A 40,828-nucleotide genomic window follows, 5' to 3' on the forward strand; every position below is an offset into this window, starting at 1 on the left:
AGGCGATCAAGGCCAACTGGCCGAACTGGACGCCGACGAAGCCGGCGTCCACCGGATTGAAGTCGGGGCGGAGCATACTGCTGCCCTTGTCGATCGCCGAGCGGGCCGAGGCGCCGTTCAGCACGCCGATCCCGATGCTGACGATCAGTGCGACGAAGAGCGGGACAAGCGTCGACCGGACCGTCCGGATCTTGGTCAGTTCGGCCCGGACCACGGCCGTCGGGGAGTTAGCGGACATGCCCGCTCCTTCCCGTGAAGGCTCCGGCCCGGTACTGAGCGGCGTCACTGGTGAGGCGGAGGAAAGCGTCCTCCAGGGACGCCGTACGGGTGGCCAACTCACCCAGGACGAGTCCGGCCTCGGCCGCGATCCGACCCACCTTCTCCGTTCCGGCGTCGTCGACGACCACGGCGCCGCGCTCCTCCTGGTGCGCCGTCAGTCCGGCGCGGGCCAGGACGCCCAACAGCCGGTCCGGCTCGGAGGTACGGACCAGCGCCTGGGAACGGCAGTTGGCGGCGATGAAGTCGTCCATGCTGGTGTCGGCAAGCAGCTGGCCGAGCCCGATCACCACCAGGTGCTCGGCAGTGATCGCCATCTCGCTCATCAGATGGCTGGACACCAAGACCGTTCGGCCCTCGGCGGCCAGCCCCTGCAGCAGCGTGCGGACCCAGCGCACGCCCTCCGGATCGAGGCCGTTGACCGGTTCGTCCAGCAGCAGCACCTGAGGGTCGCCGAGCAGCGCGCCGGCGATGCCGAGCCGCTGGCCCATGCCGAGCGAGAAGCCGCCGGCCCGGCGGAAGGAGACGGACTCCAGCCCCACCATCGAAAGCACCTCGCGGACCCGGGCGCGGCCGATCCGGTTGGTCTGGGCGAGCCAGAGCAGGTGGTGGTAGGCGGTGCGGCTGCTCTGCACGGCCTTGGCCTCCAGCAGCGCACCGACGTGCCGCAGCGGCTCACGCAGCTCGTGATAGGCCTTGCCGTCGTAGCGGACATGGCCCTTGTCGGGGCGGTCCAGTCCGAGCATCATCCGCATGGTGGTGGACTTACCGGCCCCGTTCGGGCCCAGGAAACCCGTCACCCGGCCGGGTCGGACGGTAAAGCTGAGTCTGTCGATCGCGACGGTGTCGCGATAACGCTTGGTCAGTTGCTGTAGTTCGATCACGCCAGCAGGCTGCCGTGGAGCGACCCCGCGGCACATCAGCCGGCGATCCGAACCTCCACCTCCACCGGGCGGTGGAGGCCGCGCAGCTCCATCGTCGCCGTTTCCTACCGCGGTCGGTCATTCCCGCGGCTGAGGCGCCGGTGTGGCCGAGCGCCTACTGTGACCGCATGGCTCAACTCCCGCCGACCTGGCTGACGCTGTACCGAGGCGGTGCCGTCCGCCCCCTGCGCCAAAGCGAGTTGGCAGCCGTTGACAGCCTGGTGGCCGTGATGCTGACCGCGCTCTTCGTGGCTTTGCCCGGCCCGGAGTGGAGCGCCTACGGCGGGTGGCCGGTTCGGATCGCGCTCGCGGCCGCGATGGGGCTGCCACTGGCTCTGCGGCGAGCCCGCCCGGGTGTGGTCTGCGCGGTGGTCACGGCGGCCTCGGCGGTGGCCGCGGTGGCCGGCGCCGTCCGGGAGCCGTGCCTCGCGGTGGCCTTCGCGCTCTACCAGGTGGCCGTCACCGCCCCGGCCCGGCGGGTGCCCACCCCGGTGATCGGGACGGTGAGCGTCGGCGTGTTGGTGCTGGCCCTGATCTCGGGTTCCCCCGACGGTATCGGACAGGACCTCGTGCTTCACCTGGCTGGCATGGCGCTGGCCGGGATGGCCTGGGTACTCGGCCGAGCGGTCCGCGAGCGGCGTGCGTATGCCGCCCGCTCAGCCCGGCGGGTCGTGGTGGAGGCCGTCGCCGAGGAACGACTGCGGATCGCCCGCGAGCTGCACGACATCGTGGCGCACCACGTCGGGGTGATCGCGGTGAAAGCAGGCGTGGCCAACCATCTGCTGGCCACCCACCCGGAGGGCGCCGGTGAGGCCTTGCGAGTGATTGAGACAGCCAGCCGCTCGGCTCTGAACGAGATGCGGCAGATGCTCAGTGTGTTGCGGGCCGGCGAGTCCGAGCCGGAGGCTGACAGCGTGGACGGGCTCCGGCCGGCGCCCGGGCTCGCGGCGCTGCCTGAGTTGGTGGCCGGTGCCAACGCGGCCGGACTCATCGCCGAGCTGCACACCGAGGGGACTGCCAACCTGCCGCAGGGGGTGCAGAGTTCGGCCTACCGGGTGGTGCAGGAGGCCCTGACCAATGTACTCAAGCACGCCGGGCCGACCAGCTGCCGGGTCGAGCTGGTCGCCGACGGGCGGGAGCTGCGGATCGAGGTGACCGATGAGGGTGTCGCCGCGGGCCGCAGCGCCCGCCGACCGGGCCAGGGCGGGCGCCTGACCAGGCACGGGCACACCGAGGCACCTGAGCACGGGAGGGGGCACGGCCACGGCCTGATCGGCATGCGGGAGCGGGTCGAGTTGTTCGGCGGACGGTTCCAGGCCGGGCGGCTTTCCCGAGGCGGCTTCGCTGTCCGTGCCGAACTGCCCTACCGAACCGCGGAAACCGCGGGGGAGGAGACCTGAACAGGACCGGCATGATGAATCCGACCGGGGCCGGAGCACCGGACCGGCCGGGCAGGCGTCCCACGCCCGCGCGGAACGACTGAAAGTGTGGAGGACCGTGTGACCAAGCCCGTCCGCGTCCTGGTGGTGGACGACCAGGCGCTGCTTCGTGGCAGCTTCCGGATGCTGATCGACGCCGAACCCGGTCTGACCGTGGTCGGCGAGGCGGCCGATGGCGCCGCTGCGGTCGAGTTGGTTGCCGAGCAGCGGCCCGATGTGGTGCTGATGGATGTGCGGATGCCAGGGACGGACGGCATCGAGGCCACCCGGACGATCTGTGAGCGGAACCCGGGTGTGCGGGTCCTGATGCTCACCATGTTCGACCTGGACGCGCACGTCTTCGCGGCACTACGGGCCGGAGCCGCCGGGTTCCTGCTCAAGGACATCCCGCCTGCCGAACTGCTGCAGGCGATCCGGGTGGTGGCAGCCGGGGAGAGCCTGCTCTCGCCGAGCGTCACCCGGCGGCTGATCTCGGAGTTCTGCCGTCACCCGGCCACCGAACCGGCCGGTCCGCCGCCCGCACTGGACGGTCTGACCGGCCGGGAGCGACAAGTGCTCGAACTGGTCGGCGTCGGACGGTCCAATACAGAGATTGCGCAGGAGCTGCACGTCTCCGCGGCGACGGTGAAGACGCACCTGAGCCATCTGCTGGGCAAACTCGGCGCCCGGGACCGGGTCCAGCTGGTGATCGTCGGGTATGAGAGCGGCTTGCTCACCCCACGCCACCGCGTCTGACCGGCCGGTGCCGTCCCTCGGATCGAGAGCCCCCTGATAGCGGCGATTCGCCGCGGGCACGAAGCGACACCCACCCCGGGAAGCCGTGAGCCAGCAGAAGCCCCATGCGGGTCATCGTCTCCGTGCCGCTGCTGCGGTCCGGCTCTCGCCTGATGACTCCAGAACGGCGCAACCCGCCCAGCCCGTGCGACGTGGTGCTGTACATGGACCCGATCAACGAGGTACACGTGAAGGAGCCAGGGCTGGTCGTCATCGATGTCGCGGCCGCCTGCGGCGTTCCGGGGCAGATGGGAAGCCCCGTGCGGTCACCGACCCTCGCGGTCACGCAGATCGTGCTCGGTCCCGGCGACCGCCGGACCCCAGGTCTCCTGCAAGCGGGAGGCAACCAACGCTGCAGCTTCCTGCGCCGTGCAGGAAGGCACCGTCCTGGAGCGTGTCTGACGGGTCGCGTCATGCAGACCGTTCCCACCCCCAGAGCTGCCATCGCTCCGCGGTCCGCCCCGCCTTCCCAGTCGGCCGCGAAGGCCTTGGGCGGGCCGGATCAGCGGCCCCGCTCCCGACAGCCATGTCACCAGAATGGCGCAGCATGATGTGCCACTCACATGGGCGAAGCTCAAGCTGGCTAGTGCCCCACCGAGGCAATCCGTGAAAGGGGAACCAAATGCGCATTCGACGAATCCTCGCCGCCGTCATCGCCACGGCAGCCCTCGCCGGACTCGGACTCACAGGCGCCGCCACCGCCACCGCACAGGGTGCCCCATCCGTCGTCAGCCCTTCTGAGTGCAGGCAGGGCGGCGGAGAGCCCCGGATCGACTTGCCGGGCAACCCCTGCGTGGGCGGTACGCACAACGGGGAGTCGGTCGACTAACCCCCCCCACAAGGCGCCCCGCGGCCACGCGCCACGCGCCACGCGCCGCGGGGCGCTCCCGCGCGAGCGGGGAGGCCGAGTACGTCGTCATCGACGTCAATCGGCTTCTCGCTGCTGCTGGTGTGGCCGGCTTGGCGGAGCTGCGGATCGACGTGAACGACGATCTCGCCGCGAGTGCTGCCGACATGCTGGAGGGAGCGCAGCGCTGATCGCGAACATCCATCGTGTGAACGTGCCGCCGCTCGATCAGGCGAAGGCAATCCAGGAGCTGGTGGGGTGCATGGCTCGCAGGGCAAGGTGGCCAAGCGCCTCGGGAAGACTGCCGCGTGGGTTTCGCAGCGCCTTGCGCTTCTGGAGCTCACGCCAGAGCTGCAGGACAAGGTGGAGGCGGGCGAGCTGAAGGTGGAGCCCGCTCGCCGTATTGGTCGGCTGCCGAAGGAGCAGCAGGCGGCAGCGGCGGCGGAAACCGTTAACGCCGTTAATACCTCTGCCGCGGAGGCGGCCGACGAGACCTCGGCTGCCCCGACCGTTAACGCCGTCAATAGTGGGGGGAGTGCCTGCCGGATCGGTTCCGCTCGATATCTCTCCGGTGTCTCCCGCGGATGTGGTGGACGCGCTGGTCGCACGGCTCTCTCCGACTGACCTTGCGGCGGTTGCGGAACTGCTGCTGGATCGACTCGGTGACGATCACAGCAACGCTCCTGGTCGAGAATCAGCGATGGTGTAGCCCTGCCGACGTAAAAAAGCGGCCCGCGCCCTGGGAGTACCAGGGCGCGGGCCGCTTTGTGGTCAGGGTGCCTCGGTGGTCTCGATCTCGTACAGGTCCGTGGTCGTCATGCGCTCGCTCCGGTGCTGGTGGGGCCGGCCGTCTTGAGTACACGTGGCAGATGGACATGGAGGTGTTCGACGTCGACCTGGCGGCCGCGGTCGCGAAGTGCTCGGGCAAGGAGTTCAGTGAGACCGCTTGCACTTTTCCGAACTAAGACCGACCGGCACATGGGGGGTGGGAGAAGGAGCGGGGCTGGGTGCGTGCGTCTGCAAGGCGGAGGAGGGAGGCAACGCGGAGCATTGTTGACCGACGACAACGCCGCAGATGTGCGTGCCCAGCCCCGCGACGCCGCCCCCCATTTGCCGGTCGGTCTAAGGAAATGGCGGTCGACCGTGACGCCCCCACATCCTCTGACAGGGGGGATCGCGGCCGGGTAGGTTCTGGCCATGGTTGATGACTGGCGGATGGATCGGATCGGGAGTGCCCTGCGAGGCGAAAACCCCGCAGTTCTGCGGCGCTTGAACGCGGGGTTCGCAGCGATCGGCGATGTGCAGTTCCTCTCGGGCTACTCGGTGCTCCTGGTGGACGATCCCAAGGTGGAAAGACTGTCGGACCTGCCAAGGGACAAGCGGTTGGCCTTCCTGTCCGACATGGACCAACTCGGAGAAGCAGTAGAGCGAGTATCCCGTTGCATGGACACGGCCTTCCGACGGGTCAATCTGGAGATCCTGGGCAACACCGACGGGTTTCTGCATGCGCACGTATGGCCCCGGTTCGAATGGGAGCCGACCGACTTGGTGCAAATGCCGGTGTGGCTCTATCCCCGCGACAGGTGGACCGACAAGCAGTACTCACTCGGCCCGCAGCACGACCCGCTGCGCAAGGCAATCGGAGACGAGCTGGACCGCCTGCGCTCGGCGAGCTGACGGCAGGCAAATCATGAGTCGGCCATCTTCAGCAAGCGGGGGAGGTGGATGCGGAGGTACTCGACGGCGATCTCGCGGCTCCGGCCCCGCAGCGCTCGCGCAAGGAGTTCTGCACGTGCGCCGGCCCTTTTCCGGACTAAGAAAGTGATCACGTGGGCTGCGGGCCCTCACTAAAGTCGCCTGCATGCCTGATCTCTCCTACCTCGCCGCCGTCCGGGAGTCGTACGACACGGTCGCCTCCGACTACTTCGAACAGGTCAAGTCTCCGGCGGAGCTGGATCCGCTGTCACGAGGGATGCTGAACGTGTTCGCAGAACTGGTGCGAACGGCCGGCCTCGGGCCCGTCGCCGACCTGGGATGCGGGCCCGGCAAAGTCACGGCCTACCTTGCCGAGCGGCAAGTGCCTGCCTTCGGCATAGACCTCTCGCCCGCCATGGTCGAGCTGGCCCGTAGTGCCTACCCAGATCTGCGTTTCAGCGTCGGCTCGATGACCTCGCTCCCGATCGAGGACGACAACCTCGGAGGCATCCTCGCGTACTACTCCACCCACCACACACCACCGACGTTGCTGCCGGTGGTGTTCGGCGAGTTCCATCGCGCTCTCGCGCCTGGCGGCTGTTTGATGCTGGCCGGCCACGTAGGGGCCGGCCAGCATCTACGCCCCACACAGGCATACGGCGGTCATCCGGTGTCTTACGAGTCCTACCTGCTTCCGCCTGATCGGATTGCCGAACTCCTGAAGCAGGCCGGGTTCGTCCTCACCGCCCGTCTGGTGGAGGAACCCAGCGAAGGGGCTGAAAGGACTTTCGCCACCTTTCTTGCCCACAAGCCCGAACGGCCTTGAGGCTCGAATCCGTCTGGGGTGGCGAAGCGGAGTCGGCAAGGACGGGCAAACCGAGGTCGACCAGCTGTGGTCGGCCGTCGGCCGGGGCCCGGCCGAGGCTGTTGAGCCTGGCGGTGGCAGCGTCGAAGCTGACCTGGCACCCCTCGACTTCTCCGAGCCAGCTGTTGCCGCGGGCTTCGCGGATGCGTTCGCGGAGGTTCTGGATGATCTCGATGAGACGGCCCCGTTGGCGGGGGCCGATCTGGAGGACAGGGCAGCGGATGCAGGCTTCTCTGAACATTGGGGCCGTGCCAGAGCCTCTGATCTGCAGCTCTCTGAAACCGAATCGGTGATGCCAGAGGAATCACAGCGAGATGTCTGCCCCGGAGAGCAAGACCGCTCCGCCCGCCGTCTCAGTACTGTGGCTTCGCATGACTGGCACCGAGATCGAGATCACTACAGACCTGGTCCGCGACCTGCTGCAGGAGCAACACCCAGACCTTGCGGGGCTGGCCATCCGCGAGGTGGCGGGCGGCTGGGGCAACCAAATGTGGCGCCTCGGGGACGAGTTGGCCGTGCGCATGCAGCGTATGGACCCCACCCCGGAGCTCCAGCTCAAGGAGCGGCGGTGGCTCCCCGTGCTCGCCCCGCGCCTGCCTCTCCCGGTACCGGTCCCGGTGCGGTTCGGCGAACCGTCCGTGCGCTTTCCCAAGCACTGGACCGTGATGACGTGGGTTCTCGGCGAGCCGCTGGACCACGGCTCGATCAGCCGCGGCGCCCACGCGGCCGACACGCTGGCGGGCTTCCTCCAGGCGCTCCATGTGGAGGCGCCCGCCGAGGCGCCGATCACTACGGACCGCGGTGACCATCCCAGGAACTGCACGGACAGCTTCGAGAACTTCTTCCAGGCCGTTGCCCCCGACGACATCGCTGCCGACGTCCGGGCCGCCTGGGACGACGCCGTTGAGGCCCACGCATGGGAGGGCCAGCCGGTGTGGGTGCACGGCGACCTCCATCCCGCGAACGTCGTCGTCTCGGACGGAACGCTCTCGGGCATCGTCGACTTCGGTTGCCTGTTCGCCGGCGATCCGGCGTGGGACCTCGCCGCCGCATGGGTGCTGCTACCCGCGGGCACGGCCTCACGGTTCTTCGACACGTACGCGCATGCAGACGAGGCGGCGATCCGGCGCGCCCGCGGGCTGGCCGCTATGAAGAGCCTCTTCCTGATGCTCATGGGGCAGAACGGAGATCGGGGCCTTCCCGGCGGCAAGCCGAACTGGGGACCTGCAGGCCGGGCGGCGCTTGATCGTGTTCTGAAGGGCGTTTAACAACTCGCGCGAATAGGCGGGTGTCATGGTCGGCGGTGGGGGCGTGTATCCCAGCGGTGGGTGGTCCAGGTCTGGCGGATCAGACTACGGACGGTGATGATGGCGTCGGCGAGGTCGAAGAAGGCGTCGATGACATGGATGCGCCGTTCGTAGCAGCGGGTGAGCCGGTGAAAAGCGTTCTGCCAGGCATGAGTTCGCTCGACATGCCACCGTCGGGTGGCCTGGATGGGTGCGTTGGTGCCTTTCTGGGCGATCCGGCTGCGCAGCCCTCGCTCGCCGAGCAGGGTGCGGGACTTGTCCGAATCGTATCCAGCGTCGAGGTGCACGCTGATCTCGTCGGGCAGCGGCCCGAGCTCTTCGAGGAGGTCGAGGGTGGGGGCGAGGAGGGGTGAGTCGTGGCGGTTGGCGCCGGCCAGGACGCGGCCGAGGGGGATGCCGTGGCCGTCGGTCATGCCGGGGCGTTTCATGCCCTGCTTGCCCCGGTCGACGGGTGAACGTCCGGCCGCTTCACCCCCGCCGGGGGCCTTGGTGATGACCCCGTCGATCGCGATCTGGTCCAGGACGAGACCGACGACGCGGTCGTAGGCGTCGAGTGCGATCTGCTTCAGCCGGGCGAACAGGCCCAGGCGTATCCACTCATCGCGGCGGCCCGGATCGTGCTGGCCGAGCAGGTGGCATCCGCGATGGCCTCGTAGGAGCAGCCGAACCGCAGGACCTGCAGGAGCTTGTCGAAAACGGTCCGGTCGCTGATCCGTCGACGGTGGCAGCCCAATGGGTGGGTGGGATCGAAGATGGGCCGGTTCGGCAGGAGAGCGGTGAACTGGTCCCACAGCGGTTCGGTCAGCCACGACGGCAGTACAGGCACATCACTCCTTAACGGTCGTACGGCACCGTGAGTGCGGTGATCGCGGTGCTGGTGGTGTTCGGACGATGAGCCGCAGTCGTATGAGGGCGGGGCCCCAGGGGGTGTGGGCCGTGGTGGCCCAGGGCACCCTGGTGGCGTGGTGCGACGTTCGTCCCGGTTCTTCCGGCTGAGCTGAGGTGAGGGCTGCGGCGGTCGAGGGTATGCATCCGGCCCACCCTCCGCCTGGCCCGCAGGTTTCTGCCGCCGCGGGTGACGTGTGCTCTTTGCTCCGATCCGGTTGTGCTGAGCGGCCATGCCCCCTCTTGGGGAGCGTCGAACGGCACGACAGCGTCGCTTGGTGAAGTTCGGCGCGGTGTCTGGGATCAACAGGGGGAGAAGCGAGCGAGTTCCCAGTCGAAGCCGACCATCAGCCCTCCGTCCGGTGTCACCGTTACCGCGTGGACAGGCAAGGGGAACGGCAGGAAACCGATTTGCTGGCTGCTAGTCAGGTCCCACATCCGCAACGTGCCATCCCAGCCGCTGGTGACTGCGACTGGCAGGCCATCCACCGCCGTCGTCGCCACCGCCCACACCGCGCCGGTGTGGCCGGTCAGGGGCCCACCGACCTGCTGGCCGGTGCTCAGGTCCCACACCCGCACCGTGGCGTCGGCGCTGGTGGTGACAACAACCGGGTGGCCATCCACCACCGCCGTCGCCACCGCGTTCACCTGAGCGGTGTGGCCGGTCAGGGGCTCGCCAACAGGTTGGCCGGTGGCCAGATCCCACACCCGCACCGTGGCACCGGCGCTGGTGGTGACTGCAACTGGTCGGCGATCAACCATTGCCGCCGCCATCGCCCACACCGGTCCGGTGTGGGCGGTCAGTAGCTTGTTGATGGGCTGACCGGTGGTCATGTCCCACACCCGCACCGTGGCATCGGCGCTGTGGGTGACGGCGACGAGCCCGCCATCTACTACCGCCGTGGCCACCGCCAACACCGGGCCGGTGTGCCCGGTCAGGGGTTCGCCGACCTGCTGGCCGGTGGCCAGGTCCCACACCCGCACCGTGGCATCGGCGCTGCCGGTGAAGGCGACCGGGCGGCCCTCCACCACCACCGTCACCACCGCCAACACCGGGCCGGTGTGCCCAGTCAGGGGCTCACCAATGGGCTGGCCAGTGGCAAGGTCCCGCACCCGCACCGTCCCATCCCAGCTGCCGGTGACGGCGACGAGTCGGCCGTCTACTACCGCCGTGGCAACCGCCAGCACCGTGCGGGTGTGGCCAGACACGGGGTGGCCGACCTGCTGGCCGGCGGTCAGGTCCCACACCCGCACCGTCTTATCGCGGCTGCCGGTGACGGCGACGAGTCGGCCGTCTACTACCGCCGTGGCAACCGCCAACACCGTGCGGGTGTGCCCGGTCAGGGGTTCGCCGACCTGCTGGCCGGTGGTCAGGTCCCACACCCGTATCGTGTTGTCGTGGCTGCCGGTGACGGCGACGAGTCGGCCGTCTACTACCGCCGTGGCAACCGCTTCTACCCAGCTGGTGTGGCCGGTCAGGGGTTCGCCGACGGGCTGGCCGGTGGCAAGGTCCCATACCTGCACCGTCCCATTGCTGGTACCGGTGACGGCGACCGGGCGGCCCTCCGTCATCGCCGTCGCCACCGCACCCACCCCACCGGTGTGACCGGTGAGAAGTTCGCCGACCTGTCGGCCAGTGGTCAGGTCCCACACCCGCACCGTCCCATCGCCGGTACTGGTGACGGCGACCGAGCGGCCGTCCACCACCGCCGTCGCCACCGCAAGCACCGCGCCGGCGTCACCAGTCGGGAGCTTTCCGATGGGTCGGCCAGCAGCGAGATCCCACACCCGTACCGCGCCGTCCCGACCGCCGGTGACAGCGACCGGCCGACCCTCCAGCACCGCTGTCGCCACCGCCTGCACCCGGTCGGTGTGGCCGATCAACGGTTGGCCGATCTGCTGACCGGTGGCCAGGTCCCACACCCGCACCGTCCCATCCTCGCCGCCAGTGACGGCAATCGAGCGGTTGTCCACCACCACCGCCATTACATACACCCAGCCGCTCTGGCATTCCAGGGGCTTGCCGATCTGCTGGCGGGTAGCCAGGTCCCACACCCGCACCACGTCGTCGTCGCTGCCGGTGACAGCGATAGGCCGGCCGTCCACCACGGCCGTCGCCACCGCACGCACCCCGTCGGTGTGCCCGGTGAAGGTGTGCCGGAGCTGCGGGGCAACCAGGCCGCCCGTGGCCCAGTCCACCCCCCACCGCGCCGCCGCCTCGTCCTCCACCGGCACAGCCGCGAACCGCGCCGCCAACCCGCGGTCCCCGTACCGGGCCGCGTCCAACGCCAGCAACTGCCGCCGCACCCCCGCGTCAGCATCCCGGTGCAGATGCGCTGATGCCCGGTACACCGCGGCCGCCAACACCTCCTCCCGGCCCGTCGCGCCGTCCAGCGCTGCCAGAACCCGTCCCGGGTCGGCGTTCACCAGCCACTCCGGATCGGTCAGCCGCTTGTCCACCGCCGCAGCCTCACGGCCCCGACCGCCACTTTGTAGATCATCAGACATGACCGGTACGGTAACCGCCCCACTCAGGCCAACCTGCTCGTCTATACGCACCGAGGCCAACTCCAGTAATAGACGCGTACTTCTACGCACGCCCCCCACCAGCCCCACCTCTGGCCACCAGACAGCCCACGCCGACGTGCAGGGACCAGGCCACCATCACACCCCAACCACCAACACCCAGCACCATGAACAGAACCGCCTCGCCTGTCGGCCGACCACAACGGCGGCCGTTCCAACCACCCTCAATGATCACAGTGAGTAGCGGCCTCCCGGGCCGCGGCAAGACCCGACCGGTTCCCCCAACCCGCACCTATTCGCGCGGGTTCTAATACGCGCTACTTCGAACTTGCTCTCGATCTCGGTTGAGGGCCGTGCGGCAGCCCACCTTCGTGGGTTCATCGATCACCACGCGTAATGGGGACGCCAAGTCCACGGCCGTATGCTGCCCGTCGCAGCCTTGCTGACGGAGTTGGCCGATACCGGTGAGCGGAAATCCTGGAGTGGCTATCAGGCGTCGTTCTGGGCGGTGCTGCTGACCTTCTCCGGCGCCGAAAGCGATCGGCCTGCGTCCGATGGACCACGTCTGCCTTCGGGTGCGGCGCCCATGCAGTGGTCGCCCGATGCCAAGCGGCGCTACTTCGAAAGCCGTCATGCCCTCCGTGTCGGCGTACGACCCAAGCTCCCCAGCCGTGTACGGATGAACGTCCCCAGCTATGTTGCGGGAAGCAGCACGGTTGAGATCGTCAGGCTGGCCGGAGACACGCACACGATGAGTCGTAGCGCATCGCCCGAATCTTTCGAACGAGCTTGGGACGGGCCGTGGTTTCGGGTTCGCATGGAAGCCTTCGAGGCATCGTTCCTGCGCAGCTCGGACGAGGAGTTGGACTCGGTGTGCAACGTCGATGTCTTCGTGGACCTCAAAGACGGCTCCCGGTGGAGCGCGACTGTCTTCACGGTCGCCGAAGTCGAACGCTTGATGGAAACCTGGGCAGGCGGCGACGAGGCTCTCGGCGGCCGCTACTTCTGGGTCTCAGACGGCCTGATCGTCCGGGATCCCGGTATCGACAACATGACCCATGTGATCGCCGGCCTGATCGAGACGGACGAGTTCGCCAGGATCTTCCAGCGACTCGACAGCGAGTGACCACGCCCTCGGGCTTGACGAAGCAGCGTGACAGGCCACGTCTGTGTCCTGCTCGATGGCCTTGAGCCGGTTCTTCAGCCGGTAGCTCGGTCCGTTGATGGAGATCACGTCGCAGTGGTGCAGGAGGCGGTCGAGGATGGCGGTGGCGAGGACTTTGTCGCGGAACACCTGTCCCCATTCACTGAAGGTCTTGTTCGAGGTCGGGATGATCGAGCCCTTTTCGTAATGCTTTGAGATGGCCTGGAAGACCAGATTCGCTTCTCCGTGTTCGAGGAGCCCACCTCGTCGACCACGAGGACGCCTGGCCGTAAGTAGGTGCCCGGCTTGTTGGCCAGGCGCCCGGCAGCTTCGGCGGCTTTGAGGTTGCGGACCATGTCGTCGAGGCTGGTGAAGTAGACCGAGTAGCAGGCCCGGCAAGCCGCAGCGACGAGAGAGACGGCGATACGCGTCTTGCCCACCCCCGGCGTTATCGCTGGTTGGATTGCTGAAACCGCTCAACATGGCTGCGCATGACGTTCCTCCGATCGATGTGAGGTGGCCCGAGGAACTCGTTTGCCGAGACAACCAGCTGCGTTGAGAATCGCTTTGTGAATGATCATGCGCAGGCAGACTTTTCCGTCAAACCCACGCTTGTTGGGGAGAGGGTGCTCCTGCGCCCGTTCCTCATGGACCAGGACGCTTCCGTGCTTCGCTCGTTGCTCCAGGATCCGGAGGTGGGCCGCCTGACCGGCAGCAGCCATGGATCGGCAGATCGTGAGCCTTGGGACGAGGCCGCTGAGGAACGGATGCATGCGTGGTATGGCACCCGCCACGAGCAAGCGGACCGGCTGGACCTGGCCGTCGTCGAGCGGGCGACCGGCGCCTGCGTGGGCGAGGCGGTGCTCAACGAGTGGGACAGCGGCAATCACAGCAGTAACTTCCGGATCGCGCTGGCTGCGGCTGGCCAAGGCCGGGGGTTCGGGACCGAAGCGGCGCGGTTGATCGTCGGATATGGCTTCGAGGACCTCGGTCTGCACCGGATCTCGCTTGGGGTGTTCGCCTTCAACCCGCGTGCCCGACGCGCCTATGAGAAGGCGGGGTTCGTCGTGGAGGGCGTCCGACGCGACGCGCTGCTGTATGACGGTGCGTGGGTGGACGACATCGTGATGTCGATCCTCGCTCCCGAATGGGAGCGTCACCGCGGCCATCCGAAGGCTGCCCAGTGATGACGCCGTATTCTGCTGGGCAGGACATCAGCAGGGTCCGATGACTCGGACTTGTGGCAGTGGGGTGTCTCCGCCGCGGCGGGCGAGCTCGCGGTGGAGGTCGAGGTTCTCGCCGTAGGCCTGTTCGAGCGCGTCCCGCGGCGCGTCCGGCCGCCCGCGGCCGCTCACCAACACCGGCGAACGCTATGTGTCCACCGGTTACGGTGAGGGCAGGACCGAGGTGCCCATTGACCGCCCTGAGCTCGGCCGTCCTGCCCTGGTGGAGGTCGATGTCACTGGCGAGAGCATCTTCGACGTTGCGCCCGTAACGCGCACCGAGGATCGGACCGATACCGGCTACGAACTGGTCTCCATCTTCAGGGACGAAAACGGGTACCACGGCCGTCGCTACCTGCCCGCGGACTTCACCCACCTGCGTGTCACTACCACCGGCGGCGACGACCACCGTTGGTCGATCCGCCTCGCCCCGCTGTCCGCCGCGACCTTGCTCGCCTCTGAACACCACGGCCAGGGTGACGAGGTGCTCCGCTACGACGGCGGCCCGGCGGTGCTCACCATCCAGTTCCCATACGACGGCTCGTGGGAGGTCGGATACGTGTGCCAGTGCCTGCGGTCCGGTTCTGACTGCGATTGCCCCCACCCGCATGGCCCGAGAACACCCCTGGTGACGACTGGGACCTTGTCGTCTTCGGGACGGGCGACGGGCGCCGTACGCTGCGTCTGCCCCGCCCCGGCTTCTTGATCGTTGAGGGCCGCGGCTCCTGGTACCTGACCACCCAGCCGCTGGACATCCCTCCGCCGTCCCCGCCCCGGCGCGGGCGGCACCACTGATCCAGCAGGGCCGGAGCGGCGCAGCCGGCGTCCGCCCCGGCGCCGGCACCGTCGGAAAAGCCGGGAGCCCACACAGTCGAAGAAGTCTTCCCCCGATCTCGCATCGGCGCTGCCCTACGGCACGTAGTCATGCGCGCCGTTGCACGGCCGACTCGGCAGAGCGACGGTTCGTTGTGAGGAGTGCGGCGAGGCGTGCACGGTGTCCGGGTCGTCGGGCGCGGCCCGGTCCGCGTCGGCGGGGGAGTGGATCAGGTCGAACACGGCGGTGCCCCAGCCGGTGTTGGGGGCCGGGATCGCCGGCCGTCGCGCGCCTCTTCAGCTCGGCCAAGGGCTCGCCGGTCACGACAAGCACATGCCAGGGTTGGAGGTTCCCCCTCGACGGAGCCCGCGTCGCTGCAGCCAGCACTCGTCCGAGTACCTCCTTGGACACCGGCTCATCGCTGAACGCCCGCACAGCCCGGCGACTGTCCACGGCCTCATATACATCCACGTCTACTCGTCGTTGGGCTACTTCTTGACCGTTCCGCAAGCTGGCTCGGCAGCAGGGCGGCGAGCACTCCTCACTCCATCCCGAGGCCGTCTCCGCGGTCGCCCGCGAGGCCGCCCCGACCTCCTGATGGGGCGGGCGACGGCGGGTAGTCGTCGACGGTCACGGAGTTGTAGAGTCGCGCGCTCTTGGTAGTGAGGCGGACGAGGGCGCGGCTGGGGCCTGCGGGCAAGGCGGAGATCAGGCGCGCGCCCTGGGCCAGTCCCCACACGCCGAGGCGGGACGTGGGGATCAGGGTCTTCGCCGCGCTCAGCGCGACCGCGCGGCTGCCGCGCACGTGCTCCGCCATCACGCGCTCGTAGGCGGGGAAGGCGCGCTCGTGGTCGCCGCCCGCCCGTGCCAGCTCTCCGGCGAGGACGTACGCTCCGACGACGGCCAGGCTGGTGCTGCCGCCGACGGCCGGACCGGGGCAGTAGCCCGCGTCGCCGACGAGCGTCACCCTCCCCCGCGACCACGTGTCCATGCGGAGCTGGGTGATGGAGTCGAAGTAGAACGCCGGGGTGCGGTCGAGCTCGTCCAGCCAGCGGTCCACGTGGGCGTGCATGCCGGCGAACGCACCGCGCAGCAGCTCCTTCTGCCGGGGCACGTCGCGGTGGTGGTAGTCGAGCTCGCGCTCGCTCCGGAACAGGAACAACGCCCGCGCGTCGCCGAGGTGCCGCGCGCCGTACATGCCGGCAGTGCGGCCGACGCCGACGTGGATGAGGAGCTCGCCGTCGAGGCCGGAGACGTTCGGCAGGGTCAGCACCCCGAGGTAGGCCCCGATGAAGGCGTTGAAACGGGACTCCTCGCCGAAGACGAGGCGGCGCACGTTGGAGTGCAGCCCGTCCGCGCCGACGACGAGGTCGAAGCGGCGCGGCGCGGCGTTCTCGAACCGCACCTCGCCGTCGGGCGAGATCGCGGTGATCGAGTCGCCGAAGACGTACTCGATGTCGTCGCGTGCGGCGTCGTAGTAGATCTCGCTCAGGTCGTCGCGCATGATCTCCATGTGCCGGTCGGAGGTGGCGCTGAAGACCTTGGAGAGGTCCGCCCGGACGGGACGCCGTGAGCCCTCCCGGTAGACGGTCATCCGGTTCGTGCCGGTGGCTCGCTCCTCGACACGCGGGAGCACGCCCATCTTCTCCGAGATGTTCATCGCGGGCCGAAACAGGTCGACCGCGTGGCCGCCGGTCTTGCGCGGAGCCGGCGCGCGCTCGACGACGGTGACGGAGAAGCCGTGCCTGGTGAGCCAGTAGGCCAGAACCGGACCGGCGACGCTGGCGCCGGAGACGAGAATCCGCATGACACCCCTCCTTCTTTTCATTCAGACCGACCGGCAAATGGGGGGCGGCGTCGCGGGGCTGGGCACGCACATCTGCGGCGTTGTCGTCGGTCAACAATGCTCCGCGTTGCCTCCCTCCTCCGCCTTGCAGACGCACGCACCCAGGCCCGCTCCTTCTTCCACCCCCCATGTGCCGGTCGGTCTCAGTCCATCCGTACGGCGTGGATCGCGGTGAAGGCCAGCAGGGGGGTGGCGGTCCGCGGCGGATCCTCGAGCAGGGGCGAGTGCCCGAGACCGGGCAGCAGCTCGACCTGGGAGCCCGGAACGGCGCGGTAGTCGGAGGCGGATGAGGATCGCCATCTGCGGTCGTCCTCGCCGAAGATCACCAGTAGCGGCTTGCCCAGAGCCGTCAGCCGGTCCGGCAGCGCCCGCTGCTCAAGGTAGGAGCGGGTGGCCCGCATCGTCGTGGTGAACGTGTGGGAGGTCATACCGCGCACATCGTCCAGTAGCGCTTCTGGGATCTGGTAGCCCGCGCGGCTGAAACCCGTGCTCGCGAACCGCCGGAGCTGCTCGTCGGTCGGCGGCCACTGCGAGGGGCCGGCTGCGGCGGACTCCGGTGCGATGAAGGCGTCCAGGCTGGGTCCGGTGTTGACGAGCGCGAGCGCGGTCACCAGGCCGGGCCGCTCTTCGGCGAGGGCGGTGGCGACCGCGCCGCCGCTGGAGTGACCGACGACCACGGCGTGCTCGACGCCGAGCCGGTCCAGTACCACGCCGGCCCGACGTGCCTGGTCCGGGAGCGCGTAGCTGTGGTCGGCCGGTTTGGCCGACCGGCCGTGCCCGAGCAGGTCTATCCGGATGACGCGGTGAGACCTGGTCAGCAGCGGAACCATCGGGCTCCACGACCGGGCCGAGGATGCGGACCCGTGGATGAGCAGGAGTGCGGGGGCGTCGCAAGGGCCGTCCTGGCACACGTAGATGTCGCCGTCGTCCAGCGACAGGGTTGAACTCCCGGTGGCCTCGGCGCCGCCGTTCGCGTACGGATCGCCGTCAGAAACAGTCATGAGCCCACTGTCTCCGCCGGAACGCGCCGGTGGATTGGACGATTGTTCCCCTCAACCGGCTCACCTAAGGGCTGTCCCGTAACCCCTGGCGGAGCAGCGCGCGGCGTCGGATGCGGTGCATCGCAAGGCGGAGGGGCATCCGCATACTGGATGTATGTGGACGTTCCGACAACGCGGCGAGGTGCCGTAGCTGTCGTCGTGCGCCCGCCAGGGGTTACGGGACAGCCCTTAGCATGGGGCGATGCGGACCTTCGGGCACGGTGCGGGTGTGTGGGGCGTCGAGTGCCCGCAGCGGTCCAGCCAGGTGACCGGTGTCACCATGGCCGGGTTCCATGTCCCTGACCTGGAAACGCTCCGGATAGTCCCGCACCCGACCGTGACGCTGCTCCTGGAGTTCGGCGCCGGTTCGCCCGTCCTTGACTCTCCCGCAGGGGGGCAGCAGCGGGGAAGCATCGTCGCCGGGCCCGGGCTCGGGTCCGGAGGCGCGGTCCGGGCGCGGGGAGAGAACGTCGAGTGCGTGCAGGTGCGCCTGTCCCCGGTGATCGCACGCGCGATTCTGGGCGCCTCCCCTGCCGATCTCGACGGCGCCGTCGTGTCGCTGGGCGACCTGTGGGGCCGGGAGGCGTCACGGATCCGCGAGCAACTCGGCGATGTCTCGTCGTGGCAGGATCGCTTCGTGTTGACGGACGCGCTGCTTGCCCGCCGGCATGAGGCGGGGCCGCCGGTGGACCCGGAGGTGGCCTGGGCCTGGCACCGGATCGTCGTCAGCCGTGGAGTGACCCGGGTCGACGAACTCGCTGCCGAGGTCGGGTGGAGCCGTAAGCGGCTGTGGTCCCGGTTCCGGTCTCAGCTCGGCCTGCCGCCCAAGCGTGCTGTGAAGCTGGTCCGCTTCGACCATGCCGCCCACCGCCTGGTCGCGGGTGAAGGCGCGGCCCAAGTCGCGGCCGAAACCGGCTACGCCGACCAGTCCCACCTGCATCGGGACGTCATGGCGTTCACCGGGGCAACCCCCGCGACCGTGGCCGGCGAGCCGTTTCTCGCCGTTGACGACATCGCATGGCCCAGCCGCGGAACAACCGCCATGCTCGCGTCTCCAGGGACCTACGGCTCGGTCACCGGCCGGAGGCGAGATGGCTACCGCTGTGAACGTCGCCGACCGTCGGGCTCCTGCAACCGTGCGTCGTGAAGCTCAACTTCACCGGCAACCCTGGGCACTCCAACGGGGCCCTGACCATCGTCGCCACTGGGGTTCCACTCGCGGCCACGCTGACGGGCGGCAACCGCAATGACGTGACCCGACTGGTCCCGCTGCTCCAGGCAGTCCCGCCCGTGCGCGGCAAGCGTGGCCGGCCCCGGTAACCGCATTCCTTAGGGGTTCTAAGGAAACGATCAAGAGTGAGGGCTCGTTGTCCCTGAGCGTCCCAGTTGGCCATTGTGCTCCGGTTGGCCAACGTGACGCTCAGCGGCGCGGTGCGGCGATGGGCCGGCACCGCGTCGGCAGGATGTCGGCCGTCCGGCGGGACTGTCGGTGATCCATAGGCGATGTGTCGGTGGCCGCTGCAACCGTGGGTGTCGAGTTGCCCGAGGGAGCAGCTGCAACCGCCTTCAACAGCAAGGGAGTCCCGTCGCCATGTCGCCCACCCCGCCCTGGAATGTCCAACGACTGCCGGGTGCCGATGGCCGCTTCTTCCTGGTCACCGGCGGCAACGCCGGCATCGGGTACTTCGTCGCCGAGCAGTTGGCGGCAACCGGAGCCACCGTCGTACTCGGCAGCCGGAGTCCCGCCAAGGCCGAGGTCGCCACGGCCTCGATCCGTGCGCGTGTCCCCGGTGCACGGGTGCGGGCCGTACGGCTGGACCTCGCCGACCTCTCGTCGCTCGAAACAGCGGTGGAATCAATGGAGGTGGAACGCCTTGACGCGGTGGTCCACAACGCCGGCGTCGCGCTCGACGACCCGCCGCGCAGGGAGACCAGGGACGGTCACGAGCTCATGTTCGGCACGAACCACCTCGGGCACTTCGTCTTGACCCAGTGGCTGATGCCGCTGCTGTCGGCTGCGCCGGCGGCCCGCGTTGTGACCATGGGCAGCTTCGCGGCGAAGTCCGAGCGGCTCGACCTGGACGACCTGCAGTCCCGGAAGGACTACCAGCCCAAGCGCGCCTATGGACGCTCCAAGTTGGCACAGATGCACTTCGGCGTCGAACTCGATCGCCGCCTGCGTGATGCCGGCAGCACGGTGGCGAGCGTGGTGGTCCATCCCGGCGGCGCGCTGGACTCCCTCACCCCGTCGCGGCCACCGGTCCATGTGCGGACTACCGGCGCGCGGCTGAGCGCGGCACCTGCGGCCCTCCTCGTCCAGGGCAAGCACGCCGGCGCGTGGCCCGCGGTCCGGGCGGTGCTCGACCCGGCCGTGTGCGGAGGCCAGCTGTGGGGACCGCGCGTCTTCGGACTGCGCGGCGAGCCCCGACGCGAACCGGTGTGGAACCACCTGGCCGACGCCTCCGTTGCGGCACGGCTGTGGGACGCAAGCTGTGATCTGACCGGCGTCGACCTCAGCGCCATGTCCGGACAGCTCAGGCAGGCGCGCGGTGGCCAACAGGTTGTCGAGCAGGTCGCGGGTGGCAGCCGACCCGGCAGCAACTCGCGAGCACCTGGAGTTCTTGGAGACTGAGATGCAACGGCGGTCGCCGGTGCGGCAGGGTGCCGCATCACGGTGATCGGGACGGCCCCGGCCTACGAGCACGGAGGGGGCGGCGCACGCGCGAGGCGTGGCGGGCTGAACTGTGGATGGGGTGGGCGGCCCGGGCGCCGGCCGCCCGCCCCGGCCTGGGCTACTTCGCGAACTTGTCGTTGAACGCGAAGTAGTTGATGGACGCGGCCATGGCCTTGTCCTGTCCGGCAAGGAACGCGCGGGCCGCGTCGGCGGCGGCGGTGTAGGCGACCTGGGCGATCGCCGTGCCGGCGGAGTACCGGGACACACCGGCCTCGCGCAGCTGCTCGGGGGCGGGGGCGCCGGGCAGCCACATGGCGTTGACCTTCAGGCCGGTCTCGCGCGCGACCGTGCCCAGCGCGTCGAGGTCGAGCAGGCCGGGGACGAACAGGCCGCAGGCGCCGGCTTCCCGGTAGGCGTTCCCGCGGGCGATGACGTCGGCCAGCCGGCCGTCCTCGTCGCCCACGCCGAGGAGGAACACGTCGGTGCGGGCGTTGATGAACAGGTCGACGCCGGCGTCGTCGGCCGCCGCGCGGGCGGCCGCGATGCGCTCGGTGGCGGCCGCGGTGCCGTAGAGCGGCCCATCGGTGGCGCCGGAGTCCTCCAGGTTGATGCCGACGATGCCGGTGGCCAGGAATTGCGCGATCGTCGCGCGCAGGTCGCCGGCACTGTCGGCGTAGGCATTCTCGACGTCGGCGCTGACCGGCAGGTCGGTGGCCGCCACGATGCGTTCCAGGTTCGTCAGCACGTCCGCCTCGGCCAGCGAGCGGCCGTCGGCGACGCCCTGCGACCAGGACTGCGCGCCCGAGGAGGTCGCGATGGCCGTGGCGCCGGCCTCGGTGGCAAGACGGGCGCTGCCGGCATCCCAGGCGTTGGGCAGCACGAGGAAGTCGTCGTGCAGGCTCCGGAACAGCTCGGCACGCTCCTGCTGGGTTCGGATGTCGGACATTTGTCGTTCTCCTTCCGGACCGAATCTCGGCCACATCTGGGAGACGCGCCCCGGCCTGTAAACGTGAGGTGCCGGGACAAAAAGTCTTTAAGAGCTGTTTTCCGGTCACAGTCCACGACCGGAACACCGATACCAAGCTTCGGTGGCTGTGCGGCGCCGCCAGCGCCGCACACAGAAGGGGAGGCGCGGCTAGAACAGTCGTCCGGCCCGTGTCTCGGCCGGCTCCTCGAGGTCCAGCAGGGTCTGTTTGCGTTCGAGCCCGCCGCCGAATCCGGTGAGTTTGCCGCCCGCGCCCACCACCCGGTGGCAGGGGATGACGATACTCACCGGGTTGCGCCCCACGGCCTGGCCCACGGACTGCGCGAATCCTTTGCTCCCCAGCTCGACCGCGATGTCGCCGTAGGTGATCCGCTTGCCGTACGGGATCTCCCGCAGCTGCGCCCAGACCTGCTCCTGGAACTCGTCGCCGTTCGTCACCGCCGGAACGTCGAACACCTGCCGCTTTCCGGCGAAATACTCGCCGAGCTCGCTGTGCGCCTGTGCCAGGACCGGATCGGCCGATGTGTCGGCGCGGCGGCCCCATGCCGAGGGCGGGGGCGTGTACCGGTAACCCTGGAAGTACAGTCCCACCAGCGCGTCGTTACCGGCGACGACCAGGAGCGGCCCCACCGGGCTGTCCACATAGGCGTGTCGGACGTCCATTTTGATCTCCTGCCTGCAAGGTGCTGCCTGTCCCGTAGTGAAGACGCGCGGGTGCCCTGAAACGTGAGACGTATTCCGGCCGCGACCGGCCGGGCAGGACGGCGAGGCCGCCGAAGGCTGCGGCCAGGGCCGGATTCTCGAAGGACGTGGATGCGCGGGATCACGAGGCGTGCATGGACTCCCTGGGGGTGCGGCGTCTGGGGCGGTCGTGTTCATCGGGGTGCGGGTTTCCCCGGGGAGTCGGCCAGGCCGGTCATGCGCAAGGTGATGCTGACGCGGCCGGCGGTCGGAGCGCAGCCGGCCGGGGCGGTGTCGGGGTGGATGCGGGGCGGGTCTCGACCCGGCCGGCGCGCGGCCCGGCTCCGGCGGCGGCGTCCGCGCCGGGAGTCGACTTCTTCATCTTCGCCCTGGCTTCGACGACGGTGGTGACGGTCATGCCGCGGCCTCCAGTTCCAGCAGTGCGGTCTTGGCTTCCAGGCCGCCGATGTAGCCGCCGAGGGTGCCGTCGGTGCGCAGCACCCGGTGGCAGGGGACGACCACCGGCAGCGGGTTGGTCGCGCACGCCGTGCCGACCGCCCGCACCGCCTTGGGGCTGCCGACGAGCTCGGCGACCTGGCGGTAGCTGCGGGTCTGGCCGTAGCCGATCTGCGGCAGATGCTGCTGGACCAGCTGCCGGAAGCCCTTGGACAGAGACAGGTCCAGCGGCAGGTCGAACGCCTGCCGACACCGTTCGAAGTACTCGTCCATCTCTCGGGCGGCCGTGTCCAGTCGGCCGGGGGCGTGCAGGATGCGCGGGCTGACCTTGTCGGCCAGGGTCTGCAGGACCTTGTCGTGGTCCTCGACCGCGTAGGCGACGCGGATCAGGCCCCGGCCGGTGGCGGCCAGCAACAGCCGGCCGACCGGAGAGTCGACGACGGTGTAGGCGATGTCGACCAGCGCGGCGGCCTGGGCCTCGGCCTCCAGCCGGCGGTGCAGCCGGGCCAAGGTCTCGGCGTCGACAGGAGCCGACAGCACGCTCAGGACGTCATCAGGGGATCGGGTGCCGCTCATGTGGATGCTCCTCTCGTGGTCGCGCCCGGATAGTGTTTTCGTAGATTCTTCAGACCGTCCGCCGCGGCACGCCGCGCCGCCGCGGTGTTCCCGCCCAGGACCGCCGCGATCTCGTCGTACGACATCCCGGCCAGATAGCGGAACGTGACCGCCTGCCGCTGCTTGCCCGGAAGACGCCCCACGACCTCCCACAACTCCCGGTCGTCGGCGCCCGGCACACCCAACGGGCTGGGCGCCTCCGGCAATTCCTCGACCGGCAGCGGCTGGCGACCGGCGACGCGCAGCACGTCGATCGCCTTGCGCCGGGCGATCGTCACCAGCCACGCCTCCACGTTCGCCGTCTCCGACAGCCCCGGCCAGGCCCGCATCGCCGCCAGAAACGTCTCCGACCAGGCGTCGTCGGCGTCATGCGTCCCCAACAGCGCTCGACACACCCGCAACACGGTCGCGCCGTGCTGCTCGACCGCCTTCTCGAACGGCTCCCTCATACTCGCCCTGTCGTAGACCTTGATTCCGAACCGATGTGTTCGAAATCTCAAAGCAGCCGGCCGGTCGCGGCCGGCCCTGGCCCCTCCGGGCCCGGCAGTCTCCGCTCGGCCTTCGGACCTTCGCCGCGCACGGCCGCCTTCTCCACCGGCCATCTCACCTGGAAGACGGTGCGGATGCCGTGAATGTGAGATCCGAATTCACCTGCCGGGGAACAGACCTCGACCTACCGGCGACGCGGTGCTACCGGCACATCCCGGGCGGCGGTCACCCGGGACGATCGCGCAGGCAGACCTCGGGACGGTGCAGCCTGGGCACGGCCACGCCTCCCGGCGGGATGCGGCAGCAACCGATCCGGTGGGAGCCTTCCCGGCGCGGGCCGCAGCCGGAGCCGGTTCCGTTCATCCAACGGACGGGTGCAGGACAGGTACGTACCCGGTGGCCGGCACCCGCACCGTCACCTCGGGGGTGAGCACTTCCACTTGAAGGTCCGAGGCGATCGCCTGCGTTGCGCCGTACCCGGCCATCGACCAGGGCCGCCGGCGCCCCTGCCGCATCAGCCCGATCTCGCCGTCCGGGCGGATGAACGCTCCGTCCGGCAGGTCGCCGGCCACCGCCTGAAAGGTGCGCTGCCGCCCCTCGGGCGTTCGCCGGTCCGCCTGCAGCCTGCGGTCCATCTCCGGCGCGCCGGGCAGGCCGTCTCCCAGGGCGTCGGCCCAGCTCCGCTGAAACCGCCGGTAGTCCGGGACGCGGCACAGCCCGCACGGCCGGTGGCCGGCGGCGAAGGCCGTGGCCTCGTCGAGGAAGTACAGCTCCGTCAGCTTGCCCGGCTGCCACTGAACCCGCCGCCAGCCCTTGAAATCCAGCACACAGCAGACCCAGGCCCGCGTCGACGGCTTGCGGGTCGGCTGGCCGGCGGCGCCGAGCCGCGGGCCCCGGTTCCCCCAGAACAGCCCTCGCCCCGGGTCGGCCACGATCTCGCCGTCGGGCCGCACACGATTGCGTCGACCCGTGCGGACAGGCTCGCCCGCCCCGGCCTGGCTCCTCTGCTCGATCAAGCCTTCTTCCACCGGCATGATGCGCTCCTCGCTTCAACGGACGATCGGCGGGCCGGCCGCGGCGGTCGTTCGCGTCGCGGGCGCTCGGCGCCACGGGGCTGTTACGCCACCGCCTCACTTCCGGTCCCTTGGTACGGGGTTCCGTTCTAGGCTGCCTGCTGTGGATGCTGGACTTTCCGGGCTCATTGGGGCTCTTGGTGGAGGTTTCATCGGTGCTGCTGGGGCATCACTGGCTGCGTGGATCGCCTTTCGTGGAGCCCGCTACCAGGTGGACCGTCAGAACGCAGCTGCACACGAGCAGTGGCTTCGTCAGATTCGCCGAGACTTGTACATCCAGTTCACTGCCTCTTGCCGGGCTTGCTATGAGCAGATGCGCGTCGCGGTGAACGATGACGGGCAGGTCGATGCGGCGAAGGTCGATCTGTGGGTGGAGGCGGCGGAGGCCGTGACTGAGGCCTATCGGGCGATGGAGCTTGAGGCCCCCGACCCGTTGGTACGGCTCGCGGAGCTTCTCAGGAACGTGAGCGCCCCGGACCGGTCGGTCGTGGAGGCCGCGAGAGCAGGTGGGTCGCTCTCGATCCAGCACAGCCTTGAGGAGGAGCAGCGGTTGATCCGGTACTACGAGCTGGTGAAGCGGTTCGTAGTGGAGTGCCGGGAGTCTCTCCAGGGCGAACAGCCGCCCGGCTCTTTCAGGCCCATCAGGCTCTGAGAGCAGTGTCTGACGGTGGCGGTGTCGTCCCCAGATGTCGGACGAAGCGCGTCCAGCGGTGCCGTCCATGAGCCGCGGTTGGGTCCGAGCGCGCAGACGATGTGCAGGGTCGACTCATCTGGCTCGGCACCGGGCTTGTACTGCAGCCGGGCCCAGAAGTCGGCGTCGGCCGGGCGCTGCACGTACGTGGGGTCGTCGGGGGCGAAGTCGTACGGCGATGCGTCCAGGCGTTCCGGGAACAGGCCGAGCGAGCGGGTGCGGGCCGGCGCCGCTTCGCAGGGCCGACTGCTGCCGACGTAGAGGTACTGGTCCCAGCCGACGTGCACCGCGAGCGCTCCCTCCGTCTCAAGGCGGCACCAGGCGCCGCTGTCGCGGAGCATGGCCCGGACGAGTTCCAGGCCGACGGCGATCGGCACCAGCGCGCCGTCGTGGAAACCGGTGGGGCCCGCCGGGAACAGGTTGGCCAGGCCGTGGTCGTCGACCGGTGGCTCCAGGCCGAAGTGGGCGAAGCCACTGAGCTGCGGCTCGCGGATGGCCAGTTGGTCGACGCCGGTGTCCCCGGCGAAGGCGGCAACGGCGTGCAGGTAGGCGGCTTCCACCGGTCCGTGGTCGCTGGTCGCGGGCTCGGTGCCGGCGTAGTGGCCGTGCTGATCGCGGTCGGCGGGGTCGTACTTGGTGACCCGGTAGACGTAGGGCAACACGTCACTGCCCGCTGGAGGTCGAAGGCGCGGGTGCGTTCCGGTGGTGTTCAAGGACGCGGTAGACAGTGGCGCGGCTGACGGAGCAGAGTTCGGCGAGGACGGCGATGGTGTGCTCGCCGGACTGGTGCTGCTGCACCAGGTGGCTCTGCTGGCAGGCGGTGAACTCGGGCTGCTTCCCCTTGAGTTTGCCCTTGGCCCGCGCCACCGCCATTCCTTCGCGGGTGCGCATGCGCAGTAGGTCGACCTCGAACTCGGCGAACGTGGCCGGGATGTTGAAGAACATCTGGCCCATTGGGTCGGTGGGGTCGTAGAGGGTGCCGCCGAGCGAGAGCTTGACGCCGCAGGCGGTGAGGGAGTCGCGGGCGTCGGGCACCGAGCGTGCGAGTCGGTCGAGCGCAGGGCTCGAGAACCCAGGGTTCCATGGCCGCCCCGCCCCCATTGTTGAAGATTGAACGTGACGTCTGAATACCGCCGGACCCGCAGGGCGTTCCGGTCTTGGATTGAGCGTGTCCAAGACCGGAACAAGGAGTTCTACGGAGATGACGATGAACGGTGCGACGACGCTCGACGGCAAGGTGGCGCTGGTGACCGGCGGCGGCCGGGGGATCGGGGCGGCGGTCGCGCTGCGGCTGGCCGAGGACGGCGCAGACGTGGCGCTGACCTACCAGGGCTCGGCCGAGTTGGCCGAGGAGGTGGTCGCCAAGATCGCCGCGATGGGGCGGAGCGGCTGGGCCGTCCGCGCGGACAGCGCAGACCCGGAGGCGGTGCGCGGCGCGGTGGCGGCGGTCGCCGAGCGGTTCGGGCGGCTGGACATCCTGGTGAACAACGCGGGTGTCGGCGCCGTCGGGCCGATCGAGGCGGTGACATGCGACCAGATCGACCGGGTGCTTGCGGTGAACGTTCGCGCGCCCTACCTCTATGCCCAGGCGGCGCTGCAGTACCTGGTCGAGGGTGGACGGATCGTGAGCATCGGCAGCTGCATCGCCCAGCGCGTGGCCTTCGGCGGAAGCGCGCTCTACGCGACCAGCAAGGCCGCGATGATCGGCTTCACCAAGGGCATGGCCCGGGAGCTCGGCCCGCACGGGATCACCGTCAATCTGGTCCACCCGGGCCCGATCGACACCGACATGAACCCGGGCGACGGCGATTCCGCCGACTTCCAGCGCGGCTTCACCGCGCTCGGCCGCTACGGCACGGCGGCGGAGGTCGCGGACGCCGTCTCATACCTGGCCGGCGAGAGCGCCCGATACGTCACGGGCGCGGAGCTGGCGGTGGACGGTGGCTTCGCGGTCTGACCGTGGAACCGGCCCGGCTTCGACGACATATGGGGGAGCGGTCGCCATGGGCCGGCCAGTCCGACGTGGGCGCTGACCGTACACGGCAATGGCCACGCTCGGACCAAGGGAAGCGGATCCGCTGCCCGTCGCCGACGTCCAGCAGGCCCTGTGCGTACGGCGCGTCGGAGGAATACGGCTCGGTCATCGGCGACTCCCCGGGAACGTGCGGCCGGGTGCCGGGCGAGCCTCCTCGCCGAGCCGTCAGTGCCGGTCCTGTGGCAGCAGGGCCGCCAGGCCGTCCAGGATGCGCTCGACGCAGAACCTGAAGCGGGCGTCGAAGTTCGGCTCGGTGAGGTCCCCGGCCAGCTCGACCAGGTTGGGGAAGACGCCGACAGGCAGGGCGCGGAAGCGGTCCCGGACCTCGGCGACGACGTCCAGGCGGCTGGCGCCGCCGGAGTGGGCGGCCGACATCGGCGACTGCTCCTGCAGCACGAAACCCTGGACGAAGGAGCTGAGCAGGTAGGAGGCCAGGGCGGCGTGCTCATCGGAGAATCCGGCCGCGCGCAGCCGGTCCAGCTGGTCCTCGAGCAGCTGGAACTGGTGCGGACCCGGGGCGAAGCGGCCGGCGATGATCTTGACGGCATCGCGGTTGTCGTTCAGCAGTCGACGGTAGCGCCAGCAGTAGCCGCTCAGCTGGGCCCGCCAGTCGCCCTCGCGGGGCGGCGGCTCGGCCGAGGCCATGATGGCGTCGTTGAGCAGGTCGAGCAATTCCTCCTTGTTGCGGACGTGCCAGTACAGCGAGGCCGCCTTGACGCCGACCTCGGCGGCGACCTTGCGCATCGACAGTCCGGCCAGGCCGTCCCGTTCCAGTACGCGTAGTGCCGCCTGGGCGAGGGCTTCCCTGGTCACGGCGGGTGTTCCGGCATGGTCCGCCGGTGCGGCGGTGTCGTTCTCCGGCATGGCTGTGTGGACGCCTCCTAGCGGTGTCGTGGGGGACTCCGGGAATCCCATTTGCAATCTAACACCGTTAGGTGCAATCTGTGACTGCCGAAAGCGCCCCTAACGCCGTTAGGGACCTCGGAGTCAGGAGGGAATCCATGGAGGAGTTGAGTCCACGCCGCAAGCGGCTCGCGTTGCTCACGCTCTGCATCACCATGTTCATGTCCATGGTGGACAACGTCATCGTCAACAACGCCCTGCCCCGCATCGGGCAGGACCTGGACGCCGGCATCAGCGGCCTGCAGTGGGTCGTCGAGGGCTACAGCCTGGTCTACGCCGCTCTGGTGCTGACCGGTGGTGCGCTCGGCGACCGCTACGGCCGCACCCGGGTGTTCCGGCTCGGCCTCGGCCTGTTCACGGTCGGCTCCGCAGTGGCCGCCCTGGCCGGGTCGATCGGCGTGCTGGTCGGTGCCCGGATGCTCCAGGGCGTCGGGGCCGCGCTGCTCACCCCCGGCAGCCTCACCCTGCTGCGGCACGTCTTCACCGACGAACGCGAGCGCGCCAAGGCGATCGGCACCTGGTCCGGGGTCTCCGCGCTCGGTCTGTCGGTCGGCCCGGTGCTCGGCGGCCCGATGGTCGAACACCTCGGCTGGGCCAGTGTGTTCTGGATCAACGTGCCGATCGGCGTGGCCGGACTGCTGCTGGCCGCCTGCGTCCTGCCGGACATCGCCGCGCGGCCGCGCCGGATCGACCTGGCCGGCCTCGCGCTGTCCGCCGCCGGCCTGGCCCTGATGGTCTACGCGCTGATCGAGGGCCCCTCCCGGGGCTGGACCGACACCCGGGTGCTGGGCTGCGGAGCCGCGGCCGCCGTGCTGCTGGTCGCCTTCCTGCTGCTCGAACTGCGTCTCGCCGAGCCGATGCTGGAGCTGAGGCTGTTCCGTGACGGCCCGCTCGTCGGCGCGATGCTCAGCGGGTTCATGGTCAGCTTCGGGATGTTCGGCGCATCGTTCTTCCTGCCGCTGATGATGCAGGGCGTGCTCGGCTGGTCCCCGGCCGCCGCGGGCTACGCGGGGCTGCCGATGACCGCGATGCTGGTGATCGCCGCACCACTGGCCGGCCGGCTGACCGCCGTGTACGGTCCGCGGCTGCCGCTGGTGTTCGGCCTGGCACTGTGCGCGGTGGGCCTCGGGGGCCTGTCGCTGTACGGCGACAACGCCCACTACCCGGCCTATGTGTGGACGCTGTTCGCGATGGGCCTGGGGATGGGCATGACCTTCACCCCGGTGTCGATCGGAGTGATGCAGCGGGTCTCCCCGGCGCAGATGGGGATGGCCTCGGCAACCATCAACACCCTGCGCGAACTCGGCGGCGTACTCGGGATCGCCGTGCTCGGCGCCGTCCTGACCAACCGGATGAGCGACTCGCTGACCTCCGCCCTGCGCGGCCTCGGTGTCGCGCCCAAGGATCTCGGCTCGATCGCGGACGCCCCGGCCGGCGCGTCCTACGGGTCCGACGGTACGGTGCCCGCGCTGCCCGGGCCGGTCCAGGCGGCGGTGGACGGCGCCTTCCTCGACGGCATACACGTCGCCGTGCTCAGCGGAGCGGGCGCGCTCGCCGCCACCGCCGTCCTGGTCGCCGTGCTGCTCGGCCGCGCCCGGCCGCTCGCCCCGGCCGGCTCCTCCGGCCGGCCGCAGCCGGAGGAACTGACCGAGGCCCGCTCCGCCCGAGCCTGACACAGTCGGAGATCTTGACGGTTGCGGTCAGCTTCGACCCGGTCGCCGACCGATGTTCCCCGGCCAGGCGATGACCATGGCCGGCTCCGGTGGCTTCGCACGCATGCACCTTGGCCGACGACAACATCAAGATCGCCTCGATGCCAACCGCCCTGGGCCTGCTGGGAGTGGGGACGGGATTCACGATGGCACCGTTCTTCAACGGCCCAGGGCAGTAACGACACGCTCCGCCGGACACACGGGACGGTGATTGTTGGCCACCGCGAACGGACGCGGGCCGTATCGACACGCCCGGAGATCAGCGCACAGCGCAGGCGCCCGCGCCGCTCACTTCCATCCCGCACCCAGGCAGCAGAACGAACAAAGCAGCCACACAGCAACTCACAAAGGTAGGGCATACATGACAGTGAGGACATACAGAGCTCAGGTGACAGGCCGGTTCGACGGGCTCGAACAGCCGCTCCGCGCACGACTGCTCGCCGAGCAGCGCGAGCATGACCTGCAGTTCGCGGCCTTCACCGAGGACGGAACCTTCACGTATACACCGACCCTGACCAGATTCACGTTCCGCTGTCGCATCGAAGCCGACGCGGACACCGCTGTCGAGGCCGACGAACTCGCCGCAGTGGAGGCCGAGGTCATGGCAATCGACTACCTGACATCCGAAAAGATCCCGTTCAAGCACCTGAGAACCACCACGACCTGCTTGGACGACGTAAAGATCAAACGCCCCCATCCCCAAGGGCGACGCGACCAACACCACGTTCACGAGGAGTAAGCGTGCCCATCGCCGACGTCCCTTCTGGGGCTTCTGTCGCCTACGACACCTTCGGCGACCCCGCCGATCCACCCGTCCTGCTGGTCATGGGCTTCGGAGCCCAGATGATCTCCTGGCACGAGGATTTCTGCCACATGCTCGCCACGCGAGGGCGCTACGTGATCCGCTACGACAACCGCGACAGCGGCCTGTCCACCAAGTTCGACGCCCATCCGGTCGACATGACGCGGTTCATCGAGACCGTGAGCGCCGGCGACATCCCCGCTGCTCAAGCGATGATCCCCTACACGCTGCAGGACATGGCCGACGACGGCCTGGGCCTGCTCACCGCCATGGGCATCACTCGCGCCCACATCTTCGGCTCGTCGATGGGCGGGATGATCGCTCAGACCATGGCAATCACCCACCCCGAGAGGTGCCTCACCCTGACCTCGATGATGTCCTCCACCGGCGAGTCCGAATACGGACAACCCAGCCCCGCAGCCCAGCAGGTGCTGTTCGGCCCCAAGCCCGCAGACCGTGCCGGATACATCAACGCATCCGAGAAAGAAGCCATCTGGGCGTCCCGGCGTTACACCGATATCGACGGCATCCGAGAACTCGCCGCCCGTAGCTACGACCGCGCGTACTACCCAGCGGGCACAGGCCGTCAGCTCGGAGCGATGATCCTCGGAGGATCGCGCGCCGAAGCACTTACCTCCCTCACCGTCCCGACCCTCGTGATCCACGGCCTCGACGACACCCTCATCGACCCGAGCGGAGGGAAGCGAACAGCCGAACTCGTGCCCGGCGCGGAACTGCTCCTGCTCGCCGACATGGGCCACGACCGACCACGAGAACTCTGGCCCGCAATCATCGACGCCGTGGCTGCTCACACGACGCGCACGTGAGCAGGACACGAGCACTCGAGCCGACGGATCCGGATCCTGGGCGCCACCGCGCATCCCACCGCGTCCTGGGTGGCGCAGGCGGCGAAGAACCTCGTCATGGACCTCGAGGACGCGGGACGCCACGCGCGCCACATGATCCGGGACCGGGACGGGGAATTCCCCGCCTTGTTCGACGCGATCCTCAACGGTGCGGGCATTGAGGTCGTGCTCACCGGAGTCCGCATGCCCCGCATGAACCCAATCATGGAGAGATGGGTGCAGACCTGCCGGCGCGAGCTGTTGGACCGGACCTTGATCTGGAACCGGCGGCATCTGCTCCACGTCCTGCGCGAGTTCGAACAGTTCCACAACTCCCACCGACCCCACCAGGGCATCGCCAACGCCCGCCCACTGCGTCCCTTGCCGGCGCCGATCACCGATCCGGACCAGATGGCCCGCCTCGACATACGGCGACGCGACCGCCTGGGCCACACCCTCCACGAGTACCAGCATGCGGCCTGAACTGGGCGGATGAGGTTTTCGGCAGGCGTAGGGCCGGCAGGCCGGAGTGGGGCTGATCGACGAGTGCGTCGGTCGGTTTCCGTGAACCCGCGGGGCTCAGGTCGAAGTGCGCCCGGTTCTGGCCGAGGTCCCGGTGATGTGCCCTGCTGAGTGGACGGCAGGCAAACGCATCGGGCCCTGGGACTGCTGGCTCAGAACGAGTCGCCATGCCAGTGGGTTGCTCCCGTGGCCTGCAAGGTGGCGCGTATCGCCTCCGGCGGGGCAAGGAGAGAGCGGGCCATACCCACCGTCTGCGTCCGCTCCCGGGCCTGACCCTGGGCGAGGAGCCGGGGCAGGGCAGCGCGGACGGCTGGGTCCTCGGGGAGGTGGGCCCGGCCGACTGCGGCGCCCGCCGCACGGGCCCGGCGGGCCACCGCAGCGAGCAACTCACCGAGGGCCGCCGGTGCGGCTTCCGTCACCGCGCACTCGCGGACCTCGACGGCCTCGCCGATGTGCCGGGTCACGGTGTAGCCGACCGCCGTCCCCCCGTTGTCCTCGGCGATCAGCCATTCGGCGCCGGGGCCGTACCAGGCGGGCACGCGGTGGATCCAGTCGTCGGCCGTCCGCACCGCGGTGAGTGGGCGTGCGGCGTTGAATCCGGCGTGCAGTTCTGCCAGCCGCGGGGCGTCGGTCGGGGTGGCCGCACGGATGCGGAAGCGGGGCTCGGGTGGGTCGGCAGTGGCGAGCGGGCCCTCGGCCCAGGAGGTGCGGAAGCCGGTCCAGCCCGAGCGCTCGTAGACCCCGGGAGTGGCCGTGAACAGCAGGGACCATGCGCAGGACTCGGCGGTCATGGCCTCGGCGGCAATGGTGAGCAGTCGGCGAACCAGGCCCTGGCCCCGTGCCTCGGGGCGGGTGGCGACATTGCCGATACCGCCCACCCGTTCGACCCGGCCGTGGGCGTCGCGGAGCTGCCGCGGCACGTAGCAGACGACGGCGTCGACCGTGTCACCGCGCGCGGCCACGAAGGTCCGACGGTGGCGGTCGGGGTCCAGGGCGTGCAGCGCCGGGAGGTGCGGGGCGTCGAAGCAGATCGCCCATAGCGCGTGCACGGCTGCCTCGTCGGCCGGGACGAGGGTGCGCAAGGTGTGTGTCATGGCGTCAAGTCTCCTTCTGTGCTGACCCGGTCACCAACGGGTGGCAGAGCTGAGTGTCGTACGCCGCGTACGCGGCGGGGCAGATGAAGCGCATCCGGTGCATCTGTTCGGCGAGCACGCCGTCCACGATGATCCGGGCCCCTTGATGTACGCGCCCCGGCGTCCGAGGCGAGCAGCGGCAGCGCGCCCACGTTCTCGTCGGGCACCGAGGAGCAGCCGAGCGGAATACGCTCCCGGTAGGCCGTCTCGAACTCGTCGCGGTCGAAGGGGAACGCGCCGTCGATCGGGGTCCGGACCGTGCCGAGTGCGAGGGTGCCGGCGGTGATGCCGTGCGGTGCGAGTTCGACGGCGAGGGCCGAGCGCCGCATCGATGACACCGGGCCACGGCGTACGGTCGCCGTGGCCCGGTGTCCGCGCGTGGGTGTCACCCGCGCCTGGTCTGTTGAAGGCTCACCGCGTCGACGTATCCGGTCATGAGGTTCCACGCGGACGAGTACAGCGAGACGCGGACCGACGCCGTACCAGGCGGAGCCGTACCACTCGCCTGCGCGTCAATCCAGCGCCGCTGGTCCGCGCCGCGGAGCGGTGCGCTCGCCGTCCGGCCGACCGGCTGGCCGGCCCCGTCGAGGAAGCTCAGCAGCAGCACCGAATCGTCGGTGCTTCCGTCCTCGATGTATACCTTGGCACGAGCCCGGTAGTACGCCCCCGCGGCAGCCGGCACCGGCTCACTGGTCAGCTCCGCCGACGCCTCGGGGCCGCTTTGGGCCGCATCGACGATCTTCATGCTGCGTCTGCCGGTGTACGCCCGCTCTTGGGAGAGGGCGAACAGGGTGCCACCGCCCTGCCACCCTGGGACGGCGCCGTCGCCCCGCGGCGCCACCTCGAAGCCGGCGTTGTCGACGGCCACGGCGCCGGTCAGGCCGTGGCGCACCGGGATCATCCGCAGCCGGGACTCCGCCGTCTTGCCGAGGAAGTAGACGTTCTCGTGGCCGTCGGCGTCCCGGGCCAGGGTCATGAAGGCGACCTCCTCGTCGTAGTCGCCGAGTGTCACGTGGTCCATGGTCTTGGGGTCCACAACGGTGAGCTTGCTGGCCAGGGTGGTGTACAGCAGGCCGTCGGCGCCCCAGCGGAGGTAGACCGGCCGCCACATGCCGTAGTTCTTCACCTCGGGGTAGACATTCTTGTACTTGACGACCTGGAGGGTGTCCGGGTCCATTGCGAACAGGAATCCGTCGGCCGCGCCCCACAGCAGGCCGTCGCGGCCGAAGCTGAGACCGCTGATCATCTTCGGGCTGTCGAGGCCGGGGAGGTCGAGGGTGAACTCCTTGATCTTGCGTTCGCCGGCGACACCCCAGACGAACATCTTGGCCTCGGACTCGGTGGCGTCGGTCCCCAGACCGCCGTAGACGGTGGTGGAGCCGTAGATCCGTCCGCCGCGCTGGGCGAGCCCGGCGACGCTCTGGTTGTGGACGATGTCGGGGTAGGTCTTCTTCTCCCCGTCGTCGGGGTCGTAGATGGTCAGCGCGCCGCCGAGCCTGCCGTAGTCGGGGATGGAGCCGATGAGCAGCTTGCCGGCGTGGGCCTTCATCACGTACGGCCGGTCCTGTTCGGAGCCGAGACGGAACTTCTCGGAGACGGCCGGGGTCGCCTCGTCCAGCTTCGCCGAGGAGATGATGCCTCCGGGGTAGATGCCGAAGTACATCGTGTCGCCCAGGCCCGCCATGCCCTCGGCCTGGCCCATCGGGAAGCGGGTGGTGCGGCCGGTGCGCGGGTCGAAGCGGGACCCGGTGCCGCCGGGGTAGCCGCTCATGAACAGCGTGCCGTCCGGCGCCGCCTCCAGGTTGTGCAGCGGGTTCGGCGCGCCCTGCACCACCGAGGGCAGCGCCTTGCTCCGCCGTGACGCGATGTCGAAAGCGGTGATCCTGCCGCCCGACTGCAGGGTGACGAGCGAGGTCCCGGGGAGGTCCGGATCATCGAGCGGTATCCAGGCGGCACCGCGCAGCGAGGTACCGAAGGCGATTCCGGTCGAGCGGGACTCCAGCGTCGCCGTGTCGATCTCGTACAGCTCGCGGTTGTTGGTGACGTACACCTTCCCGTCCCGCGACTGAAGCTGGTTGAAGGAGAAGGCCCCCGTGTCCGAAGGCGTGTTCTTGCCGACGGACTTGTCGCTCCACTTGCCGGCGTCGAGGTCGTAGAAGAGCAGCTTCATCTGCGGGTCGGCGAACTTGACGAACAGCCAGCCGTCGACGACTGCCATGTCGTAGGCGAAGGGCACCTTCTGGGGCTCCACTCCGAGGAGCGCCGGGACCTGGTCGGAGATCTTCGTCTTCGTACCGGTGGCGGTGTCGAGCCGGATGACGTCACCGACGGAGCCCACGCCCGCGTAGACGGATCCGTCGTGGTAGGCGATGGAGCGCACGTACTGCTGGCCGGGCACCATCTGCCCGTAGTCGTGGAAGTCCTTGCCCTGCGGGTCGTATCTGAACACCTTGCCGTTGGGGAAGGTGCCGATCCAGACGTTGCCCTTCGGGTCCGTGGTCATCGACCACAGCGACTTCTCGCCCGGAACGGTGCCGAGCTTGCGCACTTCCTTGTCGGCCGGGCTGTAGCTCCACAGCTCTCCCGTCTGGCCGCCGGTGATGGCGGCGATGTAGACGGTACCGTCGGGGCCGATCGCATGCCGCCAGGACTGCTGCACGCCGGGCAGCGTGAACGAGCGCAGCAGCCGGTTGTCCCGGATGTCGATGACGTTGAAGATCGCGTTCTCGGCGGAGACCGTCGCGTACATCGTGGGCCGGCCGTCCTCCGTGCCCACGACGGCGTCGTTGATGGAGACCGTTTCCTGCTGGACGCCGAGGTCGGCCTCGGGACCGAACCACGTCCGGTCCAGTGCCGATCTACTGGTGCCGCCACCTCCCCGGGCCGCGGCCAAGGGTGCAGGACCCGCGACCAGAACGGTCAGGGCGAGCAGCAGGATGAGGAGCGGTCTAAGGCGATTTCGGGGCACCGTGGTCCTTCCAGGTTATGAGAGTCTTCCTCATAAGTAGGCGTTCTGTTCGCGGACTTTAGCGACCTCAGCGTCCACATGACGCTTGACCATCGCAATATTTTCGTGGACTCTCTGATTAATCCCTACGGCTGAAACGACGTCAAGAGGACTACATGGACGCATCCCGACCCGTCGGCGGTGACTTGGCGCAGCTGCGTCGGCTCAACGCGTTCGGCGCGCTGCGGGCACTGAGAAGTGCCGGCGCGCCGGTGACGCTGACCGAGCTGGCCACGCTCACCGGTCTCTCCCGCGCCTCGGCGGAGGACCTCGCCACCGAGCTGGCCGACCAGGGGTGGGCGGCCGAAGTCCCGCCCGCGCCCGGCTCGGTGGGGCGGCCGGCCCGCCGATACCGGTTCCGGGCCGAGTCCGGTTACGTCTTCGGGCTGGACATCGGCGCCCACAGCGTCCTCGCCGTGCTCGCCGACCTGTGCGGCACAGTCGTCACCACGGCCCGCCGAACGGTGCCGCCGGACATCCGGCGCGCCGACCGGCTTGCCGCCATCGGCGACGTGATGACCGAGTGCCTGGACGACGCGGGAATCGACTCCCACCGGATCTGGACGATCAGCGCCGGCACCACCGGCGTCGTCGGCCCGGAGGGAGACGTCGTACTCGCGGGAGCGGCCGCCGACTGGACCGGCGTACGGCTCGCCGAGCACCTGGACGAACGCTGCGCCGGGGCGGTCCTGGTGGACAACGACACCCGGCTGGCCGCACTCGCCGAGCAACGCCTCGGTGCGGCACGGGACATCGAGGACGCCGTCTACATCCACGCCGGTCTCGGCCTCAGCGCGGCGCTGATCATCGGCGGCCGGGTGCACCGGGGATACGGCGGCGCGGCGGGCGAGATCGGCAGCTTCCCCGTCACGCCCTGGGCGACCGCCGCCACCCGCCTGGCATGTTGTCCCGCCGTCCCGCCCGACGTACCCCCGCGGAACGCCGCTGCCCATGTGCTGGCCGCTGCCCGCCGGGGCGACACCGTCGCCGTGCGCGCCGTCGACCGCTACGCCAGCGACGTGGCCCTCGGCCTCGCGGCCATGGTGCTGACCGTCGACCCGCAACGGGTCGTGCTGGGTGGGGGACTGGCCCAGTCCGCCGACGTCCTGCTTCCCCGCCTCCGTGATCGTCTGGAGCCGCTGTGCATCCGGGTCCCCGATCTCCAGCCGTCCTCGCTCGGCGACGACCGGGTCGCGCTCGGTGCGATCTGGCGAGCCGTCGAGCACGTCGAGACGACGTATCTCGCGCACAACCGGCGGCCCACGGAGGCGAGCCCGTGAACGGCCGTTCCGGACCTCCCGTCAACGACCCGGGCAGCGCGTGTTCCGGATCGCAGAGACCACTGCACGGTACGCCTTCCGGCTTTCAGGCGGCCCCGGTACGCGCCGTATGCATCCGCAGCCGGCCCCTGTCAGCTCTCCGTACCCGGTAACCGTTGACGGCTGCTCCGCGTCCAGGCATCGCCGCGGGAGACGCCTCCCGGCCCCACCTACGCCTTGTCCGTCGTGTGCCTCTCCTTCACCTCCAGGGAGCTCTTGGGAATGTCCATGCACCTTCCGATATCCGATCGGCCCGTCCGCGTGGCTCTCGTCGGCGCCGGCAACCGTGGCCTCACCTATGCCGCGTGGATCAAAGCCCACCCCGAACGCGCCCGCCTCGTGGCCGTGGCCGATCCCCGGCCGGCGGCCCGCGCCGCGGCCGGGGCGGAGCTCGAGTTCGACGACTGGCGGCCGCTCGTCGAGGGGGACGCCATCGCCGACGCCGTCATCGTCGCCACCCAGGACCGCAATCACGTCGAGCCCGTCCTGGCGCTGGCGCGGGCCGGGTACGCGATCCTCGCCGAGAAGCCACTGGCGCCCAGCGAGGCCGAGACACGCACCCTCATCGAGGGCGTGGAGAAGGCGGGCGTGCTCTTCGCCGTCTGCCATGTCCTGCGCTACACCCCCTACACCGACCTGGTGAAGGAGGTTGTCGGCTCGGGCGTGCTGGGCGAACTCGTCAGCGTCGAGCACCTGGAGCCCGTCGGCTGGTGGCACTACGCGCACTCCTACGTCCGCGGGCCCTGGCGCAGTGAGCAGGCGTCCTCGCCGATGCTGCTCGCCAAGTCCTGCCACGACCTGGACTGGATCTCCTACGTCACCGGGGAGCGCATCGAGCAGGTCGCCAGCTTCGGCGGGCTCAAGCATTTCCGGCCCGAGAACGCCCCGGCCGGTGCCGCGGAGCGCTGCCTGGACTGCGCCGTCGAGGACGGCTGCCCCTACTCCGCACTCAAGCTGTACGTGCCGACGCTGCGCGAGCACGGCTCCGTCTGGCCGGTCACCCACGTCACGGACTCCACGGACGAGACCGAGTTGCTGACCGCGCTACGCGAAGGCCCGTACGGCCTGTGCGCGTACCGCGTCGACAACGACGTGGTCGACCACCAGGTCCTCGCCATGCAGCTGTCCGGCGGCATGACCGCGACGTTCACCATGGTCGCTTTCACCGAACAGACCGACCGCCAGACACGGATCTTCGGCTCGCACGGCTGGCTGCGCGGCGACGGCAAGCGCGTCACCGTCCACGACTTCCGCACCGACGAGGTCACCGTCCACGAGGTCGACACGAGCGGTTCCAACGCCGCCGAGGGACACGGCGGCGGAGACACGGCGTTGGTCGATGCCTTCGTCCACGCCGTCGCCACCGGCGACCCGGCCGCGGTCCGCTCCGGCACCAAGGCCACGCTCGGCAGCCATCTGGCGGCCTTCGCCGCCGAACGCGCCCGCCTCACCGGCTCCGTACAGAGCGTCCCGGTGCGCTGACGAGCAACACCGTTCCCCGCTCATCCCCAGGAGGTTCCCGCTCATGTTCCGTATCGCCCGTCGCCGGCCGAGACCCCGTGCCGTCACCGTGCCGCTGCTCTCAGCTGCCCTCGCCACCACCGTCCTCGCCGGCTGCGGATCCGGGACCGGGGACGGCAGCAGGACCATCACCATGTGGACCTACCCGGTCATCTTCGACGAGGCCAAGAACAAGGCTTACTGGGACGGCCTGGTCAAGGAGTTCGAGAAGAAGCACACCGGGACCGAGGTGAAGGTCGAGACCTACCCGTGGGCCAACCGCGACACCGCACTCGCCACCGCCATCGGCGCGGGAAAGGGGCCGGACGTCGTCTACCTCATCCCGGACCAACTGCCGAAGTACGAGCGGAGCATCGTGCCCGCGGACCAGTACATGCCGGCCAAGGCCAAGGCGGACTACACCAAGTTCGCCCTTGACTCTGTGACCGTCGACAGCAAGGTGCTCGGCACCCCCGTCCTCACCAGCGCCAACCCGCTCATCTGCGACAAGCGCGTCTTCAAGGCCATCGGCGAGAGCGAATACCCCACCACCTGGGACGAATTGGCCGGCCTCGCTCCGAAGCTGAAGAAGGAGGGGTACTACGCCACCAGCTACAGCGGTGACACCCAGCAGACCCTCAATATGACCTTCTACCCGTTGCTGTGGCAGGCCGGCGGGGACGTCTTCTCCAAGGACGGCTCGAAGCCCGCCTTCAACAGCGCCGCCGGCGTCAAGGCGCTGACCTACCTCAAGGAATTCGCCGACCGCGGCTACACCGACAAGGACCTGGTCACCACCACGCCGAAGGTGGAACAGACCCCGGTCGCCCGGGGCAAGGTCGCCTGTACCTGGCAGAACACCCCGGCGGACGTCGAGCCGTTCTGGGGCAAGGAGAACATCGCAGTCCAGCCGCCGCTGAAGGAGACGGCATCGGTCGGGTACGGCACGGTCGGGGCGCTGTCCATGCTCAAGGGGGCCGACGTCAAGGCGGCCGGAGAGTGGATCTCGTTCGTCGCCGAGGCCAAGAACGCCGCCGGACTGCAGAAGCAGTCCGGTACCTTCCCGGCCCGCACCTCCGCCGGGAACCTCTATACCGACGACAAGATCCTCACCGCCGTCGCCGACACACTCCCGGCCATGGAGGCCGGGCCGCTGGAAGAGAAGTCCCGTGAGGTGATGGGCGTCCTCGCCCCGGAGATCCAGGCCGCGATGCTCGGCAAGAAGTCTCCCCGGCAGGCCCTCGACGACGCTGCCAAGGCGGCCGGTCCGCTGCTCGGTCGCTGACCCCGGCGCCCCCGCCCGTCCGCCGAACCACACGCCCGGCGGACGGGGGACCACCGCTCCCCGCTCCCTGCACCCCGCACCCCGACCCCGCACAGAGGAGGTCACCGTGGCAGTCGTCGCGGAACCCACCCGCCCAGGTCGCCGCAGCGGGCCGCTGGCGCGCCATGAGGCCCGCATCGGTCTGCTCTTCGTCCTCCCCTGCCTGCTGCTCTTCCTGGCCTTCCGCTTCGGCCCCGCCGTGGCCGGAGTGCTGATGAGCTTCACCGACTACACGCTCACCGGCGGCGGGCATTTCACCGGTACCGCCAACTTCCGTCGGCTGTGGGCCGATCCGCTGTTCTGGCAGGCGCTGAAGGTCACCGTTCTGTACACCGTGCTCGCGGTGCCGGGCACGCTGATCGCGTCGGTGTCGCTGGCGCTGATCACCCGCCGTGCGTTCCGCGGCGCGAGGTTCTTCCGTTCGGTGTTCTTCCTGCCGGTCGTCACCTCGCTGGTGC

General features: G+C 69.5%; 38 protein-coding genes and 4 pseudogenes (1 of these 42 cut by a window edge). 24 read left to right on the plus strand and 18 right to left on the minus strand.

Annotation, left to right across the window (positions count from 1 at the left end):
- Both ACIQCZ_RS35780 and ACIQCZ_RS35785 read right to left on the minus strand, forming a co-directional pair.
- Positions 1 to 238, minus strand: partial view of an ABC transporter permease gene (locus tag ACIQCZ_RS35780; protein WP_402289060.1) — the 5' portion only. The gene continues 524 nt to the left of window position 1, outside the view; the window shows 238 of its 762 coding nt (coding positions 1–238); the start codon lies at positions 236 to 238; the stop codon falls past the left edge of the window.
- Complete coding sequence (locus ACIQCZ_RS35785) at positions 228 to 1,160, minus strand: ATP-binding cassette domain-containing protein (RefSeq protein ID WP_402289062.1); 933 nt, start codon at positions 1,158 to 1,160, stop codon at positions 228 to 230. The genes ACIQCZ_RS35780 and ACIQCZ_RS35785 overlap by 11 nt, the downstream gene beginning before the upstream one ends.
- Positions 1,161 to 1,327: 167 nt before the next feature.
- Here ACIQCZ_RS35785 and ACIQCZ_RS35790 point away from each other — a divergent pair, with 167 nt between their 5' ends.
- From ACIQCZ_RS35790 to ACIQCZ_RS35825, 8 genes are all read left to right on the plus strand, one after another.
- The gene (locus ACIQCZ_RS35790) at positions 1,328 to 2,599 is read left to right on the plus strand and encodes a sensor histidine kinase (RefSeq protein ID WP_402289064.1); all 1,272 of its coding nucleotides are present in this window, start codon (positions 1,328 to 1,330) and stop codon (positions 2,597 to 2,599) included.
- Between the two features lie 99 nt (positions 2,600 to 2,698).
- On the plus strand, positions 2,699 to 3,373 hold the full coding sequence (locus ACIQCZ_RS35795; protein WP_402289067.1) for a response regulator: 675 nt from the start codon (positions 2,699 to 2,701) through the stop codon (positions 3,371 to 3,373).
- Between the two features lie 203 nt (positions 3,374 to 3,576).
- Positions 3,577 to 3,963 carry a DUF6207 family protein gene (locus ACIQCZ_RS35800; RefSeq protein ID WP_402289145.1) on the plus strand — a complete coding sequence of 129 codons (387 nt, stop codon included), beginning with the start codon at positions 3,577 to 3,579 and terminating at the stop codon, positions 3,961 to 3,963.
- Positions 3,964 to 4,034: 71 nt separating this feature from the next.
- Positions 4,035 to 4,241, plus strand: coding sequence for a hypothetical protein (locus ACIQCZ_RS35805; RefSeq protein WP_402289070.1), 207 nt, complete (start codon positions 4,035 to 4,037; stop codon positions 4,239 to 4,241).
- A 276-nt stretch (positions 4,242 to 4,517) separates the two neighbouring features.
- On the plus strand, positions 4,518 to 4,883 hold the full coding sequence (locus ACIQCZ_RS35810) for a hypothetical protein (protein WP_402289072.1): 366 nt from the start codon (positions 4,518 to 4,520) through the stop codon (positions 4,881 to 4,883).
- A 573-nt stretch (positions 4,884 to 5,456) separates the two neighbouring features.
- Positions 5,457 to 5,936 carry an HIT family protein gene (locus ACIQCZ_RS35815; protein WP_402289073.1) on the plus strand — a complete coding sequence of 160 codons (480 nt, stop codon included), beginning with the start codon at positions 5,457 to 5,459 and terminating at the stop codon, positions 5,934 to 5,936.
- A gap of 184 nt (positions 5,937 to 6,120) precedes the next feature.
- A complete protein-coding gene (locus tag ACIQCZ_RS35820; protein ID WP_402289075.1) occupies positions 6,121 to 6,780 on the plus strand; it encodes a class I SAM-dependent methyltransferase in 660 nt (219 codons plus the stop codon).
- A 410-nt stretch (positions 6,781 to 7,190) separates the two neighbouring features.
- Complete coding sequence (locus ACIQCZ_RS35825) at positions 7,191 to 8,087, plus strand: phosphotransferase (RefSeq protein ID WP_402289078.1); 897 nt, start codon at positions 7,191 to 7,193, stop codon at positions 8,085 to 8,087.
- Between the two features lie 23 nt (positions 8,088 to 8,110).
- On the opposite strand, the pseudogene ACIQCZ_RS35830 reads toward ACIQCZ_RS35825, so the two are convergent.
- Together ACIQCZ_RS35830 and ACIQCZ_RS35835 are read right to left on the minus strand one after the other, a co-directional pair.
- Positions 8,111 to 8,952: pseudogene (locus ACIQCZ_RS35830) on the minus strand (IS5 family transposase).
- Positions 8,953 to 9,314: 362 nt separating this feature from the next.
- Positions 9,315 to 11,519 (minus strand): WD40 repeat domain-containing protein, encoded by a 2,205-nt coding sequence (locus tag ACIQCZ_RS35835; RefSeq protein ID WP_402289081.1) that lies wholly within the window; start codon positions 11,517 to 11,519, stop codon positions 9,315 to 9,317.
- Between the two features lie 769 nt (positions 11,520 to 12,288).
- Here ACIQCZ_RS35835 and ACIQCZ_RS35840 point away from each other — a divergent pair.
- A complete protein-coding gene (locus ACIQCZ_RS35840) occupies positions 12,289 to 12,663 on the plus strand; it encodes a hypothetical protein (RefSeq protein ID WP_402289148.1) in 375 nt (124 codons plus the stop codon).
- A 33-nt stretch (positions 12,664 to 12,696) separates the two neighbouring features.
- Here ACIQCZ_RS35840 and ACIQCZ_RS35845 read toward each other — a convergent pair.
- Positions 12,697 to 13,127: pseudogene (locus tag ACIQCZ_RS35845) on the minus strand (ATP-binding protein); the annotation flags it as partial.
- A 123-nt stretch (positions 13,128 to 13,250) separates the two neighbouring features.
- Between ACIQCZ_RS35845 and ACIQCZ_RS35850 the strand changes: the two are divergent.
- Together ACIQCZ_RS35850 and ACIQCZ_RS35855 are read left to right on the plus strand one after the other, a co-directional pair.
- A complete protein-coding gene (locus tag ACIQCZ_RS35850; RefSeq protein WP_402289083.1) occupies positions 13,251 to 13,868 on the plus strand; it encodes a GNAT family N-acetyltransferase in 618 nt (205 codons plus the stop codon).
- Between the two features lie 220 nt (positions 13,869 to 14,088).
- Positions 14,089 to 14,610, plus strand: a complete 522-nt coding sequence (locus tag ACIQCZ_RS35855; RefSeq protein WP_402289086.1) for a hypothetical protein — start codon at positions 14,089 to 14,091, stop codon at positions 14,608 to 14,610.
- Positions 14,611 to 14,979: 369 nt separating this feature from the next.
- On the opposite strand, the pseudogene ACIQCZ_RS35860 reads toward ACIQCZ_RS35855, so the two are convergent.
- From ACIQCZ_RS35860 to ACIQCZ_RS35870, 3 genes and pseudogenes are all read right to left on the minus strand, one after another.
- Positions 14,980 to 15,189: pseudogene (locus ACIQCZ_RS35860) on the minus strand (nitroreductase family protein); the annotation flags it as partial.
- 70 nt (positions 15,190 to 15,259) lie between these two features.
- Complete coding sequence (locus ACIQCZ_RS35865; RefSeq protein ID WP_402289088.1) at positions 15,260 to 16,525, minus strand: FAD-dependent monooxygenase; 1,266 nt, start codon at positions 16,523 to 16,525, stop codon at positions 15,260 to 15,262.
- 182 nt (positions 16,526 to 16,707) lie between these two features.
- On the minus strand, positions 16,708 to 17,565 hold the full coding sequence (locus ACIQCZ_RS35870; RefSeq protein WP_402289091.1) for an alpha/beta fold hydrolase: 858 nt from the start codon (positions 17,563 to 17,565) through the stop codon (positions 16,708 to 16,710).
- Positions 17,566 to 17,806: 241 nt separating this feature from the next.
- On the opposite strand from ACIQCZ_RS35870, the gene ACIQCZ_RS35875 reads away from it, so the two are divergent.
- The 3 genes and pseudogenes from ACIQCZ_RS35875 to ACIQCZ_RS35885 all read left to right on the plus strand — a co-directional run bounded on the left by ACIQCZ_RS35875 (position 17,807) and on the right by ACIQCZ_RS35885 (position 20,236).
- Positions 17,807 to 18,751, plus strand: a complete 945-nt coding sequence (locus ACIQCZ_RS35875; RefSeq protein ID WP_402289094.1) for a helix-turn-helix domain-containing protein — start codon at positions 17,807 to 17,809, stop codon at positions 18,749 to 18,751.
- 20 nt (positions 18,752 to 18,771) lie between these two features.
- Positions 18,772 to 18,921: pseudogene (locus ACIQCZ_RS35880) on the plus strand (IS5/IS1182 family transposase); the annotation flags it as partial.
- A 274-nt stretch (positions 18,922 to 19,195) separates the two neighbouring features.
- The gene (locus ACIQCZ_RS35885; protein WP_402289096.1) at positions 19,196 to 20,236 is read left to right on the plus strand and encodes an SDR family NAD(P)-dependent oxidoreductase; all 1,041 of its coding nucleotides are present in this window, start codon (positions 19,196 to 19,198) and stop codon (positions 20,234 to 20,236) included.
- Positions 20,237 to 20,396: 160 nt separating this feature from the next.
- Here ACIQCZ_RS35885 and ACIQCZ_RS35890 read toward each other — a convergent pair whose 3' ends face one another.
- From ACIQCZ_RS35890 to ACIQCZ_RS35910, 5 genes are all read right to left on the minus strand, one after another.
- Positions 20,397 to 21,224 (minus strand): isocitrate lyase/phosphoenolpyruvate mutase family protein, encoded by an 828-nt coding sequence (locus tag ACIQCZ_RS35890; RefSeq protein WP_402289098.1) that lies wholly within the window; start codon positions 21,222 to 21,224, stop codon positions 20,397 to 20,399.
- 189 nt (positions 21,225 to 21,413) lie between these two features.
- Positions 21,414 to 21,926 carry a methylated-DNA--[protein]-cysteine S-methyltransferase gene (locus ACIQCZ_RS35895; RefSeq protein WP_402289100.1) on the minus strand — a complete coding sequence of 171 codons (513 nt, stop codon included), beginning with the start codon at positions 21,924 to 21,926 and terminating at the stop codon, positions 21,414 to 21,416.
- Positions 21,927 to 22,358: 432 nt separating this feature from the next.
- Positions 22,359 to 22,976 (minus strand): methylated-DNA--[protein]-cysteine S-methyltransferase, encoded by a 618-nt coding sequence (locus ACIQCZ_RS35900; RefSeq protein ID WP_402289102.1) that lies wholly within the window; start codon positions 22,974 to 22,976, stop codon positions 22,359 to 22,361.
- Positions 22,973 to 23,464, minus strand: coding sequence for an RNA polymerase sigma factor (locus tag ACIQCZ_RS35905; protein WP_402289104.1), 492 nt, complete (start codon positions 23,462 to 23,464; stop codon positions 22,973 to 22,975). Before ACIQCZ_RS35905 ends, ACIQCZ_RS35900 begins: the two co-directional genes overlap by 4 nt.
- A gap of 399 nt (positions 23,465 to 23,863) precedes the next feature.
- Positions 23,864 to 24,538, minus strand: a complete 675-nt coding sequence (locus ACIQCZ_RS35910; RefSeq protein ID WP_402289107.1) for a hypothetical protein — start codon at positions 24,536 to 24,538, stop codon at positions 23,864 to 23,866.
- A 250-nt stretch (positions 24,539 to 24,788) separates the two neighbouring features.
- Between ACIQCZ_RS35910 and ACIQCZ_RS35915 the strand changes: the two genes are divergently transcribed.
- Positions 24,789 to 25,229: a hypothetical protein gene (locus ACIQCZ_RS35915; protein WP_402289110.1), complete on the plus strand. Its 441-nt coding sequence runs from the start codon at positions 24,789 to 24,791 to the stop codon at positions 25,227 to 25,229.
- Here the strand turns inward: ACIQCZ_RS35915 and ACIQCZ_RS35920 are convergent.
- Both ACIQCZ_RS35920 and ACIQCZ_RS35925 read right to left on the minus strand, forming a co-directional pair.
- Positions 25,139 to 25,930 carry a hypothetical protein gene (locus ACIQCZ_RS35920; RefSeq protein WP_402289150.1) on the minus strand — a complete coding sequence of 264 codons (792 nt, stop codon included), beginning with the start codon at positions 25,928 to 25,930 and terminating at the stop codon, positions 25,139 to 25,141. The two genes, ACIQCZ_RS35915 and ACIQCZ_RS35920, sit on opposite strands and share 91 nt — an antisense overlap.
- 1 nt (position 25,931) lies before the next feature.
- Positions 25,932 to 26,369, minus strand: coding sequence for a recombinase family protein (locus ACIQCZ_RS35925; RefSeq protein ID WP_402289112.1), 438 nt, complete (start codon positions 26,367 to 26,369; stop codon positions 25,932 to 25,934).
- Positions 26,370 to 26,469: 100 nt separating this feature from the next.
- Here ACIQCZ_RS35925 and ACIQCZ_RS35930 point away from each other — a divergent pair, with 100 nt between their 5' ends.
- Positions 26,470 to 27,225: an SDR family NAD(P)-dependent oxidoreductase gene (locus ACIQCZ_RS35930; protein ID WP_402289115.1), complete on the plus strand. Its 756-nt coding sequence runs from the start codon at positions 26,470 to 26,472 to the stop codon at positions 27,223 to 27,225.
- A 243-nt stretch (positions 27,226 to 27,468) separates the two neighbouring features.
- Here the strand turns inward: ACIQCZ_RS35930 and ACIQCZ_RS35935 are convergent, their stop codons facing one another.
- A complete protein-coding gene (locus ACIQCZ_RS35935; RefSeq protein ID WP_402289118.1) occupies positions 27,469 to 28,167 on the minus strand; it encodes a TetR/AcrR family transcriptional regulator in 699 nt (232 codons plus the stop codon).
- Between the two features lie 137 nt (positions 28,168 to 28,304).
- On the opposite strand from ACIQCZ_RS35935, the gene ACIQCZ_RS35940 reads away from it, so the two are divergent.
- The 4 genes from ACIQCZ_RS35940 (at position 28,305) to ACIQCZ_RS35955 (ending at position 32,048) form a co-directional block, all read left to right on the plus strand.
- Complete coding sequence (locus tag ACIQCZ_RS35940; protein ID WP_402289120.1) at positions 28,305 to 29,879, plus strand: MFS transporter; 1,575 nt, start codon at positions 28,305 to 28,307, stop codon at positions 29,877 to 29,879.
- A gap of 400 nt (positions 29,880 to 30,279) precedes the next feature.
- The gene (locus tag ACIQCZ_RS35945; protein ID WP_402289123.1) at positions 30,280 to 30,657 is read left to right on the plus strand and encodes a DUF6204 family protein; all 378 of its coding nucleotides are present in this window, start codon (positions 30,280 to 30,282) and stop codon (positions 30,655 to 30,657) included.
- Positions 30,658 to 30,659: 2 nt separating this feature from the next.
- Positions 30,660 to 31,547: an alpha/beta fold hydrolase gene (locus ACIQCZ_RS35950; RefSeq protein WP_402289125.1), complete on the plus strand. Its 888-nt coding sequence runs from the start codon at positions 30,660 to 30,662 to the stop codon at positions 31,545 to 31,547.
- A gap of 96 nt (positions 31,548 to 31,643) precedes the next feature.
- Positions 31,644 to 32,048 carry an integrase core domain-containing protein gene (locus tag ACIQCZ_RS35955; RefSeq protein ID WP_402289126.1) on the plus strand — a complete coding sequence of 135 codons (405 nt, stop codon included), beginning with the start codon at positions 31,644 to 31,646 and terminating at the stop codon, positions 32,046 to 32,048.
- 191 nt (positions 32,049 to 32,239) lie between these two features.
- Here ACIQCZ_RS35955 and ACIQCZ_RS35960 read toward each other — a convergent pair whose 3' ends face one another.
- Entirely contained in the window at positions 32,240 to 33,181 is a 942-nt protein-coding gene (locus ACIQCZ_RS35960; RefSeq protein ID WP_402289129.1) for a GNAT family N-acetyltransferase, read from the minus strand.
- A 424-nt stretch (positions 33,182 to 33,605) separates the two neighbouring features.
- Entirely contained in the window at positions 33,606 to 36,188 is a 2,583-nt protein-coding gene (locus ACIQCZ_RS35965) for a hypothetical protein (protein WP_402289131.1), read from the minus strand.
- 155 nt (positions 36,189 to 36,343) lie between these two features.
- Here ACIQCZ_RS35965 and ACIQCZ_RS35970 point away from each other — a divergent pair, with 155 nt between their 5' ends.
- The 4 genes from ACIQCZ_RS35970 to ACIQCZ_RS35985 all read left to right on the plus strand — a co-directional run.
- Positions 36,344 to 37,507: an ROK family protein gene (locus ACIQCZ_RS35970; protein WP_402289134.1), complete on the plus strand. Its 1,164-nt coding sequence runs from the start codon at positions 36,344 to 36,346 to the stop codon at positions 37,505 to 37,507.
- A gap of 261 nt (positions 37,508 to 37,768) precedes the next feature.
- Complete coding sequence (locus tag ACIQCZ_RS35975; RefSeq protein WP_402289136.1) at positions 37,769 to 39,028, plus strand: Gfo/Idh/MocA family protein; 1,260 nt, start codon at positions 37,769 to 37,771, stop codon at positions 39,026 to 39,028.
- A 43-nt stretch (positions 39,029 to 39,071) separates the two neighbouring features.
- Positions 39,072 to 40,331, plus strand: coding sequence for an extracellular solute-binding protein (locus tag ACIQCZ_RS35980; protein WP_402289138.1), 1,260 nt, complete (start codon positions 39,072 to 39,074; stop codon positions 40,329 to 40,331).
- A gap of 106 nt (positions 40,332 to 40,437) precedes the next feature.
- Positions 40,438 to 40,828, plus strand: a 391-nt coding sequence (locus tag ACIQCZ_RS35985; RefSeq protein ID WP_402289141.1) for a carbohydrate ABC transporter permease, incomplete at its 3' end; no start/stop codon positions are given.

It is taken from the genome of Streptomyces sp. NPDC093149 (assembly GCF_044754145.1).
Classification (GTDB): Bacteria; Actinomycetota; Actinomycetes; order Streptomycetales; family Streptomycetaceae; genus Streptomyces.

Coding starts and splice junctions, on each gene's coding strand:
- ACIQCZ_RS35790 (WP_402289064.1), top strand. CDS start 1,328: ATGGCTCAACTCCCGCCGACCTGGCTGACGCTGTACCGAGGCGGTGCC.
- ACIQCZ_RS35800 (WP_402289145.1), top strand. CDS start 3,577: ATGGACCCGATCAACGAGGTACACGTGAAGGAGCCAGGGCTGGTCGTC.
- ACIQCZ_RS35805 (WP_402289070.1), top strand. CDS start 4,035: ATGCGCATTCGACGAATCCTCGCCGCCGTCATCGCCACGGCAGCCCTC.
- ACIQCZ_RS35815 (WP_402289073.1), top strand. CDS start 5,457: ATGGTTGATGACTGGCGGATGGATCGGATCGGGAGTGCCCTGCGAGGC.
- ACIQCZ_RS35820 (WP_402289075.1), top strand. CDS start 6,121: ATGCCTGATCTCTCCTACCTCGCCGCCGTCCGGGAGTCGTACGACACG.
- ACIQCZ_RS35825 (WP_402289078.1), top strand. CDS start 7,191: ATGACTGGCACCGAGATCGAGATCACTACAGACCTGGTCCGCGACCTG.
- ACIQCZ_RS35835 (WP_402289081.1), bottom strand. CDS start 11,519: ATGTCTGATGATCTACAAAGTGGCGGTCGGGGCCGTGAGGCTGCGGCG.
- ACIQCZ_RS35840 (WP_402289148.1), top strand. CDS start 12,289: ATGAGTCGTAGCGCATCGCCCGAATCTTTCGAACGAGCTTGGGACGGG.
- ACIQCZ_RS35865 (WP_402289088.1), bottom strand. CDS start 16,525: ATGCGGATTCTCGTCTCCGGCGCCAGCGTCGCCGGTCCGGTTCTGGCC.
- ACIQCZ_RS35870 (WP_402289091.1), bottom strand. CDS start 17,565: ATGACTGTTTCTGACGGCGATCCGTACGCGAACGGCGGCGCCGAGGCC.
- ACIQCZ_RS35875 (WP_402289094.1), top strand. CDS start 17,807: ATGCGGACCTTCGGGCACGGTGCGGGTGTGTGGGGCGTCGAGTGCCCG.
- ACIQCZ_RS35885 (WP_402289096.1), top strand. CDS start 19,196: ATGTCGCCCACCCCGCCCTGGAATGTCCAACGACTGCCGGGTGCCGAT.
- ACIQCZ_RS35890 (WP_402289098.1), bottom strand. CDS start 21,224: ATGTCCGACATCCGAACCCAGCAGGAGCGTGCCGAGCTGTTCCGGAGC.
- ACIQCZ_RS35895 (WP_402289100.1), bottom strand. CDS start 21,926: ATGGACGTCCGACACGCCTATGTGGACAGCCCGGTGGGGCCGCTCCTG.
- ACIQCZ_RS35900 (WP_402289102.1), bottom strand. CDS start 22,976: ATGAGCGGCACCCGATCCCCTGATGACGTCCTGAGCGTGCTGTCGGCT.
- ACIQCZ_RS35905 (WP_402289104.1), bottom strand. CDS start 23,464: ATGAGGGAGCCGTTCGAGAAGGCGGTCGAGCAGCACGGCGCGACCGTG.
- ACIQCZ_RS35910 (WP_402289107.1), bottom strand. CDS start 24,538: ATGCCGGTGGAAGAAGGCTTGATCGAGCAGAGGAGCCAGGCCGGGGCG.
- ACIQCZ_RS35925 (WP_402289112.1), bottom strand. CDS start 26,369: ATGGGGGCGGGGCGGCCATGGAACCCTGGGTTCTCGAGCCCTGCGCTC.
- ACIQCZ_RS35930 (WP_402289115.1), top strand. CDS start 26,470: ATGACGATGAACGGTGCGACGACGCTCGACGGCAAGGTGGCGCTGGTG.
- ACIQCZ_RS35935 (WP_402289118.1), bottom strand. CDS start 28,167: ATGCCGGAGAACGACACCGCCGCACCGGCGGACCATGCCGGAACACCC.
- ACIQCZ_RS35940 (WP_402289120.1), top strand. CDS start 28,305: ATGGAGGAGTTGAGTCCACGCCGCAAGCGGCTCGCGTTGCTCACGCTC.
- ACIQCZ_RS35945 (WP_402289123.1), top strand. CDS start 30,280: ATGACAGTGAGGACATACAGAGCTCAGGTGACAGGCCGGTTCGACGGG.
- ACIQCZ_RS35955 (WP_402289126.1), top strand. CDS start 31,644: ATGGACCTCGAGGACGCGGGACGCCACGCGCGCCACATGATCCGGGAC.
- ACIQCZ_RS35960 (WP_402289129.1), bottom strand. CDS start 33,181: ATGACACACACCTTGCGCACCCTCGTCCCGGCCGACGAGGCAGCCGTG.
- ACIQCZ_RS35970 (WP_402289134.1), top strand. CDS start 36,344: ATGGACGCATCCCGACCCGTCGGCGGTGACTTGGCGCAGCTGCGTCGG.
- ACIQCZ_RS35975 (WP_402289136.1), top strand. CDS start 37,769: ATGTCCATGCACCTTCCGATATCCGATCGGCCCGTCCGCGTGGCTCTC.
- ACIQCZ_RS35980 (WP_402289138.1), top strand. CDS start 39,072: ATGTTCCGTATCGCCCGTCGCCGGCCGAGACCCCGTGCCGTCACCGTG.